The sequence below is a fragment of the Marinobacter sp. MBR-105 genome (assembly GCF_053628895.1).
This window is the reverse complement of sequence record NZ_JBRJHG010000009.1, coordinates 1-57,671: the sequence shown is the minus strand read 5'-3', so window position 1 is coordinate 57,671 and position 57,671 is coordinate 1. Positions and strand designations below refer to the sequence as shown.

At 56.3% G+C, this 57,671-nt stretch carries 50 protein-coding genes and 2 pseudogenes; 36 read left to right on the top strand and 16 right to left on the bottom strand.

The window, feature by feature from the left end; translation table 11 throughout:
- The first annotated feature begins 22 nt into the window (after positions 1-22).
- Both ACSSVV_RS11835 and ACSSVV_RS11830 read left to right on the top strand, forming a co-directional pair.
- The gene (locus ACSSVV_RS11835) at positions 23-892 is read left to right on the top strand and encodes a YicC/YloC family endoribonuclease (protein ID WP_454106308.1); all 870 of its coding nucleotides are present in this window, start codon (positions 23-25) and stop codon (positions 890-892) included.
- Between the two features lie 185 nt (positions 893-1,077).
- Positions 1,078-2,319, top strand: coding sequence for a tyrosine-type recombinase/integrase (locus ACSSVV_RS11830; protein WP_454106307.1), 1,242 nt, complete (start codon positions 1,078-1,080; stop codon positions 2,317-2,319).
- Between the two features lie 11 nt (positions 2,320-2,330).
- Here the strand turns inward: ACSSVV_RS11830 and ACSSVV_RS11825 are convergent, their stop codons facing one another.
- The 3 genes from ACSSVV_RS11825 to ACSSVV_RS11815 are packed head-to-tail and all read right to left on the bottom strand — an operon-like array spanning position 2,331 to position 4,493.
- The gene (locus ACSSVV_RS11825) at positions 2,331-2,573 is read right to left on the bottom strand and encodes a helix-turn-helix transcriptional regulator (RefSeq protein ID WP_008174217.1); all 243 of its coding nucleotides are present in this window, start codon (positions 2,571-2,573) and stop codon (positions 2,331-2,333) included.
- Positions 2,566-4,290 (bottom strand): DUF927 domain-containing protein, encoded by a 1,725-nt coding sequence (locus tag ACSSVV_RS11820; RefSeq protein ID WP_454106306.1) that lies wholly within the window; start codon positions 4,288-4,290, stop codon positions 2,566-2,568. The genes ACSSVV_RS11825 and ACSSVV_RS11820 overlap by 8 nt, the downstream gene beginning before the upstream one ends.
- 11 nt (positions 4,291-4,301) lie before the next feature.
- Positions 4,302-4,493, bottom strand: a complete 192-nt coding sequence (locus ACSSVV_RS11815) for a helix-turn-helix transcriptional regulator (protein WP_031209892.1) — start codon at positions 4,491-4,493, stop codon at positions 4,302-4,304.
- A gap of 746 nt (positions 4,494-5,239) precedes the next feature.
- Here ACSSVV_RS11815 and mobI point away from each other — a divergent pair.
- The 13 genes from mobI (at position 5,240) to brxL (ending at position 24,777) form a co-directional block, all read left to right on the top strand.
- Positions 5,240-5,842, top strand: coding sequence for a conjugative transfer protein MobI(A/C) (gene mobI, locus ACSSVV_RS11810; RefSeq protein WP_008174221.1), 603 nt, complete (start codon positions 5,240-5,242; stop codon positions 5,840-5,842).
- 249 nt (positions 5,843-6,091) lie between these two features.
- Entirely contained in the window at positions 6,092-6,301 is a 210-nt protein-coding gene (locus tag ACSSVV_RS11805; RefSeq protein ID WP_022992167.1) for a helix-turn-helix domain-containing protein, read from the top strand.
- A complete protein-coding gene (locus ACSSVV_RS11800; RefSeq protein WP_454106305.1) occupies positions 6,298-6,912 on the top strand; it encodes a DUF1819 family protein in 615 nt (204 codons plus the stop codon). Before ACSSVV_RS11805 ends, ACSSVV_RS11800 begins: the two co-directional genes overlap by 4 nt.
- Before the next feature lie 17 nt (positions 6,913-6,929).
- Positions 6,930-7,520 carry a DUF1788 domain-containing protein gene (locus tag ACSSVV_RS11795; protein WP_011784100.1) on the top strand — a complete coding sequence of 197 codons (591 nt, stop codon included), beginning with the start codon at positions 6,930-6,932 and terminating at the stop codon, positions 7,518-7,520.
- Positions 7,521-7,563: 43 nt separating this feature from the next.
- The gene (gene brxC, locus ACSSVV_RS11790) at positions 7,564-11,145 is read left to right on the top strand and encodes a BREX system P-loop protein BrxC (RefSeq protein ID WP_023008352.1); all 3,582 of its coding nucleotides are present in this window, start codon (positions 7,564-7,566) and stop codon (positions 11,143-11,145) included.
- A gap of 40 nt (positions 11,146-11,185) precedes the next feature.
- Positions 11,186-12,859, top strand: coding sequence for an ATP-binding protein (locus ACSSVV_RS11785; protein ID WP_023008351.1), 1,674 nt, complete (start codon positions 11,186-11,188; stop codon positions 12,857-12,859).
- An 84-nt stretch (positions 12,860-12,943) separates the two neighbouring features.
- Positions 12,944-16,441 carry a BREX-1 system adenine-specific DNA-methyltransferase PglX gene (gene pglX / locus ACSSVV_RS11780; protein WP_454106304.1) on the top strand — a complete coding sequence of 1,166 codons (3,498 nt, stop codon included), beginning with the start codon at positions 12,944-12,946 and terminating at the stop codon, positions 16,439-16,441.
- 10 nt (positions 16,442-16,451) lie between these two features.
- A complete protein-coding gene (locus tag ACSSVV_RS11775) occupies positions 16,452-17,732 on the top strand; it encodes an AAA family ATPase (RefSeq protein ID WP_133481542.1) in 1,281 nt (426 codons plus the stop codon).
- Positions 17,729-18,370 carry a retron system putative HNH endonuclease gene (locus ACSSVV_RS11770; protein WP_022988844.1) on the top strand — a complete coding sequence of 214 codons (642 nt, stop codon included), beginning with the start codon at positions 17,729-17,731 and terminating at the stop codon, positions 18,368-18,370. The genes ACSSVV_RS11775 and ACSSVV_RS11770 overlap by 4 nt, the downstream gene beginning before the upstream one ends.
- 61 nt (positions 18,371-18,431) lie before the next feature.
- A complete protein-coding gene (locus ACSSVV_RS11765) occupies positions 18,432-19,544 on the top strand; it encodes an AAA family ATPase (protein ID WP_022992172.1) in 1,113 nt (370 codons plus the stop codon).
- Positions 19,541-20,218: a DUF4276 family protein gene (locus ACSSVV_RS11760; RefSeq protein ID WP_023011713.1), complete on the top strand. Its 678-nt coding sequence runs from the start codon at positions 19,541-19,543 to the stop codon at positions 20,216-20,218. The genes ACSSVV_RS11765 and ACSSVV_RS11760 overlap by 4 nt, the downstream gene beginning before the upstream one ends.
- Positions 20,215-22,713, top strand: coding sequence for a BREX-1 system phosphatase PglZ type A (pglZ, locus tag ACSSVV_RS11755; protein WP_454106303.1), 2,499 nt, complete (start codon positions 20,215-20,217; stop codon positions 22,711-22,713). The genes ACSSVV_RS11760 and pglZ overlap by 4 nt, the downstream gene beginning before the upstream one ends.
- Before the next feature lie 12 nt (positions 22,714-22,725).
- Entirely contained in the window at positions 22,726-24,777 is a 2,052-nt protein-coding gene (gene brxL / locus ACSSVV_RS11750; RefSeq protein ID WP_454106302.1) for a BREX system Lon protease-like protein BrxL, read from the top strand.
- A 32-nt stretch (positions 24,778-24,809) separates the two neighbouring features.
- Here brxL and ACSSVV_RS11745 read toward each other — a convergent pair whose 3' ends face one another.
- The 6 genes from ACSSVV_RS11745 to ACSSVV_RS11720 all read right to left on the bottom strand — a co-directional run bounded on the left by ACSSVV_RS11745 (position 24,810) and on the right by ACSSVV_RS11720 (position 27,802).
- The gene (locus ACSSVV_RS11745) at positions 24,810-25,160 is read right to left on the bottom strand and encodes a DUF7673 family protein (protein WP_081699727.1); all 351 of its coding nucleotides are present in this window, start codon (positions 25,158-25,160) and stop codon (positions 24,810-24,812) included.
- Between the two features lie 105 nt (positions 25,161-25,265).
- Entirely contained in the window at positions 25,266-25,424 is a 159-nt protein-coding gene (locus tag ACSSVV_RS11740) for a hypothetical protein (RefSeq protein ID WP_022992176.1), read from the bottom strand.
- Positions 25,425-25,472: 48 nt separating this feature from the next.
- The gene (locus tag ACSSVV_RS11735; protein WP_022992177.1) at positions 25,473-26,105 is read right to left on the bottom strand and encodes a recombinase family protein; all 633 of its coding nucleotides are present in this window, start codon (positions 26,103-26,105) and stop codon (positions 25,473-25,475) included.
- A gap of 120 nt (positions 26,106-26,225) precedes the next feature.
- Complete coding sequence (locus ACSSVV_RS11730) at positions 26,226-26,615, bottom strand: hypothetical protein (RefSeq protein WP_011784116.1); 390 nt, start codon at positions 26,613-26,615, stop codon at positions 26,226-26,228.
- A gap of 70 nt (positions 26,616-26,685) precedes the next feature.
- Positions 26,686-26,961, bottom strand: a complete 276-nt coding sequence (locus tag ACSSVV_RS11725; RefSeq protein ID WP_011784117.1) for a hypothetical protein — start codon at positions 26,959-26,961, stop codon at positions 26,686-26,688.
- Positions 26,954-27,802, bottom strand: coding sequence for a hypothetical protein (locus tag ACSSVV_RS11720; protein ID WP_011784118.1), 849 nt, complete (start codon positions 27,800-27,802; stop codon positions 26,954-26,956). The genes ACSSVV_RS11725 and ACSSVV_RS11720 overlap by 8 nt, the downstream gene beginning before the upstream one ends.
- Before the next feature lie 376 nt (positions 27,803-28,178).
- Between ACSSVV_RS11720 and ACSSVV_RS11715 the strand changes: the two genes are divergently transcribed.
- Positions 28,179-28,349, top strand: coding sequence for a hypothetical protein (locus ACSSVV_RS11715; protein WP_220150157.1), 171 nt, complete (start codon positions 28,179-28,181; stop codon positions 28,347-28,349).
- Between the two features lie 63 nt (positions 28,350-28,412).
- A complete protein-coding gene (locus ACSSVV_RS11710; protein WP_022988836.1) occupies positions 28,413-28,622 on the top strand; it encodes an IS66 family transposase in 210 nt (69 codons plus the stop codon).
- Here ACSSVV_RS11710 and ACSSVV_RS11705 read toward each other — a convergent pair.
- Positions 28,575-29,207 (bottom strand): annotated as a pseudogene (locus ACSSVV_RS11705) (transposase); the annotation flags it as partial. The gene ACSSVV_RS11710 and the pseudogene ACSSVV_RS11705 sit on opposite strands and share 48 nt — an antisense overlap.
- Positions 29,208-29,410: 203 nt before the next feature.
- Between ACSSVV_RS11705 and ACSSVV_RS11700 the strand changes: the two are divergent.
- The 13 genes and pseudogenes from ACSSVV_RS11700 to ACSSVV_RS11640 all read left to right on the top strand — a co-directional run.
- Positions 29,411-29,569: pseudogene (locus ACSSVV_RS11700) on the top strand (MarR family transcriptional regulator); the annotation flags it as partial.
- A gap of 101 nt (positions 29,570-29,670) precedes the next feature.
- A complete protein-coding gene (locus ACSSVV_RS11695; protein ID WP_454106301.1) occupies positions 29,671-30,510 on the top strand; it encodes a universal stress protein in 840 nt (279 codons plus the stop codon).
- 185 nt (positions 30,511-30,695) lie between these two features.
- Positions 30,696-31,142, top strand: a complete 447-nt coding sequence (locus ACSSVV_RS11690) for a MarR family transcriptional regulator (RefSeq protein WP_022992180.1) — start codon at positions 30,696-30,698, stop codon at positions 31,140-31,142.
- Positions 31,143-31,475: 333 nt separating this feature from the next.
- Positions 31,476-32,408 (top strand): lipid A deacylase LpxR family protein, encoded by a 933-nt coding sequence (locus ACSSVV_RS11685; protein ID WP_454106300.1) that lies wholly within the window; start codon positions 31,476-31,478, stop codon positions 32,406-32,408.
- Positions 32,409-32,485: 77 nt separating this feature from the next.
- The gene (locus ACSSVV_RS11680; protein ID WP_454106299.1) at positions 32,486-33,718 is read left to right on the top strand and encodes an efflux RND transporter periplasmic adaptor subunit; all 1,233 of its coding nucleotides are present in this window, start codon (positions 32,486-32,488) and stop codon (positions 33,716-33,718) included.
- Positions 33,715-36,882, top strand: a complete 3,168-nt coding sequence (locus tag ACSSVV_RS11675) for an efflux RND transporter permease subunit (protein WP_023011706.1) — start codon at positions 33,715-33,717, stop codon at positions 36,880-36,882. The genes ACSSVV_RS11680 and ACSSVV_RS11675 overlap by 4 nt, the downstream gene beginning before the upstream one ends.
- Entirely contained in the window at positions 36,872-38,305 is a 1,434-nt protein-coding gene (locus ACSSVV_RS11670) for an efflux transporter outer membrane subunit (RefSeq protein WP_454106298.1), read from the top strand. The genes ACSSVV_RS11675 and ACSSVV_RS11670 overlap by 11 nt, the downstream gene beginning before the upstream one ends.
- On the top strand, positions 38,289-38,756 hold the full coding sequence (locus ACSSVV_RS11665) for a GbsR/MarR family transcriptional regulator (protein ID WP_011784128.1): 468 nt from the start codon (positions 38,289-38,291) through the stop codon (positions 38,754-38,756). The genes ACSSVV_RS11670 and ACSSVV_RS11665 overlap by 17 nt, the downstream gene beginning before the upstream one ends.
- A 228-nt stretch (positions 38,757-38,984) precedes the next feature.
- Positions 38,985-39,605 (top strand): glutathione S-transferase family protein, encoded by a 621-nt coding sequence (locus tag ACSSVV_RS11660; protein WP_011784129.1) that lies wholly within the window; start codon positions 38,985-38,987, stop codon positions 39,603-39,605.
- Between the two features lie 47 nt (positions 39,606-39,652).
- Entirely contained in the window at positions 39,653-40,321 is a 669-nt protein-coding gene (locus ACSSVV_RS11655) for a cupin domain-containing protein (RefSeq protein WP_011784130.1), read from the top strand.
- Between the two features lie 138 nt (positions 40,322-40,459).
- Entirely contained in the window at positions 40,460-41,056 is a 597-nt protein-coding gene (locus ACSSVV_RS11650; RefSeq protein ID WP_011784131.1) for a TetR/AcrR family transcriptional regulator, read from the top strand.
- 61 nt (positions 41,057-41,117) lie between these two features.
- The gene (locus tag ACSSVV_RS11645) at positions 41,118-42,200 is read left to right on the top strand and encodes an aldo/keto reductase (protein WP_011784132.1); all 1,083 of its coding nucleotides are present in this window, start codon (positions 41,118-41,120) and stop codon (positions 42,198-42,200) included.
- A gap of 71 nt (positions 42,201-42,271) precedes the next feature.
- Complete coding sequence (locus ACSSVV_RS11640; protein WP_011784133.1) at positions 42,272-43,039, top strand: MipA/OmpV family protein; 768 nt, start codon at positions 42,272-42,274, stop codon at positions 43,037-43,039.
- A gap of 115 nt (positions 43,040-43,154) precedes the next feature.
- Here ACSSVV_RS11640 and ACSSVV_RS11635 read toward each other — a convergent pair whose 3' ends face one another.
- Genes ACSSVV_RS11635 through ACSSVV_RS11615 form a run of 5 tightly spaced genes read right to left on the bottom strand, consistent with a single transcriptional unit; the run spans position 43,155 to position 49,142 of the window.
- Positions 43,155-46,190, bottom strand: coding sequence for an efflux RND transporter permease subunit (locus tag ACSSVV_RS11635; RefSeq protein ID WP_011784134.1), 3,036 nt, complete (start codon positions 46,188-46,190; stop codon positions 43,155-43,157).
- A complete protein-coding gene (locus tag ACSSVV_RS11630) occupies positions 46,187-47,239 on the bottom strand; it encodes an efflux RND transporter periplasmic adaptor subunit (RefSeq protein ID WP_011784135.1) in 1,053 nt (350 codons plus the stop codon). Before ACSSVV_RS11630 ends, ACSSVV_RS11635 begins: the two co-directional genes overlap by 4 nt.
- A gap of 37 nt (positions 47,240-47,276) precedes the next feature.
- Positions 47,277-48,179, bottom strand: a complete 903-nt coding sequence (locus ACSSVV_RS11625; RefSeq protein WP_011784136.1) for an alpha/beta fold hydrolase — start codon at positions 48,177-48,179, stop codon at positions 47,277-47,279.
- Positions 48,169-48,660, bottom strand: a complete 492-nt coding sequence (locus ACSSVV_RS11620; RefSeq protein WP_011784137.1) for a PaaI family thioesterase — start codon at positions 48,658-48,660, stop codon at positions 48,169-48,171. Before ACSSVV_RS11620 ends, ACSSVV_RS11625 begins: the two co-directional genes overlap by 11 nt.
- Positions 48,657-49,142 carry a PaaI family thioesterase gene (locus ACSSVV_RS11615; protein ID WP_031209883.1) on the bottom strand — a complete coding sequence of 162 codons (486 nt, stop codon included), beginning with the start codon at positions 49,140-49,142 and terminating at the stop codon, positions 48,657-48,659. Before ACSSVV_RS11615 ends, ACSSVV_RS11620 begins: the two co-directional genes overlap by 4 nt.
- Before the next feature lie 258 nt (positions 49,143-49,400).
- Here ACSSVV_RS11615 and ACSSVV_RS11610 point away from each other — a divergent pair, with 258 nt between their 5' ends.
- The gene (locus ACSSVV_RS11610) at positions 49,401-50,015 is read left to right on the top strand and encodes a TetR/AcrR family transcriptional regulator (protein ID WP_011784139.1); all 615 of its coding nucleotides are present in this window, start codon (positions 49,401-49,403) and stop codon (positions 50,013-50,015) included.
- A 41-nt stretch (positions 50,016-50,056) separates the two neighbouring features.
- On the opposite strand, the gene ACSSVV_RS11605 is transcribed toward ACSSVV_RS11610, so the two are convergent.
- Complete coding sequence (locus ACSSVV_RS11605) at positions 50,057-51,127, bottom strand: AraC family transcriptional regulator (protein ID WP_011784140.1); 1,071 nt, start codon at positions 51,125-51,127, stop codon at positions 50,057-50,059.
- Positions 51,128-51,178: 51 nt separating this feature from the next.
- On the opposite strand from ACSSVV_RS11605, the gene ACSSVV_RS11600 reads away from it, so the two are divergent.
- The 5 genes from ACSSVV_RS11600 (at position 51,179) to ACSSVV_RS11580 (ending at position 57,306) form a co-directional block, all read left to right on the top strand.
- Entirely contained in the window at positions 51,179-51,577 is a 399-nt protein-coding gene (locus ACSSVV_RS11600; RefSeq protein WP_319802629.1) for a 2Fe-2S iron-sulfur cluster-binding protein, read from the top strand.
- Between the two features lie 14 nt (positions 51,578-51,591).
- Positions 51,592-53,016, top strand: a complete 1,425-nt coding sequence (locus ACSSVV_RS11595; protein ID WP_022992187.1) for a cytochrome P450 — start codon at positions 51,592-51,594, stop codon at positions 53,014-53,016.
- 5 nt (positions 53,017-53,021) lie between these two features.
- Positions 53,022-54,659 (top strand): GMC family oxidoreductase, encoded by a 1,638-nt coding sequence (locus tag ACSSVV_RS11590; RefSeq protein WP_454106297.1) that lies wholly within the window; start codon positions 53,022-53,024, stop codon positions 54,657-54,659.
- An 84-nt stretch (positions 54,660-54,743) separates the two neighbouring features.
- Positions 54,744-55,994, top strand: coding sequence for an NAD(P)/FAD-dependent oxidoreductase (locus ACSSVV_RS11585; protein ID WP_008170308.1), 1,251 nt, complete (start codon positions 54,744-54,746; stop codon positions 55,992-55,994).
- A gap of 286 nt (positions 55,995-56,280) precedes the next feature.
- Entirely contained in the window at positions 56,281-57,306 is a 1,026-nt protein-coding gene (locus ACSSVV_RS11580; RefSeq protein ID WP_008170306.1) for an IS110 family RNA-guided transposase, read from the top strand.
- Positions 57,307-57,671: the final 365 nt, after the last annotated feature.

Genomic DNA, 57,671 nt, shown 5'->3' with positions numbered 1-57,671 from the left:
TTTGACGAACACTGGAGTCACTATGATCCGCAGCATGACTGCTTTTGCCCGCAAGGACGCCCAGGGTGACTGGGGTACTCTTACTTGTGAGATTCGTACCGTGAATCACCGCTATCTGGAACCTTCGTTCCGATTGCCGGAGGCTTTTCGTGAGCTTGAGAACCGGTTTCGGGAGGAATTGCGCAAGCAGGGCTTGAAGCGGGGCAAGGTCGATGTCTCCATGCGCCTGCAGTCGGCCGAGAGTGATGTCCAGGGCTTTGAAATCAGTGATGAGATGGCCCGAGCTGTGAACGAGGCGGCCAATCATATCAACCGTATGCTGGATAACCCGGCCCACATCAATGCGCTCGATATTCTGCGCTGGCCGGGGGTGATGTCTCTGCCCGAAAAGGACTACAGCGCGGCGAAGGAGGCAGCGGCAGATCTGTTTGCCGATACCGTGGCTGAGTTGACGAGTGTGCGCGAACGGGAAGGCGAGCGCCTGAGGCCGTTGTTCGAGGATCGTCTGGCCACCATGGGTAAGCTGGTGGCTGAGGTGCGTGAGAAAATGCCGCAACTGCTGGCCGCCCAGGAGCGGAATCTGAAAGACCGGTTCGAGAAGGCGAAAGTGGAGCTGGATCCGGAGCGTGTGGCCCAGGAAATGGTCATGCTGGCCCAGAAAAGTGATGTGGCTGAGGAGCTTGACCGGCTGGAAGCCCACATCAGTGAGGTCACCGACACCCTGAAGAACGACGATGCCATCGGCCGGCGCCTGGATTTTCTGATGCAGGAGCTGAACCGCGAAGCCAACACCCTTAGCAGCAAAAGTATTGATGCGGCGGTTACCCGTATTGCGGTGGATCTCAAGGTGCTGATCGAGCAGATGCGGGAACAGGTGCAGAATATTGAGTGATGTTCTTGGGGGTTCGACGTTGTTCTTGATGGCATTATAAATCAAATAGTTATGTAATTTTGACGCTCATAATGTTCGTGTAAGTTCTGCCAAGTTTGGGTAGTGATGGGTAGTAGATTGGGGAGTATTTTCTCGCTATATTGTATCGGCGAGATTGTACTCCCCAATTTTTTTAAGGCAGGAAAGTGGGCAAGCTACACGACAAGACCGTCAAGAAACTGATCAAAGAGAAGCCATCCGTGCGGCATGCCGATGGCAATGGTCTCTACCTCATGACCCCGAAGCGCGGCGATGCCTACTGGATGCTGCGCTATACCACCCCAGCTACCAAGCTCCGGCGCGAATACACCATCGGCAAGGTGGACGACTGGTCATTGGCCGACGCCCGTGATGAGGCGGCGAAGCTGAGGTTGGCGATCAAGCGTGAGGGTGCTGACCCGGTTCAGGAGCGGCAGAAGGTCAACCAAAACCCCTTCAAAACGCTCAATGACCTGTACGCGGACTACTACGAGCTTCGCAAACGAGAAATCGCGTCCCACCATAAAGAGAAGAGCCTGTACGAACGCGAGGTGGCCTGGCGCATCGGGAAGGTGGAGCTGGAAAAGATCCGGCCAGTGGATATCAGTGAAATTCTGCGCGACGTGGCCAATGGCTATGACGACAATAAGCCCCGCCCAACCCTCTCAAATGACTTGATGCGTCTGTTGAGGAATCTGTTTGATCATGGCATCAAACTGGACGTCACCAGGTTCAATCCGGCCTCGCCATTCCGTCCCAGGGACGCCGGCGGAGAGGAGAAGGCCGCCAACTACCCAATGAATGAAGACGAAGTCACCGAGTTCTTTACCAAACTTAGGGTGATTCCGGCGCAGTTCAGTCGAGAGAACTACTTGGCCTGCGCGTTGCTGATAGCGACTTGTACGAGAAAGATGGAGCTTTTGGCCGCGCCTTGGTCGGAATTCGATCTGGAGAACCGTATCTGGTACCTGCCCGAGGAAAGGACCAAAAAGAGAAGGGCCATCGATATCCCGTTGGCGGAACCCGCCGTGGAATGGTTGAATGAACTGAAAGTACGCTCCTGTGGGAGTGAGTGGGTCTTCCCAGCTCGCAGGATCAGCAAAAAAGCACGGACTCCGCACGTATGCGAGAATACGCTCAACCATGCGCTCAAGAAGCTCTTTGAGAAAAAGCTCTTCTCATTTGACAAGCGCCGCGTCCACGATCTTCGCGGCACGGCCCGTACGAAACTGGGTAAGCTCGGCTTTGATGACAATCTGGCCCAGCGCTGCCTGAATCAGCTGCCCGGCAACCGGACGGACCGGGTTTATAACAAGCATGCGTACTTTGAAGAGCGAAGAGCGGCTCACGAGGCGCTCTGCGAATGGTTAGCGCCCATCGTGAGAGGTGAAGTTAGTTCTGGAGAGTAAAAGGGGCCAAATCAAGCCCCTTGCTGTTCGATCCAAGCCAACAGATCCGATAGTCGCCACGCCACCGAGTTGCAGCCCAACTTGAGCCGTGCCGGAGCCACTCGCTTTCTTTCCAAAGTCCACCACTGCGTCCGACTGACACCCGTAATCGTTCGACGGTCCGACTCCCGAACCAGCCGCTCACACTGTCCAGAACGAGCCAGAAGCTTGGTGCGCACCTCTTCCGAAGGCGGACTGAAGGTTTTATCAATCATCCTCCTCTACCTCCGAATCACCAGTGGGAATAGTGGGAAACTGGGAAAGTCCATCTCCATCCGGTAGCGCTTCCCAATACGCCTTGATGCGATCAGGCCACAGGGCGAAAAAACGCTCCGATCGATCCCGCAGCTTGATTTTCATGGTGCCACGGCTCTGCTCATTGGTTTCCATGAAATCTCTCTGGATAAGCGGCTCAATTTCCCGAGTGTATCGACTACGAAGGCCAAGCTCCTTGATCAGAGTATTTTTGGGTATCAGCCACTGCGTCTCACCGGCCACTTTGCGTCGCAGACCAATTGCTCTTCCGTAATCCCCCCGCTCTATGTCAACAAGGCGGTGATTCCATTTGTAAATCGCATCGCGAAGGCGAGCCAAAATGCGGTGCTCCTCCGAATTGAAGATGTGACCTCGGCTCCGAAGCCAGGCTCCAACTGCTTGGTGTACCGCTCGAACTGACTCCGCTTCCGACCAGGGGAGTAGGTAGTTCCGGCAGGCTAGGCACAGAGCAGCGGTGATCAGTGCGAACCGCCTGATCACCCGGAGGACTTGCGAAGCCATATGAGAGGTCTTCCATTGGTCCGTCAACCGGGCGACCTCATTCTGGATATAGCCGGGCAAGTCATCCACATCTTCTGTGAGACGCTCAAGCCAGTGCCGGAACAGCGTGCCATGGTAGTGCCTGGTGCGGCTTTTCAACGCGTCCACGAACTCTTGGGGGCTGCTGAAGCCATGCACCTCGTCAAAGGCTCCAAATTTTCCAAAAACGGGGATCTCGACAAGACGATTCTCTTGGCCGGCTTTAACCGACTTTCCTATTTCCTGAAACACTTCCGACAGCCATACCTCACCAGTACTTAACGCCAGCGTTCGCCAGTGCGTTTGTTCAGCAAGATCCCCTGAGATATTCGCGCGCAGCTTACTGGCACCGGTCATTATGTGATACGTCGCCACATCGACATCTTCCGGGCGCGCCAGGCCAATTTCATCCAATGCCAGCAACATGTCATTGTGCTCAGCAGCCACGGCTGCCAAGCCATTGGCAGTCGATACCCAGTTCCGCACAAACGTTGGTGCACCACACACGCTCGCGGCCGCCTGCAGTAGTGTCGTTTTACCGCTGGAGCTATTGCCGCCGAAGTGAAAAGCCCCATTTTCAATCTCCGCATGCTTCAGCAGTGGTGCCGCAAGGGCTACCCCAATGCTGAACATCGCCAGCGGGTTGCCCTCACACAGCTTCCCCACTTGAGCTTGCCAATCCTGGAGAGAACCGTTTTCCTGAAGTAGAGGGGAGGTTGATAGCTGCCCGACGAAGTAGTGCTGCTCATCCGCCTGACCTGCCGTCCAGCTACTCGTCGCGAAGATGGGGCCGTGCCAACCTGTACGGTCGACGGTTGTGGCCGGCGGCGCCTTTGCCATTTCCTCAAGCAGGTAGCGTTGTAGTCGTGCCCAACTGATATTGCCAGGCTCCAGCGGATAGCCGCTGTCCACGAGCAGCTCCCGTATCTGTCGGGCGTTATCGCCGTTCAGGTTGCGCGCATACACCACCTCGCGGAGCAGGACGTTGTCCATATTTTTCCACTGCAGCAGCGCACCGTGACCGTGCTTCTTGTTGGAGAGTCGGGTTCTGGCAATAACCTCAATCCATCCACCAACTCTTTGCCATTCATCAGAGCTGAAGCAGTACAGGCCAGAGTCTCTCAATTGAAATTTCATTTGCCCCTCCGTCACAACCGATCCAGCCAGTTTCTAACATCCTGGATCCGAAACCTGACGGCTCGACCTTGCGGGTTTGGCTTGATGGGGGCGGGGAAGCGACCTGATCGGACGTATCGACGTAGCGTGGCTTGCGATAGCTGAGTGACGGCGCACACTTCTTCGTATGTGAGCAAGCGCTCGTTGGTCTCGCTAGAAAACATGTGTTTCATTATCTACTCCTGGTTCGTTGATTAACGGCAGGAGTGATTATTAGTAATCAGGAGTCAGGACCAGAACCGTGAAATTGGCCATTTTGGGCGCAAAGAGAAAAAAATTATAACTAGATGAAATTAAAGGTTAACTTCTGTCATTAAGGCGATTTTCATGGGAGCCTCATCGGTTTACGAGCAAAATCTGGCGAAATGTAAGCAATCGCTGTTACCCGCCACCATCACGGCATCATTTTGTGAAGCGGTAATGCGCATTGACTTTCACATGTGAAAGTCAATGCTGGACGTGATCAAAACAGCCTCTTAAAGAGCCTTTTCGAGGCCCTGTTATTTTACGGGGCATGTCCATATCACAACGGGGCTCCAAAAGGTCTCTTCCAAGCCCTTTGTAAGTGCCCCGAGGAAGTAGCGGGAATTGTTGTAGCGACGACAGTCAGTCCGGTTCCATCAAGCCTCCGGATACCGGTGTTGTCACTGAGGTGGGAGGCCAGGGTCCCAAATGAATAATGGAACGCGGATCCTTCAGCCCATGCGAGCTATTTCATGGCGCGCGGGAGCGCAGCGGCAAAGTCCCAAATCAGATAGTTACGTGGACAGGAATTGGAAAGGTCCCATGGCTTGGAGGAAGGAATCTGCCTCCGCCCCCGCCTTTGTGTCCAAAAAGGACAAAAGCACATGGCAGCTCAAAGCACTCGACGGATTACGATTGTTGGCAAATCCATAGCGAGGAGCCAGCCATGAGCAAACGAATGACTCACCAGGAAATCTGCGAAGAGTGGGAGGCGGTCAGCCGAGCCCAAAATGTGAACCACCAACGTGGTATCAAAGCCGCCATAACGCAATGCCGTCAGTTTCTGACGGCGATTCACCAGCAAGCGGACGTGGAGCAAGCGAGGTACCGCTATCTGGCGCAGCGGCTCTGTGATCACTTCTGGTCCCACAACATGGCTTATCGTACCGACAAGACACCCGGCTATCCCGGGCACTTCGGCTGCCGCGTTCGACTCAGAAAAAGAAAACTGGAATTGTCCTGGTACTACAACCGCTTTATCCCGAAGAAGAGTGGCGAGGGCCGATCAGTGTTCAGTGAGTACATTCGCAAAGAAGGTCGGTTCCGCTACCACAAACCGGCCTTCACTCGGGCTCAGGACTGGGAGCAACCCCATATCATGGAGACTGAGACTGGTTTTGAAATGCTGCGAAGACTCAATGCCAACCAGGCGGAGCTTTGTCGAATCGTGCGGAAAAGCGAGCGCCTCCTGAAAGATCTGGAGGAGCACCTCGGTGGACTGAAGGAGGCTGCCAGCGGGAGTTCAAGCCCCTCCAACGAGGCGGAATGAGGGCTGTTGGCGGTAAAAGGCCTGCCGCTCACACCGTAGGTGTTGATTGCGTGGGGCTATTGGTGGGCGCGGCTAAATTTACGGTAGCTATGGATGCTGTCCTTTGCCGGTCTATCCGGGTCAAATCGGTTGAATGCGGCGTGGTACCTCTATATATTGATCAGTCAATCTAGTGTAGGGCTGCTCCGCCCACGAAACCATGCCGCCTCAGATGAGGCGGCAACACCATCGCCCATAGGAAGCGAAAACATGGCCGAGATGGAAGATCGCTGGTTATCCGTAGACGAAATAGGCAAGCACCTCGGTGTCAGCAATGACACCGTGTACCGCTGGATCGACAAGCACTCAATGCCCGCCCACCGCATGGGGCGATTTTGGAAGTTCAAAAAAGTCGAAGTAGATGAGTGGGTCAAGGGCGGAGGAGCCGCCGAGACGAGCAAAGGTGAGCGTTCCGAATGACCCAAGGCCGGTATCGCATCTCCTTCACGTCCGGCAGCCTGTATCACCGCGAATCGGTGAAGCTGGCCGAGCTGTACCTGTCGCTCCGTGACTGGGATGAGGTGCGGACTCAAGCTCTACATGACAACCTTCTACAGGCCAGAACGGAAAGCACGGCAAAGCGCACCTGTAGAGAGGCGGTTGCACGCCTGAAGACGTTGACCGAGAGCGAACTGACTTTCCTGGCCGAGGCAAACCACCAGGACCAGGCACATCTCCTGTGGGTTTCCGTGTGCCGCCTTTATCGCTTTATAGCGGACTTCGCGGTGGAAGTGCTACACGAACGGTTTGTAGCGATGAAGTTGGATCTCAGCTTTGAGGATTTCGACGCCTTCTATAACCGTAAATCGGAATGGCATGACGAACTGGATAATGCCAGCGCCTCAACGCGCGATAAATTGCGGCAGGTCCTGTTCAGAATGCTGCGGGAGGCAGGGTTGTTAGCTAAGGACAAAACCATAAACGCAGTTCTGCTAAGCCCCAGGCTGGTTGAGTTGCTGCGTCAGAACAATCCTGACGAGTTTTTCTACTTCCCAGTCTATGAATCCGATATCAGGGGGATGTCAGCTTGAGAAAGGACATTGCCAAAATGCCGATGCAGGAGCGACTACAGCACCTGTTCAGCGTGGTTTCCGGCCAGCGGTTCCTGAACAAACAGGGACTGGGTAATGAAGTGCCTTTCTTCATCTGCCCCTACCGGCCTGAAGAGGCGGTCGAGATGGAGCGTCTTCAGCGGCAGTTGGTTAACCGGCTAGAGCAGGCGGGCATCCGGATCCTGAGTATCAATCTGTACGACCTGGCCGTCGATATCTTGAAAGAAAGAGACATCTGGGAGCAGGTGTTGGAGCTCGAGCCCACGGTCTCAAAGGATCAACTGAAAGAACTGCTACAGGGAGTGCTGGACCCGGAAGCCCATTTGGTGCCCGCTATTGCGGCAAAACTCCAGTCCGTTGAGTTTGACGTGCTGTTTCTCTCAGGGGTGGGCGAGGTCTTCCCCTACATACGCTCCCACAACGTGCTCAACAACTTGCAGAGCACCGCCAAAGACCAGCCAACGGTGATGTTCTTCCCGGGCTCCTATACCCACTCGCTGGAAACCGGTGCATCTCTGGATCTGTTCGGCAGGCTGCATGACGACAAGTACTACCGTGCGTTCAACATCTTTCATTACGAAGCCTGAGCGGACGATACGATTCGAGGCGTAATCATTAAGGGAAAGTACAATGACATTGAAGAATATTTTTCTAAAGCCCGTTGACCGCCCCATTGAAGGCGTTATCAAAGCCGACGATGAAGCCAGTCTTCGCCTCGAAATTGAAGAATACGTACTGACCAACGAAGTCGAGAAACGCCTCGAAGAGTTCCTGGACGCCTACAATAACTACGAAGGGGCGAACGGGGTCTGGGTATCCGGCTTCTTCGGCTCAGGTAAGTCGCACCTCCTCAAGATGCTGGCCCTTCTGCTTGAAAACCGGGAGATGGACGGTGCTACTACCCTGGACCTGTTCCTTCCCAAGTGCAGTGAGAATGAAATTCTCCGGGGCGACCTGAAACGAGCTGTCTCAATTCCGGCGAAGAGCATTCTGTTCAACATCGACCAGAAAGCCGATGTCATCAGCAAAACCCAAATCGATGCGCTTCTGGCCGTGTTCGTTAAAGTCTTCGACGAAATGTGCGGCTACTACGGCAAACAAGGGCACATTGCCCAGTTTGAGCGCGATCTGGACGGCCGTGGCCTGTACGAACAGTTCAAAGCCGAGTACGAGGCCATCGCCGGTCGCCCCTGGCAGAAAGGCCGGGAGCAAGCCCTTCTGGAAGGCCCGAATATTGCCAAAGCCTACGCCGCTGTGACCGGTGGCGACCCGCAGTCGGCAGCGGGCATTCTGGACAAGTACCGCAGCGAATACCGCGTTTCAATTGAAGACTTCGCGGACAATGTGAACACCTATATCGAGAAGCAGGCAAAAGAGGGTGGCCACAAAGAGTTCCGCCTGAACTTCTTTGTGGACGAGGTCGGCCAGTACATTGCCGACAACACCAAGCTGATGACCAACCTGCAAACCATTGCCGAGAGCCTCGCCACCAAGTGCCGGGGGCGGGCCTGGATTATCGTCACCGCCCAGGAAGAAATGAAAAACGTGGTTGGCGAAATGGGCAAGCAGCAGGGCCACGACTTCTCGAAAATTCAGGCACGGTTCAATAACCGTATGAAGCTGTCCAGTGCGGACGTGGCGGAGGTCATCCAGAAGCGCCTGCTAACCAAGACCGAAGAAGGCGTCAATCAGCTGTCGGACGTCTATCACGCACAGGCGAACAACTTCAAAACCCTGTTTGACTTCGCGGATGGATCGGCCACCTACCGGAACTTCCGGGACAGGGACCACTTCATCCACAGCTACCCCTTCGTCCCCTACCAGTTCGCGCTGTTTCAATCGGCGATCCAGAACCTGTCGCAGCACAACGCCTTCGAGGGTAAACACAGTTCCGTCGGTGAGCGCTCCATGCTGGGTGTTTTCCAGCAGGTGGCCATCCACATCGGCAACCATGAGGTGGGCCAGCTGGCCACCTTTGACCTGATGTTTGAAGGCATCCGCTCTGCACTGAAATCACAAATACAGCGGGCGATTATTCAGGCCGAGAACCACCTCGATAATGCCTTCGCCATCCGGCTGCTGAAGGCCCTGTTCCTGGTCAAATATGTCAAGGAATTCAAGCCCACGGTGCGCAACCTTTGCGTGCTGATGCTGGATGCCTTCGATCAGGATCTGCCGGCACTTCGCACCAAGGTCGAAGAAGCCCTGAGCCTTCTGGAGCAACAGACCTACATACAGCGCAACGGCGACCAGTACGAGTACCTGACGGACGAGGAAAAGGACGTCGAGCAGGAGATCAAGAACACAGAGGTTGAGTCATCGGACGTTGCGGACGAGCTGGAAAAGATCGTTTTCGACTTTGTTATAAAACAGCGCAAAATCCGCTATGACGCCGGCTCCTCCCAAAACCAGGGGCAGGACTACTCCTATTCGCGCAAACTGGATGATCGTCTGCATGGGCGTGAATACGAGCTCTCGATCAATGTCATCAGCCCGTTCCACGAGCATACTGACAACGAGCAGATGCTACGCACAGCCTCGACCTACAAGGCGGACGAGCTGTTCGTGCTCATGCCGTCAGACGAGCGCCTGGTGCGCGATCTGCTCATGTTCAAGCGCACCGAGAAGTACATCAAGCAGAACATTTCCGTTACCCAGCAGGAAGCCGTTAAGCGGATCCTGAATGACAAGGGCTTTCAGAACCGTGAGCGCGAGGCCAGGCTCCGGCAGCAGGTTCAGACCCTCATTGGCAAGTCCAAGTTGCTCATTGGCGGCGCCGATGTGGAAGTGGCGAATGAGGACCCCCAGACCCGCATTATTCGGGGCTTCCATGAGCTGATTTCACGGGCTTACCCCAACCTCCGCATGTTGCGCGGCGTTTCCTACACGGAAAACGACATCAGCAATTGCCTCAACCGCACAGACGATGGCCTTTTCGGTAATGACGCCACGGCCCTGGCGGAATCCGAGCAAGAGGTGCTGGCATTCATTCAGAGCAACAATCGGGGCGGTGTCCGCACCACCCTCAAGAGCCTGCTGGAAAAGTTCGAACGCAAACCCTACGGCTGGTATTACGCCGCGATTCTCTGCACGCTGGCCAACCTTTGTGCCCGTGGCAAGGTGGAGGTTCGTCTCGACGGTAACATCCTGGAGGACAGCGAGTTGGAGCGCGCCCTGCGTAACACTCACGGCCACGGCAACGTGGTGCTGGAACCACAGATTGAGTTCACCGCCTCTCAGGTCCGAGCCCTCAAGTCGTTCTACGAGGACTTCTTCGACAGCCCGCCCCGCAGCAGCGAAGCCAAGGCCCTGGGTAAAGAGGCCGGCGACGCCTTCCAGGACATGTACCACGACCTGGATCGGCGGATAGCGCAGGTCGATCAGTACCCGTTTCTCAATGCCTTGAAACCTGCCCTGGTGACGCTGAAAGAGGTCGCCGGAAAGCCCTACACCTGGCACCTGACGGAATTGGGCAAGCAGGAAGACCAGCTGCTGGACCTGAAAGAGGATGTCATCGACCCCATCCGCAAGTTTATGGGCGGTTCACAAAAAGACATCTACAACCAGGCTCGGTCCTTCCTGCAGAGCCAGGAGCCCAACTTCATCTATGTGTCCGGGGACGAGATCGAGCAGATCCGCACCATCCTGAACGACCCCAACTGCTACAAAGGGAATCGCATTCAGCAGCTCAAGGGCCAACTGGATAGCCTGCAGGAGCGCATCGACGAGAAAGTGCAGCAAACCCGAGCTCAGGCAGAAACCTCCCTGAAGACCATGCAGGAACGCATGCAAAGTATGGACGAATATCAGTCCCTGCCGGAACCACGCCAGGATGAGCTCAACAAACCGTTCCGGGATCTGGTCGACTACATCGGGCAGGAGCGCCTGATTGCCGTGATCAAGGACCGTACCCGGTACTTTGAAGAAGAGGGCTACCAGAAGCTGCTGGGCAAAATGGTGGCGCTGGCCAATCAGAAATCAGCACCGGCAGACGACCCCGATCAGCACCCAGGTAGCCAGAGTGAAGACCAGAGTGACGGGGGGACTCCCGAGGTCAAGGAATCGGCAGCCGACTACGTTCACACCCGCAACCTCCGTGTCGCGTTCGACAAGGCCTGGCTGGCCAACGAGGGTGATGTGGACCGGTACCTGAATGCCCTGCGCGAGGCCCTGCTGGTTGAAATCCAGCAAGGCCGCAAGGTCCAGATCTAAGCGTGCCGAACCGTCTAACCGGTCGATGTTGGGGATAGCCATGCACGAAGCCGAACAGGAAATCCAGGCGCTCATTCGAGGCGGCGAAAGCCTCGCCGTCGAGTTCAAGAGCGACGTCAAAAGCCTGCCAGACCGGGATCTGGTGGCCGCGGTGGTGGCCCTTGCTAACACCGAGGGCGGCGACCTGTTCCTGGGCGTTGAAGACGATGGCACCCCGACAGGGTTGCATGCCAACCACCACAACCTCGCTGGCCTGCCCGCACTGATTGCCAACAAAACCATTCCCTCGTTGGCTGTGCGCGTTGAGGCCCTGGAGCTGGAAGGGCAACCTATTGCCAGGATCCAGGTGCCCAAGTCCCGGCAGTTGGTGTCCACCTCGGATGGCCTGCTGCAACGTCGGCGCCTGAGAATGGACGGCACTCCGGAGGCCGTGCCCTTCTACCCCCATGAGTTTGTTCAGCGCCAGTCCAGCCTGGGAGTAACGGACCCCTCGGCCTTGCCGGTGGAAAACCTGGCGGTTGAGGATCTGGACCCGATTCAGCGGATCCGCATCCGCAACGCCATCAAGAAATACGGCGGCGACCAGAGCCTGACGCCCCTGGCGGATGATGAGCTGGACGGCGCCCTGGGGCTGACCGTGAACGTGGGAGGCCAGCGTCACCCCACCGTGGCAGGGCTGCTGCTGCTGGGGAGCGACATGCAGCTCCGACAACACCTGCCCTCCCACGAGGTAGCATTCCAGGTGCTGCGCGGTACCGATGTGCTGGTCAATGAGTTCTACCGCAAACCGCTGCTGGAGACCTTCGAGGAGGTCGAGGTACTGTTCCGCGCCCGGGTGGAAGAAGAGGAGATTCAGGTCGGACTGTTTCGCGTGCCCATCCCCAACTTCGACCGCCGGGCCTTCCGGGAAGCCTTCGTAAACGCCCTGGTTCACCGCGACTACAGTGCTTTGGGCGCTGTACACGTCAAACTGGACGATGACGGTTTGAGCATCAGTAACCCGGGTGGGTTTGTAGAAGGTGTGAATCTGGACAACCTGCTGGTGGCCGATCCCCGCTCCCGTAACCCATTGCTGGCCGACATCATCAAGCGCATCGGCCTGGCCGAACGCACGGGCCGGGGTATCGACCGGATCTTCGAGGGCATGCTCCGCTACGGGCGTACTGCACCGGACTACTCCATGTCATCCGCTCACACCGTATCTGTGCGCATGAGCGCAGCGGATGCGGACGCCGAATTCCTGCTCATGATCGTCGAGCGCGAGGAACAGACTGGCACTGAAATGCCCATCGATAGCCTGATCATTCTGTCCCGGCTGCGCAATGAACGGCGCTTAAGAACTGCAGACCTGGCTAGATCCGTGCAAAAGCCCGAAACCGTGGTCCGGGGCTCCCTGGAAAAACTAGCAGAAGCCGGCATGGTGGAAGCCCACGGAACCGGCAAGGGCCGCACCTACACCTTGAGCGCCAAGGTATATCAAGGGGCGGGGCAAAAGGCCGCCTATGTGCGCCAGGCAGGGTTTGATCCTATCCAGCAAGAGCAGATGGTCATGAGCTTTATTGATATGCACGGCAGCATCAAACGTGCTGACGTGGTTGAGCTGTGCCATATCAGCCCGGATCAAGCCTACAAGTTGTTGGCCAGATTGAAGAAAAGGGGAGAAATCGAGCAAATAGGCGAGCGTAAAGGGGCTATTTACAAGCGCGTGCGTTAATTTATGCGCTCAGCGTAAATATATACGCTCATTTATGCGTCAGCGTATATCGCTCGGTCACGATCAAAACCAAGGCATGAATCGATGGAAACCGCAAAACTCAGAAAATTCGCCCAGTTCGCCCGCCGCAGCCTGATTGAACAGGTCGGCGCCAAGCTAAAACTGGTTTTGGCCGAAGAAAGCCCCGCCCGGCGGGAAAGCCCATTGGCCATCAAAAAGCTGGAAGAGGCGATAGCCGAGCAGGGTAAAGAGCAGGTTGTCGAGCGGGTGGCGTATATCTGGTTCAACCGGCTCGTAGCCCTGCGGTTTATGGACGTGAACCGATATAACCGCATCGGCGTGGTCTCGCCCGCCGAGGGGCAGTTTCAGCCCGAGATCCTGGCGGATGCCAAGATGGGCCATATCGATGAAGAGATCGTGTCGGAGCCAACCCGTCAAAAGATCTTCGCCCTGCTGGATGGCAAAACACCCAGTCAGGATCCGCAGGGGGAAGCCTATCGCCTGCTGGTCGTAGCCGCCTGTAACTATTGGTACAGCGCCATGCCCTTCCTGTTCGAGCGCATTGACGATTACACCGAGCTTTTGATGCCGGATGATCTTCTATCGGGTAACTCGATTCTGGCCTATACCCGCGAAGCCATGACGCCGGATGTCTGTAAAGATGTTGAGGTAATCGGTTGGCTGTATCAGTTCTATATCTCCGAGAAGAAAGACCAGGTATTTGCTGATCTCAAGAAGAACAAGAAGGTTACTCCCGAGAATATCCCGGCGGCGACTCAGCTGTTCACGCCGCACTGGATTGTTCGGTATCTGGTGGAGAACTCTCTGGGGCGCCTCTGGATGCTCAACCGCCCTGATTCTGGCTTGATCGAGCAGATGGATTACTACATCAAGCCGGAAGAGCCCGAGACGGATTTCCTACGCATCAGCAGCCCGGAGGAAATCCAGATCTGCGATCCAGCCTGCGGCTCGGGCCATATGCTGACGTATGCATTCGATCTTCTTTATGCCATTTACGAGGAGGAAGGCTACGAACCTGCCGATATTTCGGCCAAGATCCTGACTCATAACCTGTATGGCATTGAAATCGATGAGCGTGCCGGTGAGTTGGCCGCTTTTGCTCTAACCATGAAGGCACGTGCCAAGCAGCGTCGGTTCTTTCGTAAGCCAGTTCAGCCCAATATTTGTGTGCTGGAAAATATACGTTTCGACGAAGGCGAGCTGAAGGAATACATGGAGTTTGTCGGGTGCGACCTCTTTACCGCGCCGCTGCAAACTACCCTTCGTCAGTTTGAAGAGTCCGATAACTTCGGCTCCCTCATTCGCCCTGGCCTGACGGATGTGGAAGACATGTTGGCCATACTGGCAGCCAAGGACGTGGCGGGACAGTTGTTCCTGAGTCAGACACACCAGAAGGTGTTGCAGGCACTGAGACAGGCTAAATATCTGAGCCCAACATACCACGTGGTAGTGGCTAACCCTCCCTATGCGAACGCAACAGGCCTGAACCCCAAACTTGTCAGATTTGTAAAGGCGAATTACCCAGATAGTAAAGCTGACCTTATGACCTGCTTCATGGAGAGAGCGGGCCACCTCGCCCGGCCAAATGGACTTTGGGGAATGATAAACCTCCCCTCATGGATGTTCATATCGTCGTTTGAAAAGCTGCGAATTAAGCTTCTTGAAAATTATACTATTCAGTCTCTGGTCCATCTCGGACGTGGTATCTTCGGCTCCGACTTTGGGACTGTCAGCTTCGTAATACATAACAAGAAACCTGACGTCAGAACGACCGGAACTTACAGACGTCTTTTCGATCGTCATGTTCAGGTTCGCTCTCCCGAACAGATCGAAAACCTCTTCTTGAATCAAGAGCTCGGGAAGTATTCAATTCCTCAGAATCAACTCCGAAAGATCCCGGGTAATCCGATTGCTTATTGGGCAACAGACAATATCGTTGATCTCTTCGACGATGAGAGTGCTTATCTTGGTCAGAAGTTAAACCTGAGAGAAGGCATTAATACTGGCGATAACGAAAGATTTTTAAGGCTTTGGCATGAAGTCGGCGATGCCTCATTTGATAGGAACGTATCAGAAAAGCCGACTGCCTTAAAATGGAAAAAACATCGTAAAGGTGGCCCTTTCAGAAAATGGTATGGAAACGGTGAGTATGCGCTTAACTGGGGTGAGGTAGGTCAAGAAATACACTCTTATCACGGCCTTCCACTTGAGTATCGGGGCGCCCCAATGCGTGGGAAGCAGTTCTTTCTAAAAGAAGCCGCATCGTGGACACGTGTAAGCTCAGGGGACTTTGCTATCCGACACTCGCCCCCAGGCGAGACGTTTGACTCGACGGCTCCTTCCATTTTTGGAAGTTCAGATGAATTACTTGTTGCTGAAGCTTTCCTAAACGGCCCCATTTCACGTTTTCTACTCGGAATGCTCAGTCAGACAATCGACTTTCGCCTTACTGGGTTGGGGAGGCTGCCGCTAAAGCTCCCCGAGGCATCACATCGCGCAATAAAGTCTTCCGTCGGACAGATTATCCAAATTGCGAAATCCGACTGGGACGCTTACGAAACCTCGTGGGATTTCACCGCGCTCCCGCTGCTCTCACCTGATCAACGGGCCGAGACTCTGGAGGCCACCTATGCCGCTGTCCGCGCCCATTGGCAGGGTATGACGAATGAGATGCAGCGACTTGAACAAGAGAACAACCGCATCTTCATCGAAGCCTATGGTCTGCAAGATGAGCTGTCCCCCGAGGTTCCGATTGAAGAGATTACACTCACCTGCAACCCGGCCTATCGCTATGGGGTGAAAGGGTCTGAGGAAGAACGCGAAACCCGCCTGCTCGCGGACACTATGGCTGAACTTATCTCCTACGCAGTGGGTTGCGTGTTCGGCCGCTACGCGCTGGACAAACCGGGGCTGATCCTGGCCAACCAGGGAGAGACCATCGAGGACTACCTTCAGCAGATCCCAGAGCCGAGCTTCCCGGCGGATGAGGATAATGTCATCCCCATGCTCGATGGCGACTGGTTCACCGATGACATCACCGAGCGCTTCCGTGAATTCCTGCGCATCGCCTTTGGCGAAGAGCACTATGACAAAAACCTCCGCTTTGTCGAGCAGGCGCTGGGCAAGGACATCCGCAAGTACTTCCTGAAGGACTTCTACAACGACCACGTGCGTCGTTACAAGAAACGGCCCATCTACTGGCTGTTCTCCTCACCCAAAGGCTCATTCAACGCGCTGATCTACATGCACCGCTACCAGCCTCACACCGTGGGCACGGTGCTGGAGTATCTGCGGGATTTCAAAGACGAGAAGCTGAAAGCCCGGAAGAACCACCTGGAAGCCGTCAGTATCAGCTCCAGCGCCTCTCAGGGTGAGAAAACCAAGGCTCTGAAAGAGATCGAAAAAATCAACAAGATTCTTGCCGAGCTGGATGATTACGAGCGGGAGGTGCTCTACCCTCTGGCCACCGAACAGGTAGAAATCGATCTCGATGACGGGGTAAAAGCCAACTACCCGAAGTTTGGCAGCGCCTTGAAGAAGATTACCGGCCTCTCTGGCTAGGAGCACAGGCATGCATATCAGCAAACTAACCTTGCAGCGCTTTCGTGGCGCTCAAGATCTACCGCTGGATCTGGACGACAAGCTCAATGTGTTTGTCGGTATGAATGGCGCGGGCAAATCCAGCATTCTGGATGCTTCGGCCATCATGCTGTCCTGGCTGGCGAACCGGATTAAGCATGCGGGTGCATCTGGGCGTCCGATTGCAGAATCCGATATCAGAAATGGTGAATCCTCCGCCAATCTGGCCATTCAGCTATGTGATGAGGGTACTTCCTTCGGCTGGAACTTGGCGAAGGTGCGTAAGGGGTACAGCAAAAAGGACCTGGCCTCTGTTCTGATTTCTGCATCCGAAACGGCCAAGGGTATTCAGGCCGGCATCACCGAACACAACGGGAAGGTAAACATCCCCTTGTTTGCTTACTACCCGGTGAATCGCGCTGTGTTGGATATTCCACTGCGTATCCGAGAAAAGCATCAGTTCGGGCTTCTTTCTGCTTACGAGGAGTCGCTAACCAGTGGCGCCAACTTCCGTACTTTCTTTGAATGGTTCCGGGAGCGTGAAGACCTTGAGAACGAGAACCGCAAATACATAGATGATCTGATCAAGCCGGACGATTTCGAGTTCCCGGATTCGCAGCTAACGGCGGTGCGGCGGGCCCTTGAGATTTTCATGCCGGACTTCCAAAACCTGACCGTAAGGCGCCAACCGCTGCGGATGGAGGTAACGAAGAAAGGCCAGCGGCTGACGGTAAACCAGCTTTCCGATGGCGAAAAATGCTTGATGGCCATGGTTGGCGACCTTGCCAGGCGCATGGCCATAGCCAACCCGGAGCGAGAAGATCCGCTGCTGGGAGATGGCATTGTGATGATCGATGAAATTGATCTGCACCTGCATCCGAAATGGCAGCGCCTGGTGGTGCCCAGTTTGAGGGCGGTTTTCCCGAACTGTCAGTTTTTTATCTCCACTCATTCACCGCATGTAATTACCCATGTGAAACCGGAGAATCTGTTCCTTATGAACATGACAGATGCCGGGGAATTGGAGATTGTTCGCCCGAATGAGTCCTACGGGAAGACGGTGGACAGGGTACTTGAAGATCTGATGGGCCTTGAGACCACACGCCCTGACCAAGTGGAAGATGCTCTTCGAGCTATTTACGGGCAAATCAATGATGGCGAGCTTGATACTGCCAGAAAAGGCATTGCTGAATTGGAACGAGACATTGGCGAAGATCCGGAACTGGTAAAAGCCAAGGTGCTGATCAAACGCAAGGAGCTGATTGGCCGATGAAGTATGTGGAGAAGCGCCACGAACCTGAAGTTTTTACGCAATGGAAGGCTCTGGCCAATGTCAATGAAGACTGGCAGCCTACCTATGGCGACCTGAGGGGTGAGCCCAAAGCCTCGGTAAAGAGATCATTGATGCGGGAGCAGGGTTACATCTGCTGCTATTGTGAACGCCGGTTAACCGAGGGCGATTCCCACATAGAACACTTTCAGCCTCAGAGTGACCCGACTGTGGATCCGCTGGATTACGGCAATCTTTTGTGCTCCTGCCAGAATCAGATCAGAAAGGGTGAGCCCCGTCACTGCGGTAACCTGAAAGGCGACTGGTTTGACCCCGAGCTGTTGATATCTCCGCTGGATGCGAATTGTGAGCCCCGGTTTGGTTTTGAAGGTGATGGTTGGATTAAACCTGCTGACAATAACGACCGGGCGGCCTGTGAAACCATTACCCGACTGGGCCTCGACCTGCCCAAGTTGAATGAGTTGAGAGCTGGAGCAATTGAGCCTTTCCTGGATGATAGCTTGAGCCATGATGAGCTGGGTCAGTTCGTGTCGGGCTACTTAACCATGGGAGCAGACGGCCGTTTCGGTGAGTTCTGGACCACCATCAAATACCTGTTTGGGGACTATGCCGCCGCATGAGTAATCGAATTTCCCAGGCCTCTCATGAATATCCCAGGTCGCTCATGAAGGAGGGCTACCTATGAAATTGAAAGAAATTGCCGTTAAAGGCTTTAAATCCATCAGCAATCACGACTACGAGCGTATTGCCTTTAACGATGTCACGGTGCTGTTGGGGGCGAATGGCTCCGGGAAAAGTAACCTGATTTCACTGTTCCGGCTGTTGGGATTTATGACCACTGGTGCTCTGCAGCAGTACGTTGGCAGGCAGGGCGTCAGCCAGCTTCTGTTTTATGGCCCAAAGGTGACCGAATCGCTGAGTTTCAGCGTGAAACTGGAAGATGACAGCACCACGGACTCCTACGATGTAAAGCTATCGTATGGGTTGCCGGACCGGCTGTTCGTCAGCGGTGAACAGGTAAGCTATCACAAGGCCGGTCACCCCAGACCGCAGGAATACTTTCTGTCCAGTGGTGGCCCCGAAGCGGATCTGGGGCAGGATGATCGGCCCACCAGTAAAGTGCTTACCGGTCTGCTCAGAGGCATACAAACCTTCCAGTTTCACGACACATCCGACACCGCCCGAATCAAGGACCGGGTGTACGTTGATGATGTGTCCTACCTGCGCAGCGATGGGGGCAACCTCGCGGCCTTCCTCAAGATGTTGAAGGAGTCGGACAGCTATCGTCCTTACTACGAACGAATTGTCCGGCATATTCGCAAGATTATGCCGCAGTTCAACGACTTCGTACTGGATACCCTTCCTGGCAATGACCGTTTCGTGCGACTGAACTGGTCTGATACCTACCGCCAGGATTATCTTTTTGGTCCGGATCAGATTTCCGACGGGTCTCTTCGCTTCATGGCGCTGACCACACTACTGTTGCAGCCACCGGCGTTGCTTCCAAAAGTGATCGTTCTGGATGAGCCGGAGTTGGGTCTGCATCCGGCTGCCACGCTTGAGCTTGCCGGTATGATCAAACGTGCATCCCAGAAAACGCAGGTGGTCCTGGCCACCCAGTCCACACGGCTGGTGGATGAATTCCTGCCGGAGCAGATTGTGATTGTGGAGCGCGATTCAAAGACCGGCGCCAGCTCGTTCCACCGTCTGGAAGCGGAGGCGCTGGGTGAATGGTTGCAACGGTACAGCCTCTCGGAGCTTTGGGAGAAAAATGTGTTGGGAGGGCAGCCGTGATTCGACTGCACATAACCGCAGAGGGCCAGACCGAGAAAGCCTTCGTCGACCAGGTTTTGACACCCCATCTGGCGCACTTTGATGTCTACACCGACGCGCGCTGTGTGTTAACGAGCAAGGACAAACGGGCAGCCAAAGAATACCGGGGTGGCTTGATCAGTTACCAGAAGGCAAAAGCAGACATCGAAACCTGGATGAAGGAAGACGCCAACCAGGAATGCTGGTTTACCAGCATGTTCGATTTATATGCCTTGCCAGACGATTTCCCAGGATTTGACGAGGCGGAACGGCTGGAGCCTTATCAAAGGATCGAACGGCTCGAAGCTGCTTTTGGCAATGAAATGAACAAGCCAAACTTTATTCCCTATATCCAGTTGCATGAATTTGAAAGCCTGATTCTGGCTGACCCGGCCAAGCTGGATTGGGAGTACCTGGAGCACGACCAGCCAATTGGAAATCTAGTGAAGATGGTCGGCTCCCAAAATCCGGAGCTCATCAATGACGGTCGAGAAACAGCGCCATCAAAACGAATTCTCAAAGAGATACCGGAGTACGACAAGGTGACATCAGGGGTATCGGTTGCGGCTCATATCGGCCTTGATACTCTACGGGCCTCTTGCAAACACTTTGATGAGTGGGTGTCGCGCCTGGAGAAGCTCGGGGGCAAAGAATGAGCCAGCAAATCACTCATGCGCTGAGCAGACTTTTCGATAAGCACCGGGTTGTGTTCTGGTACGACACCAAGCAAGAGCTGCGCAGTGACTTCGAGGCGGTTTCCATTCCGGACGTGGAGAAGCTGGAGATCGCCAACAACGAGTACGGCCTGAAACATCGCATCCTGCGGGAGGCACCGGAACAGAAATTCTTGCTGTACAAAGAAGGGCCACAACCGGAGGATCTGGACAACTGGTTGCTGGACGTACAGCTGGCCCACGGCGAGTTCCGGACCGACCAGGTGGCCATCTGGCTGTCCGAGTTGGAGTTGGGCCTGGAGTTCGCCGAGATAGCTCAGGCCCATACGGAGTTCTTTCAGGCGATCAAGCGCAAGGAGGCACTGAAGAAGTTGCTGAAGCCGGACGATACCGCCGGCCAGCTGCGCCTGAAGATGCTGGCCGTGTGTGCCGGTAGCGAGCCCCGTATGGACTCGGTGGTGGAAACCCTGCTGCAGCAACTGGCTGAAGACCGTGATGATGGCATCCGGCTGATTGAGCGCTGTGGTCTGGGCAGCTTCCTGTGGGAGCAACTGACCCGTTTCTACGGCTACGAGGCCAGTGAACCCAGCCTGCGCGATTTCGTGATCGAGCTGTTCAAGTCCTGCTACGCCATGGGTACCGATGGCGATGTCAAACTGACCGGCGACGCCCTGGTGTTCCTCAAGCGCTGGAAAGACAGCCGGCAGTTCGAGCAGGGGTTTGAAACCCTGTCTGCCGAGTGTGCCGAGGTGCTGGGCATTGAGCAGGATCTGGGTAAGCGGGACTTCCGGGACCTGGTTGAGCTGGATTACTTCCGGCTAATCGACCAGAAGATTATCAGTGACCTGGTGCGGGCGGTGGTAGGCCGCACGGTCACTAGTGGCGATGTGGCATTGTGGGTACGGCAGCGGCGCCAGGGCCACTGGTACGGGGAGTTCCGCCACCTGTATGAAGCCATTGAGTTTGCGGCCCGTTTTGTCCAGATGCTCGGTGAGGCTCGTCTCACCATGGACAGCCTCTCCGACGGCGTTCAGCGATACAGCCGTTCCTGGTTCCAGTTGGATCAGCTCTACCGCAAATTTACCTACCATGTGCGCATGTCCGGCCAGGCATCGTTAATGGGCGATCTCAGTGAGCAGGTGGAGAATTTGTATTCCAACAACTACCTGCTCAAGCTGGGCGACGGCTTCCAGGTTCACGTGGATGCCGCGCCGCGCTGGGAGGCCTATCCGGTCGTTCAGCAAACAGCCTTTTTCGAGCACTGGGTTCGCCCGTACCTGTGCAAGGACAAACGGATCTGCGTGATCATTTCCGACGCCATGCGCTATGAGATTGGTGATGAGCTGCTGGGCCTTATCCGGCAGGAAGATCGCTACAGCGCGGAGCTTGAACCGGCACTCTCGACCCTTCCCAGCTATACCCAGCTCGGTATGGCGGCGCTACTGCCCAACAAGTCCCTGGCAATCGCCGACAACGATACCGGTACGGTACTGGTGGATGGCCAAAGCTCACAGGGCACGGTCAACCGTACCAAAATCCTGCAGGCCGCCTTGGATGGTCGGGGCCAGGCCGTCAAGGCGGAGGATTTTATGCAGCTCAACCGGGAAGACAGCCGTGAGCTGCTCAAGGGTAATGATGTGCTGTACATCTACCACAACCGCATCGATCACACCGGCGACAAGATGCATTCAGAGGGGCAGGCCTTTGAAGCCGCAGAACAAACCCTGGATGACCTGATTCGACTGATCAAGAAGCTCACGGCGGCCAACGCCAATAACCTGCTGATCACCGCTGACCATGGCTTTATTTACCAGAACCGTGAGCTGGATGAGAGTGATTTCCTGGGCGATGCCGTTTCTGGCGATGATATTCGCTACCGGGACCGTCGGTTCGTGCTGGGTAAGGGGCTGTCCGCCTCTCCGGCCTTCCATCACTTCTCGTCTGAGCAGCTTGGGCTGGATGGCGATATGGAAGTGCAGATTCCCAAGTCCATCAACCGGCTGCGTCTTAAAGGCTCTGGCAGCCGCTTTGTGCATGGCGGCGCATCCCTTCAGGAGGTTGTGATTCCAGTCCTGAAGGTTAACAAGAAGCGCCAGAGTGATGTCAGCGCCGTTGAGGTGGACATCCTGCGTGGGGCCAGCTCGGTGATCACTTCCGGCCAACTGGCCGTCACCTTGTATCAGTCCGGACCGGTTACCGAGAAAGTACAGCCTCGCCACCTGCGGGCTGGGATTTATACCCAGTCAGGGGAGTTGATTTCGGACAGTCACGAACTGTCGTTTGACCTGACCTCGGAGAACCCCCGCGAGCGGGAGCTTCAGGTGCGCTTTGTGCTCAGCCGCAAGGCGGACGAGGCCAACGGCCAGGAGGTTTTCCTGAAGCTGGAAGAACAGCACGCCGGCACCTCCCACTACAAGGAATACAAGTCGCTCAGGTATTTGATGCGGCGGTCCTTTACCAGCGATTTTGATTTCTGAGGGTTATAGCCAATGAGTACGCTTGACCAAAAGATCAACGAACACTTCCCCGGGTTGGTGGTGCGCAAAGACCTGGTGAAAACGGTCAAGGGCAACGCCATCGTTCCCTCATACGTGCTGGAGTATCTGCTCGGCCAATACTGCGCCACTAACGACGAGGCCACGATTAAAACAGGGATTGAAACGGTCAAGGAGATTCTGGCCAAGCACTATGTCCACCGGAACGAGGCCGGACTGGTGCGCTCGAATATCAAGGAAAAGGGGCGCTACAAGGTTATCGACAAGATCAGTGTGGCCCTGAATGAGAAGACGGATGCCTACGAGGCGCAGTTTTCCAACCTGGGAATCAAGAAGGTATTGGTGGATTCTGGGACCGTCAAGGCCCACCCCAAACTGCTGGTAAGCGGCGTATGGTGCATTGCGGACATCGAATACGTATTTTCTGAAGACCAGAACGTCAGCCCCTGGATTCTGTCCACCCTCAAGCCGATTCAGCTATCGCACTTCGACTACGACGCCTACGTTGCCGCGCGGCAGCAGTTCAGCACCGATGAGTGGATTGACCTGCTGATCCAGAGTATCGGCTTTAACCCGGAGATGTTCGGACGGCGCAGCAAGCTAACCCAACTGGTCCGCTTGATTCCGTTTTGCGAGCGGAACTACAACCTTATTGAACTTGGCCCCAAGGGGACGGGTAAATCCCACGTTTACTCCGAATTCTCGCCCCATGGGATCCTGGTATCGGGTGGTGAAGTCACCGTACCCAAGCTGTTTGTGAATAACTCCAGCGGCAAGATCGGCCTGGTGGGCTACTGGGATTGCGTGGCCTTCGACGAGTTCGCCGGCAAGCAGAAACGCGTCGATAAAGCACTGGTCGACATCATGAAGAACTACATGGCCAACAAGTCCTTCTCCCGGGGCGTGGAAACCCTGGGCGCCGAGGCGTCCATGGTGTTCGTGGGGAACACCCGGCATACCGTGCCTTACATGCTGAAGCATTCGGACCTGTTCGATGAGCTGCCGGACAAGTTCTACGATTCTGCCTTTCTGGACCGAATCCACTTCTACATCCCCGGGTGGGAGGTCGATATCATCCGGGGCGAGATGTTCTCCGACGGCTATGGCTTCGTGGTGGACTACCTTGCAGAAATCCTGCGCTCGATGCGGAACTACGATTATTCCGATCAGTACCGGGAGTACTTTACCCTCTCTTCGGATATCTCGACCCGTGACCGGGACGGTATCAACAAGACATTTTCCGGCTTGATGAAGATCCTGTTCCCCCAGGGCGGAGCAACCAGGGATGAGGTTGAAGAAGTACTGCGTTTTGCCATCGAGGGGCGAAAGCGGGTCAAGGACCAGTTACAGCGGATCGACACCACCTACGGTGAAGTCCGATTTTCCTATCAGGATCAACAAGGCCAGGAAATACTGGTCACAACACTTGAGGAGGAAGAGTACCCAGGCTACTACCACCAGACGGTCTCGACAACTGATGACGAGGGAGTAGAACCCGAGCCAACAGCGGACGTTAAAGGTATCGAGTCCAAAGAGCCGAATGCCCCCGAGCCCGTACTGAAAGAAAAGCACCTGACCTTCCAGGAAAATCAGAAGGGCATCTCATTCGACGGCTTGTTTGGCGCTTACCTGAAAGGAGCCAGCAGGATCACTGTTACAGACCCCTACATCCGGCTTTTCTACCAGATCCGCAATTTCATGGAGTTTCTCGAAGCCATCGTGAAGAACAAGGCCGAGGAAGATGAAGTGGCGGTTCACCTCGTCACCGTCCGGGACGAGTTCAAGGGTGATCTGCAAGACGAGAGTTTCGAAAAGATTCAGGAATCCGCTCGCACCGTGGGCATCGACTTCACCTGGGCGTTTGACGAAAGCGGCACCATTCACGCCCGTCATATCGTTACGGACCACGGCTGGAAGATATCGCTGGATCGGGGGTTGGACATCTTCCAGCACTACGAGATGAATGAAGCCTTCGCGTTTGCCAACCGGTTGCAGCAGTTTCGGTCTAGCAAGGCCTTCGAAATTACCTTCATCAAACAGTCATAGATCCACCCGGCAGTGCAATGGGAGGCGGTGTGTCAGGCGCTCGCTTCCCACTCCCACCAGGACTGAAACAGCTCGTCACCACCCGGCACATAGGTGTGAACCTCCCGGCCATTCCAATCCAGCGCCAGAACCTGCAACGCAGCCTGTTGCAGCTCGGCATCCAAGGCCCTCAGCCGGTTCAGCTCGAATGGCCAGTGACTCGCGTTATATAGGCCAAGCAGGAATCGCCGGATATGCCGGGCCTGGCCGCCTCCACTATGAGCGGCGTCGATCAGTATTGTGAGAGCCGGAAGCCCCGCGTCCTCCCGCAGCTGCCTCCGCTTTTCTTCCTGTTCCAGCAAAAATAGAAAGCTTTCGGGAAGCATGGCTGTTTTGTCCGTCATGTGCATAACCTCATATCGACTTCACGATTATGCTGCCATGGACGACGCAGTAGGCACGGCTCTCAAACTGCCCGTTTTGGGCAAGAACACCGGTTTGCCCCGAATTTATTTCAGATCGCCATTGTGTCGGGGTGATTTTTTTCGGAACTTTCGCTCCAGGAACGCTTCCAGCCGGTCCGCGTTGCGGTAGGCCACAACGCAGATAAAAAGTACAACTGCGACAAAGCTCAGGAATGCAATCAGTGTGGCAGATAGGTTCAGCATATTCACGTCTCCAATAGTTGACTGCCCTTTGAGGGCAGTTTGTTGGTTTCAGGCCACAGCATCGGCCTGTCTTTGTTCTTTGGCGACAGACGCAATCAAGTGCCGCGAGCAACTCAGCATCTCCTGGATCTCGCTGTAGCTGTGGCCACTGCGTAGCAGGCTGGCGATGTGCTGTCTGCGCTTCAGGTCTGGTTGCCGCCCCTGGTACTTGCCCTCCGTTTTTGCTTTATGAATGCCCTGGAACTGCCGGCGCCGACGGTCTTCGTAATCTTTGCGGGCCACGGCAGCCAGCATGTCGAGCATCATGGCGTTGACCGCTCGTAGAATGGAGTCGGTGAATCCGGTGTCGTCTTTCTTTTCCAGAGCGAGCCAACTGGTTGGTAATTCCGGGGAGACGATGGCTAACCGCTTGGCGGCCAGCTTTTGCTTGAGGGAGTCCCAGTCACTTTTTTTGAGGCGAGCCAGCCGGTCGATCTGTTCGACCAGCACAATGTCACCCTCACCGGAATCTGTGATCAGCTTCATCAGCTCGGGTCGGTGCAAAGTAGCGCCGGACACGTTCTCCACGTAGAAAGCGGCAATACGCTGACCGTGGTTGGCTGCGAACTGTACCAGTGACTCCCGGGCTCGCTCCGCATTCTGTTCCTGCGTGGATGCCCGAAGGTAGGCTCGAATAAACATCGTCGGTTCCTCAGTCTGTTATAAGTGGTTCTCTCTGGCCGGTCTGGTTTAGGTGGTTCTGGTGGCCGTTACCGGGTTCGAACCTCTGGTTCTCCTGATCTGTACCCATAAGGAACCACCTCAAGAGTCGAGAAACTCCCCGAACGGATCGTCCGCTCGATAAATCTGGTTGATTCTGTCGTCATCGAAGAAACCCTCTGTACCGCCATTGCTCCCATTGCCGGAAGTTGCCTTGTTGCCCGCGCCGGTTGCCTCCTCATCACTGCCTCGACTGAACGACGCCATCTTTTGTTCGAATTCAGGAAACGTCATTTCCCCATCGGGTCCCTTGGCGAAAACCGTCTTGTAGGCATCGACTACGGCCAGTGCGAAGCGAATGAACAGTGCGACCACCCAGAGCACGAACAATAAATACCATGCGTAAAGCGCTGCATCGGTACCCCTAAAGGCGAGCTCCACAACGCCGATCCCGGCGAGCCCCACTGTTACGATTTTTGCCACTCTTACCATGGCCTCAGTCCCCGATAGTTCTTTACTTCGAAGCTACCAGAACCTGAGAAAATGCAAGTTTTTCCCGGCGTCAGGCCGCTGCGGCTTGCCCGGCCAGCCACGGCGGTTTCACCTTGCTGTAGGCATCGTTCGTCATCGCCCTCAAGTCCTGCTCGAGCTCGACCCAGCAATGGGGAGCGGTGGTCATTCGGCTCAGTCGGTCCTCCGCGTATCCGATCCGGCATTGATGGAAAATGCCTCGCTCGCTCAGGGCATTGCTGATCACAAAAGTCATGTAGACGCTATCGACTCTCAGGTCCTCCAGCGGCAGCAGTGCCAACTCAAGTTCATCGTGCCAGTCACTCATGGTCGGGCTCCCTGAACATCAGCTGTTGGCCCTGTTCATACAACACCGGATAGGGGAGCGGCTCGCCGTCCTGGATCACGGTGTTCGGTGGAAAGTACATCACTATCCAGGGAGGCATGCCGGCGCTGACAGCGCCATAGAATTCATCTACAGGAAAGGTACGTTCATGGCCGGACTGCCGAAATACCAGTCGGGAATATTTCTCGGGATGGTTGGCAGCGATGTTGTAACTGGCTGCTTCACGGCCGATGACATAGCTTGGTGTCTTCCAGTGATTCGGTTGTTGGATGTTATAGGCGATGATGCAGTTGCTATCGGCACAGCCATATCGCTCGACTGTTACCGACCACAGCATGAGCGGGTTCCCATCAATCTCCGGCGTCTTCACGTCTGTGAGCTTCGTTACATTTATCGCCATCGACTCGGCGGCCTGGGTGATGGCCTCATCTACAACGGCAACATAGTGGTCATAGGCGTCATCCTCGTTCGCCGCCAGTGATTCCGGCATCCAGCCCATCAGGCTGGGTCGCGCCGAAGGGTTGTCCGGCGTCATCATGATGTCAGTGGCGTTGAAGAACAGCGTCTGGGTGCCGGTAAGATGACGAAGCGGCGCATCTAATGAGGTGGCCAATCTGGCCAGGTCGAGGGCGCTTACCAGCAAACCCTTTCGATGCGAGCGCGTCCCGTCTGGTGAATCCCGCAGGTCCTGATCGTAGACGCCGCCGGCACGGGCCAGATTCAGTGCGCGGGATGATTCGTCGTCATAGTGTCGAGGCATGACAGCGCAACCCGCGAGCGCGGCTGTAGTTACAGCAAAACAAATGGTCTTCAACTTGGTCATTTTGAACTCCTGCGTTTTCTAAAATATTCGCACGAAGTTGCAAATATGCAAGAGGAAAATCAAAATAATATTTAATAAAATCAATGTGTTGCGCTGTCAGTACAAACTTCGGTGTATCCGCAGTGGTGCATCGGGAGTGCCGCTCTTGCTAGACTTGCCAGTAGGTTTTTTTCGGTTGAGGCGAGGTGTTGGTAAATCGGAAAAGGATCAGAAATTCCCAGTTTCCCACTTATCCCAGTTTATAAGCATGGGTAGTAACCGACCGGGCCAATAGAGAAAAAGTTTCTATTCATGCAAGAAACAGCGGGATGACGACTGCCTGAACGATACTGGTCTGCGCTTTAGTGCCGATGTGCCGGTGGAAGTCATTGAACACATGCCATCGGAGCAGATCGGGCCGGACGCCGACCAGTACGACATCCTCGGCACCAAAACCTCCTACCGGCTGGCCCAGCGGGCCTCCAGTTACGTGGTGCTGAAGGTGGAACGCCCGGTGTTCCGGCGCAAAGGGCACCGAGAAGCCTGCGACAACACCGGCTCTATTTAACGTGCTGCACAACAGCCTGGCCGATGTCAGCCTGCTGGTGGACAAGTTTCAGTCCCCCTGCCGTTGTATCGTCAGCACCAGCGCATCCAGCAATCCGGCATCACCATCAGCCGCAGTACCCTGACCAAGCTGGTCAAGCGAGCCATCGACCTGCTGCGCCCCATTGTGGATGCGCAGACCGACAACGTGCCGCGCAGCCGGTACTGGCCATCGACGAAACGCTCATCAAGGCCGGCCACCAGGGCCGGTCAGGCCCCCAAAAAGGCAAGATGAGATCCGGCTGGTTCTGGCGGCTGTCTGGCGATGCTGGCGAAGTGGTGTCATCCTGACCGACAGAACAAACAGCCCGAGGCCCCGTCGCTTGCGGTGGCCAGGATCCACCTTGCCGGCAGACTCGGCTTTGCAGTTGATGAGTCTGGCATAGGAAGCGAACTTCTGAACTGACTCAAAGCGCTGGATATCACCGATTTCGTAGAGAATGGTCAGCGCTAGGATGCGCCCTACACCGGGAATGGTCCTTAGCACACTCAGAGAAGTGGGATTATGTTGTTTGGCTTGCCGCTCCAGGTGTTCTTCAAGCTTGCTCAGCTCACGGTGATAGCACTCGATGATGGCCAGTCCGAGATTGATGTTGTGCTGGACATCCTGTCCGGCAAAGGCCGCCTGAACCTGTTCCCGGACTCCCACATTCTTAAGGTTTACCTTATTGGGTGGCAGATTGTATTGGCTGGTGGTGTTCACCACGTGGGTTTTGAGCATGGCCCCGTGCTGGACGATGCGGAAGCGTCGTCGCAGTAGGTCGCGGGTGGCCCGCATCTCGTTGGGATAGGTGTAGGCCAGCGGGAAGTTGCCGTCCTTTGATTTCCTTGTGTAGCAACACCTCCCCCTGCTGGTTGATGATACAGACGTACAGGCATGCAGCAGATCGACTCCACAATAATGATGGTAGGTGCTACGATAAAGTTTATTGAGTCTTCTCCCTTGTGGTGTTTGGTCGCCTTCCAGCTTAGCGGTCAACCGCTAGACTGGGGAGAGGGCTTAATAAGTATCAGGACAGTGACATGGACCCGCAAATCCCTCGGGATCAGTTTCCTTTCACCAGTGTCCGGTTAGCAAGGCGCTGGCGCAAGTTGCTGGATGAGCGCCTGAAAGACCTGGGGGCTACCCAGGCTCGCTGGTTCACCATGGTCTGCCTGCAGCGTGATGGTGGAGGGCTGACATAGCGGGAGATAGCCCACCTGATGGTCATCGAGAATCCGACATTGGTCCGCCTGCGTGTTTTTGAGTAGGTTATGGAAAGCGCGTGACCAGGAGGTGAAGCATGCTACCTAAGGATATCGTTGTCTTTCTTGAAGAGGCTCGGCCCTATGACCGGCGACTGGCGATCGCCGCTGACATCGCCGCGAGCTGGGATGCCTGTCTGATAGCGGTGTTTGTGGCAACGCCACTGAGAGCGATGCCTCATGCGTACGCTGTGGCCGGCCCCGCCATGCGCACCTTGCTCGATCAGCATCGCGTGCGTGTTCGGGACGCAGAGACTCAGGTCAGAGGGCGCTTTGAGGCAATGGTTCGCGCAAGGGGTATTAACGCAGAGTGGCGCTTGTCCGAGAGCGAGTTAGCGGAGGAATTAATGCTACACGCGCGCTATGCAGGGCTGGCTTTGGTCCCTCCCTTCGAAAGCTCCCCCGAACCTTCCATGACGGTCAGGATGGCCGAGCATGTTATCTTCGGGTCTGGACGCCCGACTATACTCATTCCAGACGAATGGCCGGCCGGACGGATTGGACGACGTATCGTTGTTGGCTGGAACGCTAGCAGGGAGGCAACACGAGCTGTCGGCGATGCGTTACCCTTCCTGGCCCAGGCAGAAGCAGTGAAGGTGGTTTGTGTCTGCGATGAACCGGATGGCGAGCTGGAGTGTAGAGAAGATTTCGGCGCGGACCTGTGTCGCCACCTCGCGCGTTATGGCGTACAGGTAACACTGGAACAAGTCGACGGTGGTAAGGTCGGCCCGGTGCTACTCGAGCAGGCGCGGGCGTTCCATGCCGACATGCTGGTGATGGGCGCCTATGGCCATACGCGGCTCACCCGACTGGTGCTGGGTAGCGCTACTCGAACTGTACTCTGTCAAGCGTCAATCCCTGTGCTGGTGTCGCGTTGACTATAAACGAACGCGCTGGCGGGCTATTGACGGAGCCCTTCGGAAAGTTCCTTAGTAGCTGGCCTGAGAACCTGCTTGAGTTGCATGTCGTTTTGGCGCAAAACTGGTTAGTGAGTAACGTAGACTTGCCTAAATGATTAGCTTACGATTTACTGTTGCTGAGTCAGCAATATCAGGTCAGTGATATGGACCCGCAAATCCCTCGAGATCAGTTTCCTTTTACCAGTGCCCGGGTAGCTAGGCGCTGGCGAAAGTTACTGGATGAGCGCCTGAAAGACCTGGGGGTTACCCAGGCTCGCTGGTTTGCCATGGTTTGCTTGCAGCGTGGTGGTGGAGGAATGACTCAGCGGGAGTTAGCCCATTTGATGACCATCGAGAATCCGACATTGGTCCGTCTGCTTGACAGTCTTGAGGAGCAGGGTCTGATTGAACGACGGCCCTGTAAGCGTGATCGGCGCGCCAGGCTGCTGTATCTTACCAATGCCGGTGAATGCTTTATGAGCGAACTGAATGAACGGGCGAATCTATTGCGAGAGGAGATGCTGAAGGGCATTGAAGACAAGGATCTGGAAGTCGCTCTGCGTGTGTTTGAGCGGGTTATGGAAAATTCCGCCAACCTCAAAAATTCCTGAACCCGAGACATTTTTCAGGCGCGGGCGACAAGATTAGGATTGGAGCATTCCGCAAATTCCGCCGGCACAGGACAATTCCATCACGGCTGGCAGTCAATTATTAAGTGTGTTACGTTTAGTTTATACTGAACGAAATGAACATAATGTGCGGCAGTCGTCCTAGCCTTTTTGGCCGATCATCGAATTAACGGGCATGGGAAGGTGGGGCAGCATCCGGGAGTAAGTTCTTTGCAACCGGTTCAACCCGCCTTGGCAGAGGGCGCTTCATTGAAATCTCGACGTTGCAGAAAGCGTTATCGGAATTGGTTCTCAGGTCTGTTGCTGGGTTCTCTTGTGACATCAGCTTCCGCTGAAGGCCTGCTGTCCCTGAAAGTGGAAAACGATGCGTTTTCCGCCGGCGGCGATGGTCAATATACCAACGGCGTAGAGGTGATCTGGGCCTTTGAGCCCGCCGATCAACACTGGACCCGTCGTCTTGCGGATATTATTCCGGGCTGGTCTGGCAGTAGTCTTGCCGGCGCAACATACCGGCTGGGGCAACAGATGTATACGCCGGAAGACATAGAGGTTGAAACCCTTATTGAAGATGACCGTCCCTATGCCGGCCTTTTGTTTGGCGGGATTTCGCTACTGAGCGAAAGGGAGCACGGTGGTTTGCGTTTGGCAGACAGCCTGCATATCGACGTGGGCATCGTAGGACCGGCTTCCGGAGCTGAAGTAGTCCAACGAAATTTCCACGAACTGATTGCGGCAGACAAACCGAGGGGCTGGGACAACCAGCTTGACAACGAGCCAGTCATTAATTTTGGTTACGAACGTGCCTGGCTAGTTCAACAGGATCTCGCTGAGCTGACTGTTGAATATGGGCCGTCTGCCGGGTTCGCGCTCGGCAACCTGTATACCTACGCTTCCGGCGGCCTGGGGTTTCGTTTGGGGGAGGGGCTTGATCGTAGTTTCGGCATTCCGTCAGTCGCCCCCTCGCAAGGCGGGCAATCCTCTTTTCGGCGGGATCAGGGCTTTAGCTGGTACCTCTTCGCTGCCGTTGAAGGGCGCTATATGGCGCACAACCTGTTGCTCGACGGCAACAGTTTCGAGGACAGCCACTCGGTTGATAGCCGCGAATGGGTTGGCGACGCCCAGGTGGGTGCGGCATTGACCTGGGATCGCTGGCAGATCGCTTACACCTACCTGTGGCGCAGCGAGGAATTCGAGGAAAAGGACGGCGTCGATCAGTTTGGATCGATCGTTCTGTCTACCTGGTTATAAACGAAGGCATGGATCGAACGGTTTTTGAGTCTTTGGCCCATTCAGAGGTTAGTTTTATGCAGACAGAGAAGAGTTTGATGGCGCGTCTATTTGGGGTCCGCATGTTGCCAGTGTGGGTGGCGGCTTTGTTGCTGGCCGGTTGCGACAATTCCTCCGGTCAGGCAAAGGCTGAGCGGTCTGCACCGCCGCCTCCGGAAGTCGGGGTTGTTGAAATGCAGCCTCAGCGTGTGAACCTTTCAATGGAGCTGCCGGGCAGAACCGCCGCTTACCGTATCTCGGAAGTGAGGCCGCAAGTCACGGGCATTTTGCAGGAGCGCTTGTTTGAACAAGGCGCCCAGGTCAAAGCAGGTGAGGTCCTCTACCAGATCGACCCCAACCGATACCGTGCTGCCCATCAGCGGGCCCAGGCAGAACTGGAGCGCGCACAGGCCGAATTGCGACAGGCGCAGCGGGAGTGGGCACGTACGTCAGACTTGTTTGAGAAGAATGCGGTCAGCAAGCGTCAACGTGATGAAGCGCTATCGGCCTTGGAGGCAGCCCGGGCGGATGTCTCCCGATCCCAGGCGATGGTCGAAACGGCGGGTATCGATCTGGCGTATACCGAGGTCAAGGCTCCCATCGCCGGGCGCATTGGCCCGACACTGTACACGGAGGGTGCGCTGGTAACCGCCAATCAGCCCCAGGTCCTGGCGCGCGTGGTTCAGCTTGATCCCATGTATGTCGATATTCAGCTACCGGTCGAAAAACTGGCTCGAATTCGGTCGTCTCTGAAGGAGGGCGCGGCTTCTAAGGCCGGCCCAAATGAAGCCGAGACTGTTTTGTTGCGCGAAGACGGTACCCCCTATCCGCATAAGGGACGCGTTGACGTTACGGATGTAACCGTCAACCAAAGCACCAGTTCTGTCACGGTGAGAGCCGTTTTCCCCAATCCGGACGAAGACCTTCTGCCTGGAATGTACGTGCGCGTTCGTCTGAGTGAGGGAGTTCGGGAGAACGTCATTCTGGCGCCGCAGCAGGGCGTGAGCCGTAACCCGCAAGGAGAGGCCACCGCGTTGCTGGTCAACCCGGAGGGTGAAGTTGTCGCCCGCCAGTTAGAGGCAGAGCGGGCCATTGGCGCATTCTGGCTGGTGGAGAAGGGGTTGGAACCGGGGGATCGTCTCATCGTCTCCGGTCTGCAGAAGGTTCGGCCAGGAGCCAAGGTGAAGCCGGTTGCCGCAGATATTCCATTACATCCCACCCAAAACCAGCAAGCCAGTGGCACGAATAATCCGAAGAAGAACGCCTCCAAAGAGGAGGGCCCCGCGCAATGATTAATTTCTTTATTTCCAGGCCCGTTTTTTCCTGGGTTCTGGCCATTGTCGCCATGCTGGCAGGCATCATGGCGATCTTCGTTTTGCCGGTTCAGAGGTATCCGTCGGTGGCGCCGCCGGCGGTGGAAATTCAGGCCGATTATCCTGGTGCCTCGGCGGACACCGTGTCCAATACGGTGGTTCAGGTCATTGAACAAGAGATGACCGGCCTCGACAATCTGCTCTATATGGGGTCGACAGCAGATTCCTCAGGCCAGGCTACGGTTACTCTCACCTTTGCGGCGGGCACCGATCCGGACATTGCCCAGGTCCAGGTGCAGAACAAGCTCAAACTGGCGGAACCGCGGCTCCCGGAAGTGGTGCGCCAGCAGGGGATCAGTGTCGAGAAATCCAGTACCAGCTTTCTGATGGTAATGGCATTCGTCTCTACCGACGGTCGCCTCAGCAAACTGGATCTCGCTGACTTCATCAGCTCCGAGTTAGCGGAACCCATCGGACGGATAACCGGCGTCGGCAGCGTGCAGGTTTTCGGCTCTGAATATGCGATGCGGATTTGGCTGGACCCTTCGGCGTTGACCAATTACGGCCTGACCGTCGCCGACGTGAGCGCCGCCATTGAGGCGCAAAACGCCCAGGTCACCGCCGGCCAGCTCGGCGGGCTGCCCGCGGTCGAGGGCCAGCAGCTCAATGCCACGGTCACCGCCCAGACCTTGCTCACCTCAACCGAAGAGTTCCGCAACATCCTGCTCAAGAGTATGCCCGACGGGTCCCGGGTGCGCCTGGGGGATGTTGCCCGCGTTGAGCTGGGCGGCGGTGCAGTCCAGATTGACACTTTCTACGATGGCGAGCCGGCAGCCGGCCTTGGCATCAATCTGGCGCCGGGTGCCAACTCGCTTGCGGTCACAGAGGCTGTTAAAGCGCGGCTCCAGGAGCTCGAGCCATATTTTCCCGAAGGGGTGGAGATTCGGTACCCCTACCAGACGGCGCCCTTCGTGGAGGCCTCCATTGACGCAGTGGTGCAGACCATCATCGAGGCAATCGCGCTGGTGGTGCTGGTAATGCTGCTGTTTCTGCAGAGCTGGCGAGCCACCCTGGTGCCGGCGATCGCAATCCCGGTGGTGCTGCTGGGCACCTTTGCGATCATGGCGGCTTTCGGTTTTTCCATCAACATGCTCACTCTCTTCGGTCTCGTATTGGCGATCGGCCTTCTGGTGGATGACGCCATCGTGGTGGTTGAAAACGTCGAGCGTGTGATGCATGAGGACGGCCTGAGCCCGATGGAGGCGACGCGCAAGTCCATGGGGCAGATTGCCAGCGCGCTGATTGGCATCGGTGTGGTGCTGTCTGCTGTGTTTATCCCCATGGCCTTCTTCCCAGGCTCCACAGGGGCAATCTATCGGCAATTTTCCCTGAGTATTGCTGGTGCCATGGTCCTTTCGGTGCTGGTGGCTCTGATTCTCAGCCCCATGCTGTGCGGTCGGATACTCAAGCCCACACATGAAAGAACCCTGTTGCAAAAACTGTTCGGCTGGTTTGAAGCCGGCCTGGCGCGAATAACCCGGGGGTATGTCCGGCTGGTTGACCATACGGCGCGCCACGCATGGATTTACACCTTTGCGTTCTTCGGGATCGTCGGACTGGTCGCGGTTCTCTTTTTGCGGTTGCCCGGAGGGTTCCTGCCGGCGGAGGACCAGGGCTTTGTTGTGGTTCAGTACCAGCTGCCTCCCGGTGCAACGCAGCAGCGCACAATCGATACCATTGAGGTTATCGAAGATTACTTTATGGAGCAGGATGAGGTACAGGGCCTCTTCACAATCGCTGGTTTCAGTTTCGCTGGCCGGGCGCAGAACGCGGGACTGGCGTTCGTCAATCTCAAGCCATGGAGTGAGCGCGATCCCGAGACGCAAAGCGCCGACGCGATCATTCAGCGGGCGAACCGGGCGCTTGCCGGGCTGGTGCGTGATGGGCGGGCTTTTGCTTTCAATTTGCCACCGATACCGGAATTGGGGCAGGCCCTGGGCTTTGAATTGCGTTTACAGGATCGGGGTGCCATCGGGCATGAAGCGCTCATGGCAGCGCAAGGTCAATTGCTGCAGTTGGCGGCCGAAAGCCCCGTGCTGACGAGTGTGCGCCCCAACGGTTTGGCGGACAATCCCCGCTACAAAGTGGACATTGATTACGAAAAGGCGCAGGCCCTTGGCATAGAGCCGTCCGAGATCAGTCGACTTCTGTCGGTGACCTGGGGCTCGCAATACGTTAACGATTTTCTCCATGAGGGGCGGGTCAAGCGAGTCTATGTTCAGGGTGATGCCCCTTTCCGGATGCTGCCTGAGGATTTTGAGGCGTGGTATCTGCGAGCCGCTAACGGAGAGATGACCCCGTTGAGCGAAGTGACGAACGGACGCTGGGAGTATGGCTCACCGCGCCTTGAGCGTTTCAACGGTGTTCCGTCCCGTCAGATTCAGGGTGAGCCGGCACCGGGCTACAGTACCGGTGAGGCCATGGCGGAGGTCGAACGTTTGATCGCTCAACTCCCGGACGGTGTGGCCGGCGCCTGGAGCGGCCTGTCCTATCAGGAGCGCCAGGCCGGTGCCCAGGCATCCCTGCTTTACGCGCTGTCGGCACTGGTGGTGTTTCTGGCGCTCGCCGCGCTCTACGAAAGTTGGACCATACCCATTTCCGTGATGCTGGCGGTGCCCTTGGGCGTACTCGGGGCGGTACTTGCAGCGATGGTTCGCGGGCTTCCTAACGACGTCTTCTTCCAGGTTGGCATTCTGACCACCGTTGGTGTGACTGCGCGCAACGCTATACTTCTGGTGGAGTTCGCCCGCTCGTTAGAGGATCAGGGAATGAAATTGATCGAGGCAACCAAGGAAGCGGCGCGAGTGCGCTTGAGGCCGATTCTGATGACATCGGTTGCTTTCGGCATGGGTGTGTTGCCGCTTGCTTTCGCCAGTGGTGCCGGTGCAACCACCCGTATTGCGATAGGAACGGCGGTTCTTGGCGGCATGATTTCGGCAACGATACTGGCGACGTTCTTTATTCCACTGTTCTATGTGGTCGTCCGCCGTATCACGGATTTTCTGAGTGGCTCCAGAGACCAGGATGACTCGGCTGCGGCCGCTCCCGGACGGGCAAATGGAGGTGTGGCTGATGACCGTTAAGGTATTGCTGACCACTTTGATGGTGTTGTCACTTGGTGGCTGCTCACTCGCGCCGACTGTTAAGAAGCCCGAGCCGTCGATGCCGGAAGACTGGACGTCTGCACGACTTTTGGCGGACGAGAAACTCCCTCTGGACTGGTGGCGTGGCTATGGCGATCCGGCACTTGTCACGCTTGTTGAGGAGGCACTTGATGCCAACAACGATCTGCAGCTCGCCGCTGCCCGGGTTGCCGAAGCAAGGGCGCTCCTTACCGGACAGCAGGCAGAACGATACCCACTTCTGGAGGTGGAGGGCTCCGCGGTGCGCCAGGGCCCGAGTGAGGAGTCCGTCAACAGTACTGGTGGTCAACCCTTCAATGATATCCAGGTTGGCGGTGTTCTATCGTACGAGCTGGATCTCTGGGGGCGGCTTGCCAATGCCAGCGAAGCAGCCCGGGCACGGCTTCTGGCCAGTGCAGCGAATCGCGAGGCCGTGCGACTGGCCGTGATTGGTGAGGTGGCCAATGGTTACTTCAATTTGCGTGCGCTTGATCGTCAGATCGACATCGCGGAACGCACCGTGTCGTCCCGCCGCGAATCGGTCGCCCTGCAACGGGCCCGGTTTGAAGGAGGCGAGATTAATGAATTGGCCCTGCGGCAGGCAGAATCCGAGCTTGCGGCCGCTGAATCCGAACTTCCGAGGCTTCGCCAACAGCGCTCCCTTCAGCGAAACGCCTTGGCAGTGCTTCTGGGGCGAGATCCACAACGGATTGTACGTAGTGATATTTCCGTAGCGAATACCATTGGTGAGATGGATGTTCCGGCCAGTATCCCTGCAGGCCGACCAGCAGATCTGATGGTTCGGCGACCCGACATTGCCGCAGCCGAACAGGAATTGATCGCGGCCAACGCCGAAATCGGTGTTGCCCGGGCGGCGTTTCTGCCCAGGATTTCATTCGAGGGGCTGCTGGGCCTGCGAAGTGCGTCCGGTGGCGACTTGTTCCAGGGTTCGGCATCCACGTGGCAGTTGGGCGGCTCGTTAGTCGGCCCGTTGCTGGACTTCGGGCGTTCCGAGGCACTAGTCAATCAGGCGGAGGCGCGTCAACGCCAGGCCCTGATTGCGTATCGTCAGGCCATTCAGGTGGCGTTTCGGGAGGTGCTCGACGCGATGGCCGGGGTGCGTGGTACCGAAGATCGCCTGGAAGCGCAGGCCCGGCAGGTAGCAGCACTGCGAAGCACGGCTAAACTTGCGCGATTGCGCTTTGAGGGTGGCGCGTCCAGTTACCTGGAGGTGCTGGACGCTGAACGAAGCCTGTTTACAACCGAACTTGATCTCGTGGAAACGCGGCGCGATCACTTGCAGTCGACGGTTAATTTGTATCGCGCGCTGGGCGGGGGTTGGCAGAATTCATTGCAATCTTCTGATTATGAAAACACTGACTGAATCAGACAGGCGTTTTATTGAGCGCCTCGGTCTTCAGGCTCAATCTGAAGGCTTTTCCCGCATCGCTGGGCAACTTTGGGCGACACTGATCGTGTCGGATGGTCCCGTCAGCTCATCGCAGCTTGTGGATACGTTGCGTGTCAGTAAGGCGAGCGTCAGTACGAATACGTGCTTTCTTGAAAGACTCGGCATTGTTGAGCGTCGAACAATGCCGGGTGAGCGCCAGGACTTCTTCGCGATTCGTCCCCATCCCTACGCTGCCTTGGTGGAAGGGCAGATAAAACGGCTCGAGGCCAGAAAGGAGGTGATCGCCGAAGCCAAGGCAACCATTACCAATGAACAAACGCTTGCCAAGCTGGCTGATCTGGATCAGTTCTACACCCTGTATTATGAGAGCTCCAAAGACCTTCTAAAGCAGCTGAAATCTCAAATCCATGGACATAAAAAATAATAACATCAAAGGTTTAACCTTGGATTTAATCCGGGCCTGAAGGAAACGCGGGCTATGTCAGAGCAACCCTGGCTGGTGTTACTGCGAGGAGGCCTGAATGGTTTTTGCCATCTGGAATGTCTGGTCAGCGGCTCAAAGCAAAGCAGACTAATTAAATTGCCTCTTGCGCACCTATCTACTGATAGGTAAATTAAACGTCGTATGCTTAATGACCAACAGAGGTAACCAATGAAAATTTACGACACTGAAGGCTTTCCCAACCCGCTGCGCGTTCGCATTGCCCTTGCCGAGAAAGGTGCCACCGATAAAGTGGTGTTTGTCCCGGTGGATGTCATGGGTGGTGAACACCGTACCACTGATTTCAGGGCAAAGAACCCCGATGCCACCGTGCCGGTACTGGAGCTTGATGACGGCACCTGCATTGCACAGTGCAACGCCATCACTGAGTACCTTGACGGTGTGTTTGACGGGCCCTCCCTGACGGGCGCCTCGCCTAAAGAGCGTGCGGTTATCGCGATGATGAATATTCGTGCCGAATCCGGTTTGATGAATGCGGTGGGCGCGTATTTCCACCACGCAACCCGGGGACTGGGGCCCGACCTTGAGACATGGCAATGTCCTGACTGGGGTAATAAGCAGAAAGAGGTCGCTCAGTCCACGATGGCCTATCTCAACGAGGTGCTTGCGGAAAACGAGTTTCTTGCTGGTGACCGTTTCACTGTTGCGGATATCACGGCTTATGCCGGACTGGTGTTTGCAGAGTTCGCCAAGGTTGACATTCCCGGTCACCTGGATCATCTCCTGGCCTGGCGTGCCCGGGTCGCGGCCCGTCCGTCGATTACCGGCTGATGCCCGGGCCTTTTGGCTTGGCGGACTGATTAACCGGAGGACAGAGCATGGAAATCAATGCAGATTTCACAAAGCCCGTGGTCATTGATACTGACCAGCTTGAGTGGCGCCCTTCACCCATGAAAGGGGTGGAGCGGCGAATGCTGGATCGTATCGGTGGCGAAGTGGCCCGTGCCACCAGTATTGTGCGGTATGCGCCAGGCAGCCGGTTCTCGGCGCACACTCATGACGGTGGTGAGGAATTCATCGTACTTGACGGTGTGTTTCAGGACGAACATGGGGATTATCCTGCGGGAACCTATGTGCGGAATCCGCCAACCACCTCTCATGTACCAGGCTCTGCCGAGGGCTGTACGATTTTTGTCAAGCTCTGGCAGTTCGACCCGGCGGACCGCACCCAGTTCAGCAAAAACATGGAAGCGGAACTGGGTGCTCCGGTGGAGGGCATTTCCACCTCGCTCCTGCATGAGGACGAGCGTGAAACGGTCACTCACCGCAAGCTTGAGCCCGGTGCTAACTTGACATCAGAGGCGGCCGGCGGGATCGAGGTGTTGGTCCTGGACGGCGATGTCACGGTAAACGATGAAGTGCTGGGCAGGAATGCTTGGCTGCGTCTGCCCGAAGGAGAAGCATTGTCCGCAACGGCCGGAGCCCGTGGGGCGAAAATCTGGATGAAGACAGGGCACCTTCGGTTTGTCAGGACCCCTGAAGTGTAACCAGCAGGAGCCTGAACATTTCTGGGCTGCCAAAGAGCCAAAAAGGGCTTGATCAGGGGAAGGAATCGTAACCTTCCCCTGATCAAGGTGCCATACACGGCAACTGCCTGAGTGAACGACGTTAACCATTGACTAATTATGAACCGTGACACAAGAACCGCCCTGTTAGACTTCGCAGAGCGCACCGCCCGATCAAGAGGGTTTGACGGATTCAGCTATGCGGATCTCGCGAAGGCCATTGGCATCAGAAAGGCTTCCATTCATTATCATTTTCCGACCAAGGCGGACTTGTCGGAGCGTTTGATCGAGCGGTATCACACCAGCCTGAAAGAGCGGCTGGTTGAAATAGAGGCGGCCTGTTCCAGCGCCGGCGAACGCCTGAGTGCTCTCATCGCTGTGTACCGAAGTGCCCTGCATGACGGCCAGACCGTCTGCCTGTGCGTTGCCTTTTCAATCTGTCGCGAAAGCCTGCCCGAGGCGGTTGTCAACCGGGTGGGTAGCGTTCGGGCAATGGTGCTGGACTGGACCAGGGCAACCTTTGAACTGGGCCTGAGGGATGGGTCAATTTCGTCCATTTCTGATCCCTCACAAGAAGCCTGCGCAACCCTGGCCACGCTGGAAGGCGCCCACCTGGCGGCACGCACAGCACAAGACCCAGCTCCATTTGATGCGGCTACACAACTTTTAAGGGCTCGCTGCCAAAGTGCTTCGGAAGGGAACAACACTGGCGCTTGAATGGCAGTGAATGAGACGCGACAGAAAGTCGTGACATTAACCTGTTATCAGGAGGTGCAACATGACCCCTCACAACCTGCCAAGATTTGATCACAATCCGTTACGCTACACAGCACTCGGAAACTCGGGCTTGTTCGTCTCCGAACTCTGCCTGGGAACCATGACCTTCGGCGGTGATGAAGACATCTGGGGCCTGATCGGCCAGTTGCAGCAGGAACAGGCCGACGAACTGGTGAAGATCGCTCTGGAGGCGGGAATCAACTTTATCGATACCGCCAACATCTATGGCTTCGGGGCCAGCGAGCGCATCGTCGGCCAGTCCCTGAAGAACCTCGGCGTTCGCCGGGAAGATGTCGTGCTGGCCACCAAGGTGCTCGGCCCCATGGGCGAGGGCCCCAATGCCCGTGGTGCTTCCCGTGGCCACATCATGAGCGAATGCAAGGCGAGCCTGGCGCGATTGCAGACCGATTACATTGATCTGTACCAGATCCATGGCTTTGATCCGGCCACCCCGATCGAAGAAACCCTGGAGGCACTGAACACCCTGGTGCAACAGGGCCATGTGCGTTATGTGGGCTTGTCTAACTGGGCCGCCTGGCAGGTCATGAAGGCCATCGGTATCACCCGGGCCCGCAACCTGTGCCCGGTAACGTCTCTGCAGGCGTACTACACCCTGGTGGGGCGCGACCTGGAACGGGAGGTGATCCCCATGCTGGCGTCGGAAAAGGTCGGGTTGATGGTGTGGAGCCCGCTGGCCGGCGGTTACCTTTCCGGCAAATACGAGGATCCGGACGTATCCGAGGAGAACCGGCGCACTAAGTTCGACTTCCCTCCGGTTAACCGCGAGCGGGGCAAAGAGGTTATCAAGGTCATGCGTGAGGTGGCTGACGGAAAGCAGATTGACGGCGAACCCGTCACCGTGGCCCAGATCGCTCTTGCGTGGCTACTGCACCAGGAACCTGTATCCAGTGTTATTGTTGGTGCCAAGCGACCAGATCAGTTGAAAGCCAATATCCGGGCCGCACAGATCCGATTGTCTGATGACGAGCGTAAAGCTCTGGACGAGGTGAGTCGTATCCCGGAGGAGTACCCGGGCTGGATGATGGCAATGATGGCCGGGTACCGAAATCCTTCCGAGCCTTAATCCGATAGCGACCCACTGCACACATTTCGCTGCGCCTTGGCTGCGCAGCCAAACAACGGGAAAACTCGTCTATGCTGTCAAAAGTTAAACGTCCGTGGCTACTGGCCACATCGACGACGCTGTTGGTTGTTTCAACCCCGGGCCTGGCAAACTCGGCGTGGGACGCCAGCCTGGGTGCGGGTGTACTCTATACTCCGGACTACCTTGGCAGCGACGATTATGAAACCAGGGTCTGGCCGACGATCAATGTGAGCTATGGTGACCGTTTCTACTTTAACATTCGCGATGGTCTTGGCTGGAACCTGATTCGCCACGGCAACTGGAAGCTGTCGCCCTTTATTGGTTACATTCCGGGGCGCGACAATGACGAGGATCTTGAACGCCTGGACAAGATTGATGGCGGCGCGATCGCCGGCTTGCGCGTTGCTTACAACCACGACGCATGGTCGTACAGCGCAGCCGTCCAATCTCCCTTCACCGGCGATGTCGATGGCTATCAGGTGGTGCTTAAGGCACGATGGCGGAACCAGTTCAGCGATCAATGGTTTGCCTCCCTGGGGCCGAACCTGACCTACAGCAGTGATGACTGGACAGACGATAGGTTTGGTATTTCCGATACGGAAAGTGCCCGCTCCGGCTTGGCCTCTTATAGCCCTGATGGCTATGCCCGGTATGGCCTGACAGGCAGTTTAACCTACTCGTTGTCTGCGCAATGGTCGGTCACCGCGACCGCTGGGGTGTCACAATTAACCGGCGATGCCGAGGATAGCCCGATTGTCAGTGATATCGGGGAGGCTACCCAAGCCTACACCGGTGTTTTTATGAGTTACCGATTCTGAATGTCTTCGGGGACCGGGGCAATTCTTGTCACGGGAATGGGCAAGTAACCCCTGAATCTCCCGGTTCTGGCTTCGTCGGCTATGTAAGGATTACTTCGGAGCTCAAACACCTGGCTCACTTTTCCTTTAACCGAAACCAGAGTGCGTAAAGCGCCGGAACAAACAGTAGGGTGATCAGAGTGCCGACTGCTACGCCCCCTATAAGTACATAAGCGAGCGGCCCCCAGAACAGGTCAAAGGTCAGAGGTACAAACGCCAGAACGGCCGCCAGGGCAGTGAGTACCACGGGGCGAGCGCGTTGGACGGCTGCCTCGACCACGGCTTCCCGAGCAGCCATCCCAGTTGTGAAGTTGTCCTGCACCTGCTGCGTCAGAATCATGGTGTTTCGCATCAGGATACCGCCCAGGCCAATGAGCCCCAACAACGCGGTAAAGCCAAAAGGTTGATTAAACAACAGCAAAGCCAGCACAGCGCCAATGAGTCCCAATGGCGCGGTGGCCAGAACGGTCAAGGTGCCGATAAATGAACGCATCTGAAGCATGATGAAAATCAGCATCAACGCCAACATCACCGGTTGTAAAGTCTGAATGGAGGCGTTGGCTTTGGCGGATTGCTCCACCGTACCGCCAATTTCAATACGATAACCGTCCGGTAACCGTTCACGCAGGCCTGCCATCGTACTCCAGATCTCTTTGGTGACATCCGGTGGCTGGGCGCCTTCCACATCCGCCTGAACGGCCAGGAAGGGGGCGCGGTTGTAACGCTTTATAACCGGTTCCTCATAACGAACCTGCCACTGCCCCAGTTGTTTTACGGAGAGTTTGCGGCCGTCGCGGGTTTTGATTTCAAGATCTTCGGGCATCATGATTTCACCGCGGGCATTACGCGCCACCAGTTGAACGCTCCTTATGCCCTGGCGTAACTCGGTAACGGCCACGCCGCGAAGCTGGAACTGGAGTTGCCGTGCAACCTCTGCCGGGGTCAGGCCCATCCAGCCCAGGTTTTCCGGGTCCAACTCAAGATAGAGCGTGGGCACACGCTCATCCCATTCGAGGTGCGGCATGACGATGTTCGGATGCCCGGTCATGAGAGTCCGAATCTGGTGCGCGATCTCTCTGAGTTGATCGGGTTCCGGACCCAACACTCGAAAACTGACCGGCCAGGCCACCGGCGGGCCGTACAGCAAACGCGTTACACGCACTCTCGCCTCAGGAAACTCACCCGCCGCGATTTTGGCCTCCAGCGTCGAGATGATGTGATCGCGCCCTTCAACGTCCTGCCCGATGGCAATCAACTTGGCAAACGCCGGGTCCGGCTGCTCGGGGTTTGCCGATACGAAGAATCTGGGTGCACCGGCACCGATGTAAGCGGACAGGCTTTTAACCTCCGGCATGTCCATCAATATCGCTTCGAGGCGTCTGACGCTTTGATCCGTGGTGGCAATAGCGCTCCCCTGCGGGGCATAGACACTGATCAGAACCTCGGGGCGATCAGAACTGGGAAAAAACTGCTTCTGTACCTGGGCTGCCATACCGAAAGCACTGAGAGCCAGTAAACCCACTGTGAGAAAAACGACGGTTTTCCGGTACCTTACACACGCTGCAATCACCCCACGCAACCGCTGATAAAAAGCGCTTTGATAAAGGTCCTGGCCAGTATGCCCGATGTAATCGGGCAATAGCTTGACGCCCAGATAAGGCGTAAAGGTGACCGCCACCCCCCAGGAAATCAGCAACGCAAAAGCCAGCACCCAGAAGATGTTACCGGTGTATTCCCCGACACCCGACTGAGCAAAGCCGATGGGGACAAAACCGGCCACTGTTACTAGCGTTCCAGACAGCATGGGCGCGGCTGTGACGCTCCAGGCATGACTGGCTGCCCGTACCCGGTCCCAGCCACTCTCCATCTTCACAATCATCATTTCAATGGCGATGATCGCATCGTCCACTAACAGGCCCAGTGCGATAATCAACGCGCCCAGGGTGATGCGGTCCAGGTTAATGCCCGCTATTTTCATCAATAAAAAGGTCAGCCCGAGAGTAACGGGAATCGCAATGCCCACCACTAAACCCGCACGCAGGCCGATCGCCAGAATACTGACGCCCATTACGACGACCAATGCCACCAGAAACTTGACCTGAAAAAGATCAACGGCCTGAGTGATGGCCTCAGCCTGGTTGGTCAGGGTCTGTATTGACATCCCCAGGGGCAGCCTGGCCTGTTCAGTGCTGACAAACTTACTGAGCCGTTCACCAAACTCCAGGCCATTTTCGCCCGCCTCCATGACGACGCCCAGGAGGATCGCATCCTCACCGCTGGAACGGACGATGTAGTTCAACGGATCTTCATAGCCCAAACGCACCTCGGCCAGATCAGACACGGTGATAACTTGGTCTCCGATACGCAGAGGTACTGAGGCGAGGCGCTCAAGGTCAGACAGGTCAATGTTGCTGCGGACATAAACCCGCGGGCCGGCAAGATCAACAAAGCCCAGAGGCTCAAGGCGATTGTTGGCCTCTATCGCCTGCAACACTTCTTCTGCCGACAAGCCGAGATTGTTGAGCCGGTCCTGATCAAACTCGAGATACACCCGCTCAGGACGCTCGGCCAGGATCTGTGCCTTTTGCAAGCCGGGTAGCCGTTGCAGGCGATCTCGTATCGCTTCTGCCTCGCGGGTCAGTTCACGCATTGGCATTCCCGGTGCTGTGAGGGCCATCAGGGAGAAATACACGTCTGAGAAATCATCGTTAACGATGGGGCCGATGACACCACGGGGGAGATTGGGGCTTTCATCGGACATGCGCTTGCGAACTTGATAGAAGAGATCGGGCATTTTTTCACTAGGCGTATAATCCTGGAACCGGATAAGCATGGTGGCCTGTCCGGGCCGAATGGTGGTTTCAACAGTGTCGAAATACGCCACTTCCTGTATTCGTTTTTCCAGGCGGTCCACCACCTGATTCCGTAGCACCTCAGGGGTTGCTCCTGGCCAAACCACAGAAACCACCATGGCCCGGACAGTGAACGCAGGGTCTTCCGCCCGACCAAGGGATGAGAACGCGTAGAAGCCCGCAACAACGGACATCAAAAGAAAAAAGAGGGTGACCGAACGCTCGCGCACTGCCAGTGCGGAAAGATTAGGCAGGCTCATTGAGCCAGCTCCCGCACCGCCATGCCAGGCGTGAGCAGGTGTGTCCCTAATGCGACGATCGGCGTAGTCGCGTTGATGTTGGCCCGGATCTGCGCATACTCCTCACCCAAATCGATAACCTCGACCGCAAGGGGGGTCACCATGCCGTCGGAGACCAACCAGACCTGCGGCGTTTCTCCTCTCTCATCAAGGGCACCCAGCGGTACACGATGGCTGGCCGTGGTTTGTTTCTGCATCAGCCGGACACTCACCACTGAACCAAGCGTTAAAGACGAAGGGTAGGGCCCCTCCAGGCTGTATCGGGCACGCCAGCTCCGGCTTCTGGCGTCGGCAGCCCCGGCAATCTCTCTCAGATTCACCGCAAGCTGTTCGCCATTGGGTAAAGGAACATAACCTTGCCGGGGCGGGTTGCTGCCCTGAGGTAAAAAGACCTCGACTTCCAGGGATTGATCTTCAGCCAGAACGGCAAGGGTTTGACCGACACCCACAACCTGGCCGGGCTCAACGATGACCTCGGTGATCACGCCTGCATTGGCGGCTTTTAGTTCCGCATATCCCAGAGCATTCTGAGCCTGCTGATTTCGTGCAGAAGCCGTTTCCACCTGGCTGCGTGCTTCACGCTCCGCCAGTTCAAGGCGTTGCAGGGTTTGTTCGCTGACAAACTGACGTCCTACCAGTTCCTGCTGTCGCTGGAGCTCATTAGTGGCAATGGCCAGGGCCGCTTCTGCACGCCTCAGATCTGCGGCGGCCCCCTCCGCGGTTGCGATAAGGTCTCGTGAATCGAGTTTGAACAGTAAGTCGCCTTTTTCCACGCGCTGACCGGGATCGATGAAACGTTGTTGAATCCGGCCGGCGATCTGAAAGGCCTGGGGAACTTCGTGGCGGCCTCGCAGGGTTCCTGAAAACCTCTGAGATGTTGGACCTGCCTCCTTCAATTCCACTGTTTTTACCCAGGGAACAGGGGGGCGGGCCTCTGGAGGCGTTTCCGCGGACTGCTGACAACCTGACAGAATGAGCAGCGAGATAAACAGGGTCAGCAGAAAGCGCATGGCAGATGTCTCGATCGGCAAGATTAAGGTGTGGATATCAGTTCTCGCGGCATCCAGATAAAGCTAGTTGCAGGATAGCATCGCGAACGATGTCCTTCTGCTCCATAGGCAGAAAATGGGTCGTGCCCTCAAGAACCCTGACGTCAGCCGAAGGCAGCAGGGCCTTCAGGCGTTTTTGTGCCTTTGGTGAGAAGGTTGACCCGCGTTCCGCGGCCAGTGCTATAACCGGGCACCGCAACTGACGAATACCGGGCCAGGGGTTGTGTTCGGTATGGGCAAAGGTGGTGCTCTCCCATTCGGGCGCACACGCCAATTGAACTTGGTCACCCTGCGGCACGAAGGCGTGTTGGACGTAGGCGTTCAGCCATGCTTCGGGCCAGGTCTTGAAGCCACCGCGGCCACGATAGTTGTCCAGCGCAGCAGCGTGCGAATCAAATACCCTGCGCCGACGTGCCGCTCCGGCGGCCAGCGACAACCGATGTGACTGACGCAGCAGCTTGGCCAGCCCCAACTTCAGGCCCTGCACCGGATCCATGATCACCGGTTCCGCCAGAATCAGACCCAGCACTTTGTCAGGCCGCCGGGCAGCGGCCATGATGCTGGTGGTGGCACCGATGGAATGGCCGGCAAGCCAGACCGGTTCGTCCAGGCATTCCAGCAGAGCGATCAGGTCGCGATAATAGGTTTCCCAGCCCCGGAATGTCGACAGGTTGGCTGCACCAACGCTGGCCCCGTGTCCTCGCATGTCCCAGGCCAGGACATTGACGTCCGTGGCGAGCTCGTCAAGCAGTGGATGGTACAGGCGGCCATGGAAACCCGTGGCATGGGCCCAGTGCAGTGTGGGTCGCGCTTTGGATTGCGGCCAGCGCCACAGTGCGATATCGGCGCCATCCGTCGCCCGGAATTCGTCGCGTTCAGGTGTGTTGTGCTTAATGTCCATGACGGTCTTCTTGTTGGGCGGCCATTGTCGGGAGCAATAACTGAACCTGACCAGTGGCGATCGGTTTTTTATCATCGCCTTGCCAGCAGGTCACCTGGACCAGGCTGGTGCGCCTGCCTTGCCGAATAATGTCGGCCCTGGCGAACGTCGATCGGGCCTTCGCGGAGCGGAGGTAATTGATGTGGCTGTCGAGAATGCGCGGGCAACGTGTCTCTGCATCCTGGCTTTGCGCAGCCACCCGCGCGGTGAGTTCGATCAGGGCTCCAAGCACGCCGCCATGGAGGGCTGGTAGCATGAAGTTGCCAATCAGCGCTTCACGACACGGCAAATGAACCAATACGCCTACATCACCGCGCTGAACCTCAAGCCCGAGGTGCTGTGCATAGGGAATGCGCTCCAGAAGAGCCTGCCAGTCAGCACATTCTTTCGCACTTTCCGCAGTGCCTGAGATTTGTGGGGCCGAATCGCCAGTCGTGCTCATGCGCTCTCCTTTCCTGGTCCACCTGCATGCAATTGCTGTCCCTGGGTGTTACGCATGAAGGTGGCGTTTGCCGTCGCTAGTAACTCGCGATTTCCCTCGCTAAGGATGTCACAATGAATAAACGCGACATCGTCCGATAAATGACGACAGGTGGCCACCGCTGACAGGGCCCGGTCGCCGATGGCAGGCCGCAAATAATCCATGCGCAGATCCAGAGTGGCAATGGGCATCAACTCCAGGGCACCCGCGAATACCGCCAAGCCTCCGGCGGAGTCTGCCAGCGAGTAAAGTACGCTGGTGCAGATTTCTTTTGTATCCTTATGGGCGAACATCCATGACTGCGGGGTTAGCCGCATACAGACCTGGCCCTGGTCTACCGAGACAACTTGCATGCCCAGATCCCTGCCGTGAGGAACCTGTTCGGTGAACTGCCACGCCGTCGTCACAGCGTCACTGTGCTGAAGTTTGTTCAGATCGTTCATCAGATCCGCCCAGTCTGACATGCATTTCGCGCAGGGGCGGAAGTGTAGAGGACCAGTGGATTGTCATAGGTCATTGCCATGGCGTTCTCTTGTGAGTAGCATTGTTTCCAAAGTTTGGTTGGTCAACCAACCAAAAGTCAACACTTTGTTAATCCAAATGGCACGGCACCGGTGTAATGGCGTGCGATCAGTGAAACGAATCGAATGATGGCTGCTCTGATGATTAATAAACGGGATTGCTCAGGAGATGGTTAAGCCATGGTTGACAGACAGATTACCCCTGCAAGCAAATTAGGCGATCAGGGTAACGTTTTGTCTAACGCCGCCCGGCTCTTTCGAGAGAAAGGTTTTGAAAGGACGTCTCTAAAGGAGATTGCCGAAGCCTGCAATATGCTGCCCGGAAGTCTGTATTATCGTTACAGCAGCAAGGAAGCGCTGCTCGTTGAGCTGATGCGTCGGGGAGTAGACCTGGTTACAACAGAGGTTGAAACCGCGTACGCCAGCTCGGACGATCCCGTGGAACGATTGCGTCTTTGTATCAACGCACATTTGCACGCCCTGCTGGTTGATTCGGATACGGTTTACGTACTTTTGTTTGAGTGGCGTTCACTGAGCGCGGAGGCCCGCGGGGACATCATCGCTTTGCGTGACCAGTATGAATCCCTTTGGGCCGAGATCATCGAAACGATGATTGAGCAAGGCGTGATTCGGAAGGATGTCAATGCTCGCCTGCTTCGCCTAATCGGCCTCGGGGCGCTCAACTGGGTCGCAACCTGGTTTGATCCGAAAGGTGTCTATACACTCGACGGCATTGGTGATTTTGTCTGGAACGTCATCATGGATGGTGTAATCAGGAAAAGTGTACGAACATAGGCACTGGCTCCCCAAGCGTAATTAGCGCCGGTTTATGTTTGTTAATCACGTGTATAGATGGTGTGTGATCTGACGTTTAGCCTGAATTGCTCAGGTGGCTGGCCAAACCAGCGTTTGAAGGCGCGTCTGAAATTGGCACTGTCGTGATAATTCATCAACGCGGCAATGGCCTCGATTGACAGTTCGCTGTCACGCAGGTATAGCGCTGCCTGCTGAGACAGAATCTCGTCACGGATTTTTCGAAAACTGCTGCCTTCATGGTTGAGTTTACGCGCCAGGGTGCGTTTGCTGATGAACAGAGAAGCAGCCGCTTCCTCTTCACTGAGCGTTCCCGGCGGCCGGGACAACATCATCTTCTTCAGCCGGGTCTGGTAGCTTGGCTTATCGGACTGAAGTTGCGCAAGCATGGCTTCACACTGTCGCATGGCCAGATGATAGTTTTCATGATTGGCAGAGGCGTTTGGTTCCCGACACAAGGCCATCGGCAAGCTGAGTTTTAATTGGCTGCAATCAAAGTGAATCTGCCCGGACAAAAAGTCCGAATACGTTGCGTGATACTCGGGTTTCGGATGGGCAAAGCATACTTCAGCCTCGCGCAAAGGGCGGCCAACCATGAACTCGCCGAATTCGAAAAGTGCCTTGACCATCGCATCCGACAGGCAACGCTGTATGTCATCGTCTAATGGCCCCAGGTACTGCAGAATACATTCCAAACGCTCACCGACTTGCTGCAAGTGCAACTGGATGAAGCTCGCGCGCGTGGGCAGGAATGTCCGAATCGCGTGTAGAGCAGTGAGGAGGTCGGGGCTGCTGTAAGCCACGAACCCCATTGCTCCGTGGGTTGCCGGAGTCATTCGTTTACCCAGCCTTAACCCAAATTCTGGCTGGCCGGACAGATCCATTGCATTACGCAGGATCTGTATCTGCTGAGCCACAGTAAGCAGTCCGTCCTCGCTCAAAAATTGCGTCACCCCAAGTCCAGTGCCCCGCAGCAGACGCGGAAGTTGTCTGGCTGTCAGATTCAGCTCACGTGCAACTAGCCGTGAGTAATTCGATGGAATATCCGGACCGGGACTTTGCAACTCCTCCATTTTCTTCCGCGCCGCCATCATTGATACCCCCCTTCCTAAAGTTTCGCCATTTTGTCTTCAAATGACCCCTGCTTGTCAAGAAATGACCTGAAAAATATGCTGGCAGACAGGCAATATCTGTCAATCATCAATGCTGGTAGGAGAACAACATTGGGCAAAGTTACGTTTATCGAACATGATCAAACTGAACATGTCGCAGAATTCAAAGCTGGTTCCTCGGTAATGCAAATCGCTGTTGATAGCGCCATTCCCGGTATCGACGGGGATTGTGGGGGGGAGTGCGCCTGCGGTACCTGCCACGTTATCGTCACGAACGAATGGTTCAGCAAGACAGGCACGCCTGGCAATGAGGAAGAACAAATGCTGTCAATGACACCGGAGCGGGCGAGCACTTCGCGCCTGGGCTGTCAGGTGGTACTGACTGATGAAATGGACGGCATGACCGTGCATTTGCCCGAGTTCCAGATGTGAACACAGGAGGACGCATGCCAACACTATCCAGAACATTTGACGACATTCAGTCCCGACTGATTAATGCCACCTCCAGGGTGGTGCCAATGCACAGGCAAATCCAGGGGCTGAAACTGTTAATGAGCGCCAAGAAGAAGACCATTGGCCCGCGTCGACCGGTGCCCGACTTCGTTGAAACACCCATCCCGGACGTTAACACGCTGGCCCTTGAGGACATCGATGTCAGCAATCCGTTTTTATACCGACAGGGTCAATGGCGTGCCTATTTCAAACGGTTACGTGATGAGGCGCCGGTCCATTACCAGAAGAATAGTCCCTTCGGCCCCTTCTGGTCGGTAACTCGCTTTGAAGACATCCTGTTCGTGGATAAGAGTCACGACCTGTTTTCCGCCGAGCCGCAAATCATTCTGGGTGACCCTCCCGAGGGGCTGTCGGTAGAAATGTTCATTGCAATGGATCCGCCAAAACACGATGTGCAGCGCAGCTCGGTGCAGGGCGTGGTGGCGCCGAAGAACCTGAAGGAGATGGAGGGGCTGATCCGATCACGCACCGGCGATGTGCTTGACAGCCTGCCTCTGGACAAGCCCTTTAACTGGGTGCCTGTTGTATCCAAGGAACTCACCGGCCGCATGCTGGCGACCCTTCTGGATTTTCCTTACGAGGAACGTCACAAGCTGGTTGAGTGGTCGGATCGAATGGCCGGTGCAGCATCGGCCACCGGCGGCGAGTACGCTGATGAAGAGATCATGTTTGACGATGCGGCAGACATGGCCTGGTCCTTCTCCAGGCTTTGGCGGGACAAGGAGGCGCGCCGCGCGGCAGGCGAGGAGCCCGGTTTCGATTTGATCAGCCTTTTGCAGAGCAACGATGAAACGAAAGACCTTATCAATCGCCCGATGGAGTTTATCGGTAATTTGACGCTGCTCATCGTTGGCGGCAATGACACCACTCGCAACTCGATGAGTGGTGGCCTGGTGGCCATGAATGAGTTCCCGAAAGAATTCAAAAAACTGAAGGCAAAGCCGGAATTGATTCCGAACATGGTCTCGGAAATCATCCGCTGGCAAACGCCGCTGGCCTATATGCGCCGAATCGCCAAGCAGGATGTTGAGCTGGGTGGCCAGACCATCAAAAAGGGTGATCGAGTTGTCATGTGGTACGCGTCGGGTAACCGGGACGAGCGCAAGTTCGAGAACCCCGATCAGTTCATTATCGATCGCAAGGACGCGCGAAACCATATGTCGTTTGGCTACGGTGTGCACCGTTGCATGGGCAACCGTCTGGCGGAACTGCAACTGCGCATCCTCTGGGAAGAAATTCTCAAACGCTTCGACAACATCGAAGTCGTCGAAGAGCCCAAGCGGGTGCAGTCCAACTTCGTGCGGGGCTATTCGGAGGTGATGGTCAAACTGACGCCGAAAGGCAAAAAAGCCGGCTGATCAGGATGACGACCGAGCAATTTGATTATGTGGTGGTTGGCGCGGGCTCGGCCGGATGTGCCGTCGCCAACCGCCTGTCGCAGAGCGGTCGCTATTCAGTGCTGCTGCTCGAAGCCGGCCCGGAGAGCCGGCGCAACCCTTTCGTGAACATGCCGCTGGGTTTCCTGCAGCTGATGTTCAGCCGCCGCTACAACTGGCAGTTCAATACCGAACCGCAGCGTCACATGCACGACCGGGCGCTTTTTCAGCCGCGGGGCAAGATGCTTGGCGGTTCCAGCGCCATGAACGCGCAGGTCTATATTCGCGGGCATGCCCGGGACTACGACGAGTGGGCACGGCTGGGGTGCAACGGGTGGTCATACGCCGAGGTGTTGCCCTACTTCCGCCGATCGGAACATTTCGAGCCCAAACTTACGCTGAATGAGGCAGAATTTCATGGTCAGGGTGGTCCGCTGAACGTTGCCGAGCGGCGCTATACCAATCCGCTGAGCATTGCGTTTGTCGAGGCGGCAACCCAGGCGAAGTACCGGCTCAATACAGATTTCAACGGCAGTGAGCAGGAGGGCGTGGGCTTCTACTACGCCTACCAGAAAGACGGCACACGCTGTAGCAATGCGCGGGCGTATCTGGAACCCGCTGCGGGGCGCTCCAACCTGACGGTTTGCAGCGGCGCGCATGTCACCCGGGTGCTACTCGAAGGCACCCGCGCCACCGGTGTCGAATACCGCGATACAACGGGGCAGACGCAGGTTCGTGCCAGGCGCGAAGTTGTGCTCTGCGGCGGCGCGTTCAACTCGCCGCAACTGCTGATGCTGTCCGGGGTCGGTCCGCGGGAGGAACTGTCCCGGCATGGCATAGAACTGCGCCATGCGTTGGAGGGCGTCGGGCAGAATCTCCAGGATCATATCGACGTGTTCGTGCGCGTCAGCGCCCGCAGCCGCCAAAGCATCTCGATGCATCCGAGCTACTGGCTCAAGGGGCTGTGGGGCGCTCTGACGTATCTGAGCGGCCGGCGGGGCGTGCTGTCGAGCAACGGCGCCGAGGCCGGCGGGTTCATCCGCTCCCGGCCCGAGGAGCCGATACCCGACCTGCAGCTGCACTTCGCGCCAATGCTGTACGACGATCACGGGCGAGACCTGAAGACCGCGATGAGCGGTTATGGCTACGCGGTGATGATCTACGGGCTCAGGCCATCGTCGCGCGGGCGCGTCGGTCTGCACAGTGCCGACCCGTTTGCGGCGCCGCTGATCGACCCCAACTACATGGCCGAGTCCGCCGATGTCGAGCGACTGGTACGCGGGGTACATCTGGTGCGCAGAATCCTGGCGCAGGCGGCCTTTGCCCCGCACCACGAGGTTGAGGTCTCGCCCGGGCCGGCGCTCCAGAATGACGACGATCTCGCCGCATGGGTACGGCGCAGCGGTGAATCAGCGTACCACCCGGTTGGCACCTGCAAGATGGGTGTTGATCCGATGGCGGTGGTCGATCCGCGCCTGCGCGTGCATGGCCTGCAATGCCTGCGGGTGGTCGATGCCTCCATCATGCCGACGCTGGTCGGCGGAAACACCAATCAGCCGGCAACCATGATCGGCGAGAAAGGCGCCGCGATGATACTTGAGGATGCCGGGGAGACGGTCGGCTAGCGCTGCGGGGGGCATCCCGGCGCACAGCTGGCATCCGGACTTCTGATCAATCTGATCCCAGAGAACAACAGGCAGAGACAGACTATGGCAAACCAACAGAAAGAGACGACAGTCATCGTTGGCGGCGGGCACGCAGCGGGTGCGCTCCTGACAACCCTGCTGCAAAAAAAATATCAACAGGAAGTGATTCTGGTGGGCGAAGAACCACATCCACCCTATCAGCGGCCGCCCCTGTCCAAGAACTATCTGGCAGGAGAGGTTGATCAGGCGTCGCTGTACCTGAAGCCGCGCTCGGTGTACGAGAACGCCGGCCATCAGTTGCGGCTTGGTGTGCGTGCCGAACAGATTGATCGGGACAACAGGACCATCAGCCTGTCGGACCAGAGCACATTGAAATACGATCGACTGGTTCTGGCCACGGGGTCCCACGTCCGAAGCCTGAACGCACCCGGGGCTGACCTGGAGGGCATTTATTATCTGCACGACATAGCTGACTCGGATGCCCTGCGTGAAGAATTGCTCCCGGGGAAGCGCCTGGTCATCGTGGGTGGTGGTTACATTGGACTTGAGGTGGCAGCCAGTGCCACCAAAAAAGGCGTTAATGTCACAGTACTGGAAGCGGCCGAGCGTCTTATGCAGCGTGTAACAGGCCCGGAAATCTCAGAGTTTTTTTACACCAAACACAGCAGCGCCGGCGTGGATCTGCGGCTGAACACGGCGGTAACCGGTTTCGAAGCGGGCGATCAGGGGCATGTGGCTGGCGTGACCTTGGCGAGCGGCGGCACTGTACCGGCCGACATCGTGCTCGTTTCAGTGGGTGTTGTGCCGGAAACCGCCCTGGCTGAGGCCGCCGGCCTGCCCTGTGATGACGGCATTATTGTTGACGAGTTTACCCGCACAGAAGATCCCGCCATCCTGGCGATCGGCGACTGTACCCGCCACCGGAATCTTTTCTTCGAGAAGATGCAGCGCCTTGAATCTGTCGCCAACGCGGTTGATCAGGCCCGGACAGCGGCGGCAACCCTGATGGGCGAGGAGAAACCCTATAACAGCGCTCCATGGTTCTGGTCGAACCAATATGACGTGCGTCTGCAGATGGTGGGGTTGTCGCAACATCATGATCAGCGTGTGCTGCGCGGAAGCCCGGAAGACAAGGGATTTGCGGTGTTCTATCTCCGCGATGGCTGTGTCATTGCTGTTGATGCGGTCAACCTGCCCATCGCTTTTATGGTCGGCAAGACCCTCGTTCAACAACGCAGGCAGGTCAATCCTGAAATGTTGAAGGATCCGGATATTGAACTGAAGTCCTTGGTGAGCGGTCAGTCCATAAATTGAAATTGACGACCGAGTAGAGCTGTGCCCTTAGTTTGCCCAAAATTGCGAAAGCAATGCACAACTCATACGGCCTATGGATATCATATCCTACGACCGACAGCTTTCAGTGAGCGCAAAGGATGCGTGAGCCACAACCGGCGGAATTTCCCGTAGCCAGACACATTACTGTTGCTCTGGTAAACCGAGAGCACCATAGCGAATGATATGGACTCCCCCTGCTCCCACGGCATCGATGTGCCACATTGAAGGTGTCTGACATCTTCAATCAAAAGCAGGAGGAGTCATCATGAATGTTACAACCATTGGCATCGATCTGGCGAAAACTGTGTTCAGTATTCATGGCACCGATCAACACGGCAAGGTCGTGGTTCGCAAACGACTGAACCGGCCCAAGCTGTTGCCTTATATCGCTCAGCTCCCACCCTGCCTGATTGGCATGGAAGCCTGCTCGGGTGCCCACCATTGGGCTCGGGAAATGACCAAACTCGGCCACGATGTCCGAATCATTGCACCCCGGTTTGTCGCGCCCTATCGCAAGAGCAGCAAGAACGACGACAACGATGCCGAGGCCATCTGTGAGGCAGTAGGTCGGCCGAATATGCGGTTTGTTCCAATCAAGACCGAAGACCAGCAAGCCGTACTGTGCCTGCATCGTATTCGCCGTGGACTGACCAAAGAACGCACCGCGCAGATCAATCAGATTCGTGGGCTGCTGGCCGAGTTCGGACTGATCATTCCCCAGGGCCGTTACGCCGCACGGCGCCGGGTTCCCGAAATCCTGGAGGATGCCGAAAACGACTTACCCATGCTCGCTCGCCGCTTAATCAACAACATCAACCAACGCATTCGACAGCTCGATGAAGAAATCCTGGCTTACGATCGGGAGGTCGAAGCGATGGCCCGGAGCGATGAGCAGGCCAAGCGCCTTATGGCCATACCGGGTATCGGACCACAGACCGCAACAGCCCTGCTGGCCAGTGCGCCTGACCCCAGACAGTTCAAAAGTGGGCGACACTTTGCCGCATGGTTGGGTCTGGTGCCCCGACAATACTCGACCGGTGGCAAGGTGCGACTTGGCCGAATCACCAAGCGCGGGGACAAATACCTGCGAACGCTGCTGATCCATGGCACCCGGGCAGTGATTGCAAAATTACCGGATAAGAATGATCGACTCAGTGACTGGGCCAAAGACCTGGTGGAACGACGTGGATACAAGCGGGCCGCCGTTGCGATGGCGGCCAAGAACGCCCGGATTATATGGGCACTACTCATGAATCAAACCGAGTTTAAGACACAGCCTGTGGAGGGCTAAAACCGAGCACCAACGACAGGCAGAACAAGCCTGCCAGAAGAGTCTTGCAACGGCAAGCGATGACGGAACGGTCAGACCGAGAGTGGGAGAACCTGTTTATTTCTGCGGCTCAGCGAAGCCGACTAACGAATAAGGTCCCCGCTCACACGCATCATCATCCTGGCCCGGGCAAAAATGCCCACAAAGAGGCCGAATGTAGAGCCGCAGTCTCAAACCGCTTCGGATTCAAATGGCGTTGCTTGACCGCAGGGGGAGTCCATGTAGGTGAAATACTAATCCGAAATAAAGTAAGCGAACATCATCCGGAGATATAAGCCAGGTCCGGATGACCAAAAAACGACTTCAATAGCTTTGGCAATTTCTGC

Bases quoted from the DNA above. Each gene is read 5' to 3' on its own strand.
- ACSSVV_RS11835 (WP_454106308.1), top strand. From the start codon at position 23: ATGATCCGCAGCATGACTGCTTTTGCCCGCAAGGACGCCCAGGGTGAC.
- ACSSVV_RS11825 (WP_008174217.1), bottom strand. From the start codon at position 2,573: ATGATTGATAAAACCTTCAGTCCGCCTTCGGAAGAGGTGCGCACCAAG.
- ACSSVV_RS11820 (WP_454106306.1), bottom strand. From the start codon at position 4,290: ATGAAATTTCAATTGAGAGACTCTGGCCTGTACTGCTTCAGCTCTGAT.
- ACSSVV_RS11815 (WP_031209892.1), bottom strand. From the start codon at position 4,493: ATGTTTTCTAGCGAGACCAACGAGCGCTTGCTCACATACGAAGAAGTG.
- mobI (WP_008174221.1), top strand. From the start codon at position 5,240: ATGAGCAAACGAATGACTCACCAGGAAATCTGCGAAGAGTGGGAGGCG.
- ACSSVV_RS11805 (WP_022992167.1), top strand. From the start codon at position 6,092: ATGGCCGAGATGGAAGATCGCTGGTTATCCGTAGACGAAATAGGCAAG.
- ACSSVV_RS11800 (WP_454106305.1), top strand. From the start codon at position 6,298: ATGACCCAAGGCCGGTATCGCATCTCCTTCACGTCCGGCAGCCTGTAT.
- ACSSVV_RS11795 (WP_011784100.1), top strand. From the start codon at position 6,930: ATGCCGATGCAGGAGCGACTACAGCACCTGTTCAGCGTGGTTTCCGGC.
- brxC (WP_023008352.1), top strand. From the start codon at position 7,564: ATGACATTGAAGAATATTTTTCTAAAGCCCGTTGACCGCCCCATTGAA.
- ACSSVV_RS11785 (WP_023008351.1), top strand. From the start codon at position 11,186: ATGCACGAAGCCGAACAGGAAATCCAGGCGCTCATTCGAGGCGGCGAA.
- pglX (WP_454106304.1), top strand. From the start codon at position 12,944: ATGGAAACCGCAAAACTCAGAAAATTCGCCCAGTTCGCCCGCCGCAGC.
- ACSSVV_RS11775 (WP_133481542.1), top strand. From the start codon at position 16,452: ATGCATATCAGCAAACTAACCTTGCAGCGCTTTCGTGGCGCTCAAGAT.
- ACSSVV_RS11770 (WP_022988844.1), top strand. From the start codon at position 17,729: ATGAAGTATGTGGAGAAGCGCCACGAACCTGAAGTTTTTACGCAATGG.
- ACSSVV_RS11765 (WP_022992172.1), top strand. From the start codon at position 18,432: ATGAAATTGAAAGAAATTGCCGTTAAAGGCTTTAAATCCATCAGCAAT.
- pglZ (WP_454106303.1), top strand. From the start codon at position 20,215: ATGAGCCAGCAAATCACTCATGCGCTGAGCAGACTTTTCGATAAGCAC.
- brxL (WP_454106302.1), top strand. From the start codon at position 22,726: ATGAGTACGCTTGACCAAAAGATCAACGAACACTTCCCCGGGTTGGTG.
- ACSSVV_RS11745 (WP_081699727.1), bottom strand. From the start codon at position 25,160: ATGACGGACAAAACAGCCATGCTTCCCGAAAGCTTTCTATTTTTGCTG.
- ACSSVV_RS11740 (WP_022992176.1), bottom strand. From the start codon at position 25,424: ATGCTGAACCTATCTGCCACACTGATTGCATTCCTGAGCTTTGTCGCA.
- ACSSVV_RS11735 (WP_022992177.1), bottom strand. From the start codon at position 26,105: ATGTTTATTCGAGCCTACCTTCGGGCATCCACGCAGGAACAGAATGCG.
- ACSSVV_RS11730 (WP_011784116.1), bottom strand. From the start codon at position 26,615: ATGGTAAGAGTGGCAAAAATCGTAACAGTGGGGCTCGCCGGGATCGGC.
- ACSSVV_RS11725 (WP_011784117.1), bottom strand. From the start codon at position 26,961: ATGAGTGACTGGCACGATGAACTTGAGTTGGCACTGCTGCCGCTGGAG.
- ACSSVV_RS11720 (WP_011784118.1), bottom strand. From the start codon at position 27,802: ATGACCAAGTTGAAGACCATTTGTTTTGCTGTAACTACAGCCGCGCTC.
- ACSSVV_RS11715 (WP_220150157.1), top strand. From the start codon at position 28,179: ATGCCATCGGAGCAGATCGGGCCGGACGCCGACCAGTACGACATCCTC.
- ACSSVV_RS11695 (WP_454106301.1), top strand. From the start codon at position 29,671: ATGCTACCTAAGGATATCGTTGTCTTTCTTGAAGAGGCTCGGCCCTAT.
- ACSSVV_RS11690 (WP_022992180.1), top strand. From the start codon at position 30,696: ATGGACCCGCAAATCCCTCGAGATCAGTTTCCTTTTACCAGTGCCCGG.
- ACSSVV_RS11680 (WP_454106299.1), top strand. From the start codon at position 32,486: ATGGCGCGTCTATTTGGGGTCCGCATGTTGCCAGTGTGGGTGGCGGCT.
- ACSSVV_RS11675 (WP_023011706.1), top strand. From the start codon at position 33,715: ATGATTAATTTCTTTATTTCCAGGCCCGTTTTTTCCTGGGTTCTGGCC.
- ACSSVV_RS11670 (WP_454106298.1), top strand. From the start codon at position 36,872: ATGACCGTTAAGGTATTGCTGACCACTTTGATGGTGTTGTCACTTGGT.
- ACSSVV_RS11665 (WP_011784128.1), top strand. From the start codon at position 38,289: ATGAAAACACTGACTGAATCAGACAGGCGTTTTATTGAGCGCCTCGGT.
- ACSSVV_RS11660 (WP_011784129.1), top strand. From the start codon at position 38,985: ATGAAAATTTACGACACTGAAGGCTTTCCCAACCCGCTGCGCGTTCGC.
- ACSSVV_RS11655 (WP_011784130.1), top strand. From the start codon at position 39,653: ATGGAAATCAATGCAGATTTCACAAAGCCCGTGGTCATTGATACTGAC.
- ACSSVV_RS11650 (WP_011784131.1), top strand. From the start codon at position 40,460: ATGAACCGTGACACAAGAACCGCCCTGTTAGACTTCGCAGAGCGCACC.
- ACSSVV_RS11645 (WP_011784132.1), top strand. From the start codon at position 41,118: ATGACCCCTCACAACCTGCCAAGATTTGATCACAATCCGTTACGCTAC.
- ACSSVV_RS11640 (WP_011784133.1), top strand. From the start codon at position 42,272: ATGCTGTCAAAAGTTAAACGTCCGTGGCTACTGGCCACATCGACGACG.
- ACSSVV_RS11635 (WP_011784134.1), bottom strand. From the start codon at position 46,190: ATGAGCCTGCCTAATCTTTCCGCACTGGCAGTGCGCGAGCGTTCGGTC.
- ACSSVV_RS11630 (WP_011784135.1), bottom strand. From the start codon at position 47,239: ATGCGCTTTCTGCTGACCCTGTTTATCTCGCTGCTCATTCTGTCAGGT.
- ACSSVV_RS11625 (WP_011784136.1), bottom strand. From the start codon at position 48,179: ATGGACATTAAGCACAACACACCTGAACGCGACGAATTCCGGGCGACG.
- ACSSVV_RS11620 (WP_011784137.1), bottom strand. From the start codon at position 48,660: ATGAGCACGACTGGCGATTCGGCCCCACAAATCTCAGGCACTGCGGAA.
- ACSSVV_RS11615 (WP_031209883.1), bottom strand. From the start codon at position 49,142: ATGAACGATCTGAACAAACTTCAGCACAGTGACGCTGTGACGACGGCG.
- ACSSVV_RS11610 (WP_011784139.1), top strand. From the start codon at position 49,401: ATGGTTGACAGACAGATTACCCCTGCAAGCAAATTAGGCGATCAGGGT.
- ACSSVV_RS11605 (WP_011784140.1), bottom strand. From the start codon at position 51,127: ATGATGGCGGCGCGGAAGAAAATGGAGGAGTTGCAAAGTCCCGGTCCG.
- ACSSVV_RS11595 (WP_022992187.1), top strand. From the start codon at position 51,592: ATGCCAACACTATCCAGAACATTTGACGACATTCAGTCCCGACTGATT.
- ACSSVV_RS11590 (WP_454106297.1), top strand. From the start codon at position 53,022: ATGACGACCGAGCAATTTGATTATGTGGTGGTTGGCGCGGGCTCGGCC.
- ACSSVV_RS11585 (WP_008170308.1), top strand. From the start codon at position 54,744: ATGGCAAACCAACAGAAAGAGACGACAGTCATCGTTGGCGGCGGGCAC.
- ACSSVV_RS11580 (WP_008170306.1), top strand. From the start codon at position 56,281: ATGAATGTTACAACCATTGGCATCGATCTGGCGAAAACTGTGTTCAGT.